Raw genomic sequence first — 57127 nt, 5'->3', positions numbered from 1 at the left:
TTCGAAATGCTTTTCGGGGGTGGCATCAAGCACGCTCCGCAAGGCGAATTTCCGCCTCCGCCTCCAAAGTATAAGCCCAAGGCACCAGGCGGCGGTGGCGGTGTGAAAATCAGCGGCCCGTCCTATTACACCTACAAGGCCGATCGGCTGGTTCGCATCGACTTTTCAGCGCTGGCGACGGCACCGCAGCCGGCGACGCCGCAGGACGCCGCTTTCGTGCCTTCAGCTACGGGTGCGGCTTTCCGTGATGCGGTTGCCGGCTTGAGCGACTACGAACTCTATGCCGAGCCGGACATCGCCAAGGCGCTGATCGCCTATTACTCGGCCAATCCGGATTTCATCTGGGTGACCGGAACCAGCCTCAACAGCCGCGCGCAAGATGCGGTGCGGGTGCTCGGCGAGGCTTCAAGCTACGGCCTCACGCCCGCCGACTATACGGTCGAAGTGCCCGCTGCCAGCGCGTCGCCGGCTGACGCCAATGCGCAACTGAAAGAACTCGTCCGCTTCGAGATGGCGCTGTCGGCCCGCGTGCTGCGCTATGCCCATGACGCCCAGAACGGCCGCGTCGAGCCCAACCGCATGACCGGCTACTATGATTTTCCGGCCAAGCCGATCGACCTGGCGGGCGTTCTGAAAACGCTGGCGCACACCCAGGAAGTGCGCACCTACCTTGAATCGCGGCATCCGCAGAATCCGGAATACCAGGCGCTGCGTGTCGAACTGGAGTCGCTGCAGGCCAGCGCCGAGAACGAAATCGTCGTCGACCCCAAGCTGTTGCTGAAGCCGGGCGAAACCAGCCCGGAATTGCCGAAGCTGCTGACCTTGATCGCGCGCAATCTCGACGACGAGATGGGCGGCGCCTATGGCGAGGTCCTGTCCAGGCTGGCCACCAGCCAAGTCTATGACCCGGAACTGGTTCCAATCATCAAGGCGTTGCAGCAGAAGGCAGGCATGAAGGGTGACGGCGTCATCGGCCCGCGCACCGTCGCGACGCTGGCCGGGACCTCCAAGGCCGACAAGCTGCTGAAGGTGGAAGTGGCGCTGGAAGAACTGCGCTGGCTGCCCTCCGACCTCGGCAGCCCGCGTGTCTTCATCAACCAGCCGGCCTTCACCGCGAGCTATATCGACAATGGCGAGGAAAAGCTGAAGACGCGCGTTGTCGTCGGCCGGACCACCAACCAGACCGCCTTCTTCTACGACCAGATCAAGCAGGTCGATTTCCATCCCTATTGGGGCGTGCCGCAGTCGATCATCGTCAACGAGATGCTGCCCAGATTGCGCAACGATCCCGGCTATCTCGACCGGGCCGGTTACGAGGTGACCGACTCGCGCGGCAAGCGCATCCCGTCGTCGGCGGTCAACTGGGGTGCTTATGGCGCCAACATTCCCTACAGCGTGCGCCAGCAGCCGAGCGAGGCCAATGCGCTGGGCGAGCTGAAGATCCTGTTCCCCAACAAGCATGCGATCTACATGCACGACACGCCACAGAAGTCGTTCTTCAAGCAGGACATGCGCGCGCTCAGCCATGGCTGCGTGCGGCTGCAGGATCCGCGCGGCATGGCGGCGGCGGTGCTAGGCACCTCGGTCGACTATATCGCCGAGAAGCTGAAGCACGGGCATTCGACCGAGGATGTGACACGCAAGATCCCGGTCTACGTCGCCTATTTCACCGCGTGGCCTGACATGTCCGGCAAGGTCGAATATTTCGGCGACGTCTACGATCGCGATTCGCGACTGAAGCAGGCCCTGGACGCCACCGAAGCGGTTCGCTCACCGTCGAGTTGAGCTAACGCTCCAACAGCGGCCGCCGGAAGCCGGCGTCCCGCCCGGCGATCAGCCAATAGACCAATCCGGCGACAAGGCCGGCAGCGGCGATGATGCCGATGTCGGCCCAGCGCTCGGGGTCCATATCCTCCGCTGAACTTGGCCAGATCAGGAAGAAACCGGCGGCGGCGGCCGCGGCACCGAAGACCATGTGCAACACGACGTTGCGCAACGAAAAGAGCTCGGCAATCAGCGCGAAGATGAGCGTCTGCAGTGCGGTCACGACTATGGTCAGGAAATAGACGAACAGGCCGAGCGGCGGCACCACCAGGACCGCTATCGGCGAGACGCCCATGACGTCGAAATAGCTGGGCGCGTTGGGCAGGGAACTGAGTGCGGCATAGATCGCCGCGACCGCGATCAAGCCGACCAGTACCGCCACCAGGTAGCCGGCCAACATCATCAATATGCGCTTTAGAACGTGCTTCGCCGTCGCCATGCCCCATCCCCCATGCGGCGCCCAAGCGTCCAGTCAGCCATCAAAGCGGGACTGACGCAAGGGGAGGCGCCCTTGGCAAGTCGTCGCGAAACGCGAAGGCCTGCTCAGGCGCCGCCACACAGATGCTCTGAGTCCGGCAGCGCCCATGACCCTTTGAGGGCGAGATCGATGCCGTAGTAGACACGGCCACGCTCATCGTTCTTGGGGCAAACCCTGGGAATGGAGATCAGACACATCTCGACCGGTTCGCCGACCTTCGAGGCGGCCAGGCCAGGGTCGCGATCATAGGAGACGGCAGTGCCGTCATTGGTGAATGTCGCGGCACTGCCACCATCCGGGCTGGCCGTTTCCAGCGGATCGTCGCCAAGCCGCGTGGTCAGCGTCTTGATATGGGTGGACGCGCATTGGCCGATTGCCGCGGGCAGGGGCTGGTCGGTCCCGTTCGGGTTTCGCGCGGCTGCTTCCAGCGCCTTCTTGCCGATCAGCGCGATGTTGTAGTCCTGCACCCACGGTGGCGCAGCGCCATAGGTTTGCAGCGCGTTGCTCAGCGCGCTGACAATGCAGGCGGTATCGGCCTTACAGGCATTGCGGTCGGCAATCAGCCCGCGGGCGATCTTGCGCTTGTCGCCGCCGAACGCCGGCTCGAAATCCTTGAACGCCCTGGAGACCAGCAGATCGATGGCCGACAGCTGCGGATCGGCACAGATCGCCTTTTCCGCCGGCAGGCTTGCCTTGCGGCAGTCGAAGGACGGTCCATCGGCCCGCGCCGAAGCAGTCCCGAGGATGCCGCAGGCCAGGATGGTCGCGAGCACAGCCAGAAAACAGGGTCGAACGGAAGATCGCATGTGTGCCCCCAAGCCAACACCCCAAGATGCGGTCAGCGCCCTGCTTCCACATCATACGCCAAGAGTGGACAATTTTAGGCAAGGACCCGTTGGCCGTTGAAAATGCGCGGAGAGCGGGCCGGCGCATCCGCATCGGGACAAGAATGTCTGCCGACGGACCTTTATTTTGGCTCGGCGGTCACAGGGTCGTAGGTGATTTCGACCTTCGCTTTGTCCGACGTGTAGTAGGTGACGACGTAAGCGCCGCTGTCCCAGTCGACCTCTTTCACATAGCGAAAGCCGTCGCGCTGCTCGACCTTGGCGAGGATCTCCGACAGCTTCTTGGCATTGGGTGGTGGCAACGGGCTCTCGTCCGCGGCAAGGGCCGGCCCGCCGGCGAGAAGAACGGCGACGCTTGTCGCCAGCAGAAATCTGGACATGGCTTTCCCTCAAAGTTTCGTCGGACAGAAACTCGCTGCCATGCCGGTTTGTTCCGCAACTGGAATGCGTGACCATTCAAGGTCTGTTGAGATTCAGGTCAGGCCGCGACGAAAGCGCGGGCACCAAAAAACCGCGATGGGTCGCATCACTATGCGTGGCTGGGCTCCGCTCGACGCCGAGCAATTCGAGGTCGCTTACGGTATAGCTTTGCGTCTCCAGCCATGCCGTCGTGTTGCCGCTGCGACATTTGCTGCCAAGGCGCTTCGACACTATGCCCTCAAGCCCCGCCTGGTCGACCAGATAGAAGACCGCATTGGCCTCGCCGCCCGGCATCGTCTCACTGAACTGGATGCGGCTGTTGGGCTGGATCAGACCGAGCAGGGTCTCCGCCGCACCTCGACGCCGAGGTCGTCCAGATCGTGGCCGTCGCCGCGCCGCGCCGATTTTCTGGAGTGATAGACCGCGCCCGACGCGGCGAATTCGTAACCTACTCGGCGGCCGTCTCCGATGGCGCCTCTACCGGCCCCGAAGGCTCGGCCTCGGCACGGGGCTTGCGCCGAGAAAACAGCGACCTGAGCGTGACGTAGAACACCGGCGTCAGGAACAGTCCGACGAAGGTGACGCCGAGCATGCCGGAGAACACCGCGGTGCCAAGCGACTGGCGCATTTCCGCGCCTGGGCCCGTTGCGATCATCAGCGGCACGACGCCGAGGATGAACGAGAAGGCGGTCATCAGGATCGGCCGCAGCCTGAGCCGGCAGGCTTCGACGGCAGCCTCGGCGGCCGTCAGGCCGCGTTCCTCCGCCTGCCGCGCGAATTCGACGATCAGGATCGCGTTCTTGGCGGCAAGCCCGATCAGCACGATGAGGCCGATCTGCACGAGGATGTTGTTGTCCAGCCCTCGGAAAGACACGCCGAGCAACGCCGCGAGCACGCCGAGCGGCACCACCAGCACAATGGCGAACGGCAGCACCCAGCTTTCATATTGCGCCGCCAGCGCCAGGAACACGAACAGCACCGACAGTCCGAAGATATAGACAGCGGCATTGCCGGTGTTGCGCTCCTGATAGGCGAGTTCGGTCCATTCATAGGAGGTACCGGCCGGCAGCGTCTTTGCCGTGATCCCCTCCATCATTGCCAGCGCCTCGCCCGTGGAAACGCCGGGGGCGGCGTTGCCCTGCAGCGGCACCGAGACGTACATGTTGTAGCGCTGGACCAGCGCCGGGCCCGTGACGTCGCGGATCTCGATCAACGTGCCGAGCGGAACCAGCGCGCCGGTCGCCGAGCGCACCTTCAGTTTCAAGATGTCGGCGCGATCGAGGCGGAACGCCTGGTCGGCCTGCGCACGCACCTGGTAGACGCGCCCGAACGCGTTGAAGTCGTTGACGTAGGCGGTCCCCAAATTGATCGACAGCGTCTCGAAGATGTTGGGGATCGGCACGTTCAGGATGCGCGCCTTGTCGCGATCGATCGCCAGGAAGAATTGCGGGCTCGACGCGGAGAACGTGGTGAACACGCCCGTCAGCCCCGGCGTCTTGTTGGCCTTGCCGGCGATTTCGTTGGCAAGTGCCAGGATCTGCCGCATGTCGGCGCTGTTGCGCTCCTGGATCTGCAGCTTGAAGCCGCCGGCATTGCCGATGCCGCGGATCGGCGGCGGCGGCAGTGCGATAATGAAGGCTTCCTTGATGCTTTGCAGGCTGCCGAACAGATTGCCGATGACCTGGGTCGCCGACAGGCCGGCTTTCAGTCGCTCGTCAAACGGCTTGAACCTGGCGAAGATCACCCCCGCGTTGCTGGCGTTGGTGAAGGTCGCGCCGGAGAAGCCGGCGAAGGCGACTGCGTAGTCGACGCCTGGCGTTTTCTGGATGATCTGCGACGCCTGTTGGATGACCGCATCGGTCCTCGACAGCGAGGCGCCGTCCGGCAACTGGACGACGACGATCGCATAGCCCTGGTCGAGCGACGGAATGAAACCGCGCGGCACCGCCTGCACCATGTAGACCGTGGCGCAGATGAGCGCCGCGAAAACGGCCAGCATGGCGGCGATCGTTATCCACGAACCGACCAGCACGCGGATGATGCTCGAATACCAATGGGCGACCCTGTCGAAGCCGCGATTGAAGCCGTCGGCGAGCGCCAGTCCGAACCGCGCCAGGAAAAAGCGCGGCGGTGCCGCCGCGGCGTGGTGCGGCTTGAACAGCAGTGCGGCCAGCGCCGGCGAAAGCGTCAACGAATTGAATGCCGAGATCGCCGTCGACACCGCGATGGTGATCGCAAACTGCAGGTAGAACTGCCCAGAAATGCCGGGGATGAAGGCTGTCGGCACGAACACGGCTATCAGCACCAGCGAGATCGCGATGATCGCCGTTCCGACTTCGTCCATGGTCAGGTGCGACGCCGGATTGGGCGCCAGCCCTCTGGCGATATTGCGCTCGACGTTTTCGACCACGACAATCGCATCGTCGACGACGATGCCGATCGCCAGAACGAGGCCGAACAGCGTCAGCATGTTGAGCGAGAAGCCGGCGGCGTAAAGCACCGCCAGCGTGCCGATCAGCGACACGGGGATCGCCACGATCGGTACGATCGCCATGCGCCACGATTGCAGGAAGACGATGATGACGATGATGACCAGCAGCATCGCCTCGAGGATCGTCTTGTAGACCTCCTGGATCGACTCGGCGACGAACTCGGTCGGATTGTAGACGATGTCGTAGCTCAACCCCTTCGGGAAGTCGCGGGAAAGCTCCTTCATCTTGTCCTGGATCTCCGCGGCTGCGGCGAGCGCATTGGTGCCCGGCCGCTGGAAGATGGCGAGCGCCACCGCCGGTTTGCCGTTGAGATAGGAGTTGGTGACGTAATCCTTGGCGCCGAGCTCGATGCGCGCCACGTCCTGCAGCGAGATCAGGCGGCCGTCGTCGGTCGATTTGACGATCACGTATCGGAAGTCGCGTGCGTCGTTGAAGCGGCCTTGCGTGGTGACCGTGTACTGGAACGCCGTGCCGGTGCTGGTCGGCGGCGCGCCGATCGAGCCGCCCGACACCTGGACGTTCTGGTCGCGCAGCGCCTGCACCACATCGCCCGAGGTCATCCCCAGGGCGGACAGTTTTTCCGGATCGAGCCAGATGCGCAGCGAATATTCGCGTTCGCCGAAGATGGTGAGGTCGCCGACGCCGTCGAGTCTGAGCAGTATGTCGCGCACCTGCGAGCGGGCGTAGTTCGAGACGTATAGCTGATCGTAGGTATCGTCGGGCGACAGCATGTGCACGACCATCATCAGGTCGGGCGAGCTCTTGGTGGTGGTGATGCCGAGGCGGCGGACTTCTTCGGGCAGGCGCGGCTCGGCGACCGACACGCGGTTCTGCACCAGCACCTGCGCCTGGTCGAGATCGGTGCCCAGCTTGAATGTGATGGTCAGCCCCATCGCCCCGTCGCCCGACGAATAGGACGACATGTAGAGCATGCCCTCGACGCCGTTGATCTCCTGCTCGATCGGCGTTGCCACCGTCGCTGCGACCGTCTCGGCGTCGGCGCCCGGATACTGCGCGCGAACGACGATGGTCGGCGGCGCGATCTCGGGATATTGCGCGACCGGCAGCTGGGTATAAGCGATCCCGCCGAGGATCAGCAGGACGATCGAAACGACCGATGCGAAGATCGGACGGTCGACGAAGAAATGTGCGAACCTCATTGCTGCAACTCGGCGGTCTCGGACTTGGGCGGCAACGTCACCATCTCGACCTTCACCTTGGTGCCGGGCCTGGCGTGCATCAGCCCGTTGACGATGATCGTCTCGTCGCCGGTCAGGCCCCCGCGGATCACCCGGTAGCCGTCGAGAAGCGGGCCGGTGCGCACGGGCTTCGCCGACACCATCCCGGCCTCATCCACCAGGAACACGATGCGGCGATCCTGATCGGCGCCGATCGCCTCGTCGGGCACCAGCACACCGCTATGCGGCAGCGACCCCGGCACGTTGATGCGCCCGAACATGCCTGGCTGGAGAATGCCGTCGGCGTTGGGAAAGCTTGCACGCACCCGCATGGTGCCGGTCGCGTTGTCGATCCGGTTCTCGGCAAAATCGAGCTTGCCTTTGAATACCGCCTCCGCGCGGTCGGCGACGCGAACCACCACATCGAGCCCGCCGGCGCCTTCCTGCATGCTGCCGCCACGCTGCTTCGCGTCGCGGGCGTAGCTGAAATACAGGCGCTCATCGACGTCGAAATAGAAGTCGATCGGATCGCGCGTAACGATGGTCGTCAGCAAGGTGGAATCCGGCTGCACGAGGTTGCCGACCGACACCAGCCGGCGGTCGATGCGGCCGGACAAGGGCGCCTTGATCTCGGTGAATTCCATGTTCAGGCTGGCCGTCGTCAGCGCAGCCGTCGCGCCCTGCATCTGCGCCTGCGCCGAAAGGTATTCCCGCCGGCGGTCGTCGACCGTCGCGGTTGAGATATTGCCGGTCTTGGCGAGTTCGTCGGCGCGATCCAGCTGCATCTTGGAGAATTCGAGCAGACTCTTGGCGACGTCCACTTGCGATTTGGCGGCATCATAAGCCGCCTGGTACGGACGCTGGTCGATGGTGAAGAGCAGGTCACCCTTGTTGACCAGTGCGCCGTCCTGGAAGCTGACCTTGTCCAGATAGCCGCTGACCCGCGAACGGATGGCGACCTGGTCAACGGCTTCGAAGCGCCCGACGAACTCGTCGTCTTCGACGATTTCACGGACGACCGGCTTGGCCGCCGTCACCACGGGTAGCTGCTGGTCCTGCGCAAACGCGGTGCTGCTGAAAGCCATGCCGAGCAGGAATGCCGCCGACACGGCGGCGCGGGCAAGCCAGCCGGCCGATCGACAGGGTCGCCCGCCCGCGTCGCGATGCAATCGCCCATTCTCTGGGGTGTCCATTTGCGTCCTCGCTCACTGGACCCGGAGGTCGGTTGATCCGCTTCTACGCTCAGGCTTTTCGTCGAGATCAGAGCACTGCAGTGTTGTGCATGGCAACAGGATCATTTTCCATGTGGGCTGAAATGTCCACCCTGTGGCTGCCCGCCATCGGGCTAAAGCCAGTCGCCGGGCGATGTCGTCATCCTCGACAACGTCGCCTTCCACAAGAGCCCGCGAGCCGAATACCTCCGCGGGCGATGCGGCGCCTGGCTCCTCTTTCTGCTGCCATACTCGCCCGATCTCAACCCGATCGAAATTGGCGTACTCAAAGCTGAAAGCGCTGCTCAGCAAACGTGCAACGCGATCCTTGGACGCCATCTGCAACGCACTCAGCGAAATCTGCGACCTGTTTAGGCCCCAGCAGTACAGAAACTTCTTCAAGGCTGCCGGATATGAGGCTGATCAAAACGCTACTCGCTTTGGCGTCAAAACCCAATCAGCAGGCGGTCGCCGCATACGGGTCGGCCGTCACTCCGGCAACCCCGCGAACCGCATGTGTCCGATCCAGCGGTCGAGGGCTCCGGGGACGAGGTAGGTCTTCTCCCACTGCCTGCGTTGCTTGCTGATGGAGTCGCCGGGCGAGTCTTTGAGGAAAACTGCAAGCGCTTCCTTTGCCTCCCGCTGGTTTCCCAGACAAGCGTAGATACCCGCAAGCATTCGGTGTGCGCCGATCGGGATTGGGGACATTTTCCGCATCGCCGTCAGCGCAGCCCCGCAATCATTCTTTTCGTAGAGCGCCCAGCCCATCTGCCAGTTGAACCAGTCAGGATAGAAAGGATCGATGCCCTTGGCCTGCTCGATCCGATCGATCGCTTCGTCGATGCGCCCAACGTTCAGTAGCACGCCTGCACTGTGGACGAGGATATTCGGGTCGCTGGGGTTCAGGGCAATGGCCCGGTCGTACCGCGCAATGGCCTGCTCGAACTCTCCAGCTTCGTTCTGGATCTGGGCGCGGGCAAAGTGCGCTCCGGCGTCATCAGGAGCGAGCAGGAGAGCCTTGTCGGCGTATTCGGCGGCGCGCTTCAACGCCTCGTCGGGGTCATTTTCCTGCTTGTGCCAGAATACCGAGTCATTGCGATAGTACCAGGCCATCCCGATATAGCCGAACTGGGAGTTCGGATCCGCTTCGATCGCCTTGAGGCTGAACTCCCGCAGCAGCTCGTTCCGCGCGGCTGAGAAATCCTCGGTGATCCTGTCCCTCCCCATCAGGTAATAGCTGAGCGCGCTGACCTGCGCGGCGTCGCTCTTTGGCAGGGGGCGCTCGACGCTCTGGCCGACCCGATCCGCAAGCGTGCGGATGATCTCCTCCTGGACGACAAAAAGATCGCCAATCTCCCGGTTGTAGGTGTTGGCCCACACATGTGATCCGTCATGCGCATTCAGCAACTGGGCGGACACTTTCAGCCGGTCTCCGATCTTCTGCTGGCTGCCCTCGAGCAGGTAGTCGACGCCGAGTTCGTCTGCGATCTGCCTGATGTCGACCGGCTGGTCGCGATACCTGAAGCTCGAGTTCCGGGCGATGACGGCATAAGTCTTGCTCCGCGCAAGCTCGGTGATGATCCCCTCGGCGACGGCATCGCTGAGATATCCCTTGTCCGCGCCAGCACTCATGTCGTCGAAGGGAAGGATCGCAATCCTCGGCATGTCGCTCGAAGGAACTGGAGCGGCTTGCCATGCTTCGGTGCCGTAGTATGCGCCGATCGCGACAGCGAAGAGAACGATTGCAGCAAGAATGAAGCCGCGCTGCGATCGGGTCTTGGCACGTTCCGTGCCGGCTGCGGCGTTTGGGTTCGCCGCTTCCGACGGATCGGCATTCAGCCGGTAGCCTCTCCGTGGGACGGTTTCCACGATCGCGTGCGCGTCGTCCGCCAATGCGCGGCGAATATCGGCAATGCATTGAGTGAGGCTGTCTTCGGTCACGAAGGTATCGGGCCAAACCGCCTGCATCATCGCATCCTTGGACACGATCGCGCCTGGTCGCGCCGCGAGCACGGAGAGCACCTCGACGGACTGGCTGCGAAGATTGACCGCTTTGCCTTCGACGGTTCGGAGTTCGTTGCTGCTCGCAAGAAAAACAAAACCGCGGAACGTGACCGTTTCAGCAGATTTCAGGTCAATTTCAGGGGCCGTTCGGGACATTTCACCCTCTTGGCGCGCTTCCTAGCATAGCCCATTCGGCCGTCGCCTCCAAGCGATCCTGGCGGCACTGGATTGGACAGGAGGCTGACATGAAACGGACCAGGTTCGTCATCGCTCTCGCTTGTCTTTTGGCAGGGCAAACGGCTGCAAAAGCGGATTCCCGCATTGCGAGACTCTGTGGCCCTGACCATGTCAACCAGGTTGCCTCAGACGACGTCCGTCCCAACCCCGGCGGTTATTGCGTCGCCAGCCTCAAGTCGATGGATGACCCGGCCATGTCCGCTGCCATCGCTGTCACAATCCATCTGACCAACCAGGGGGAGTTGGTCAGGCTCCCCCTGGTGAAACCCATGACCTCGATGGCCGAGTGCAGAGCCTGGACCCATCAACAGGAGTTCATGCGCGCAGTCCCCGGCTATCTCGCAACCTTCCATTACTGCGACTACGCATCAGTGGCCAACGTGGGAAGCGGTCAGCGACCTGTCGGGCAAATGGCAGGTGAGACGAGTGCTCGATGAAGCCTCGTGCAGCGCCGCCTCATCATCCTTGCTGAGCGAAGTATGGAGGAGCAAGGGTCCGGAAATCTCTAATGGCGCCACAAGGGTCACGTTTGGCAGGGCACGTCTGAAGCCGCAGATCTCACAGGCCCGACCGCTCCGTCCGCTGGAAGCAACGAGGCAAACATGTGCGCGTAGTTCTCCGCCTGCACGCCCCAATCCCACTCTCGGATCGTCTCGATCATGCGGACGGCCATCCGCGACCGGAGTGATGGCGTATCCCGCAACAGGGCGAGCTTGTTCGCAAGCCCCTCCGCAGTTCCATCGAAGAACAGCCCGTTGTCGCCATCCCGAATAAGCTCAGGCATGTTTCCCACCCGGGTCGTCACCACGGGGACACCGCACGCCGCCGCCTCCAGGCAAGGATTGGGAGTGCCTTCGCTGCGACTGGCGCAGACATAAACGTCGAGATCTCGATAGAAGTCGAGCATCTCGTCATGGCTACGCCAGTGTTGCTCCCGAATGGCAGTCAATAGTCGCGCGCCCCGCACGGCAGCGACCGCGGGCTCGATGACATCGTGGAAGCCGCGATGTGCCGGACCATGGTTGCCGAGACTTCCCGCCCATCCGACGCGGAGCTCGCCGGAACGGGGTTGTGGTACTTGTGGCGGACAAAAGAATGTCGTGTCGACTCCATTGGGCGTGTAGTGGACCGGAACACGCAATAGGGGAGCGTATTCGTGCTCTAGCCGCCGATTGTTGACAAAGACAGCGCGCGCCAGCCGGTTCAGGGTGGCGAGCCCGCGCTCGCGGAATTCGCCCTCCAGCTCTGGGTGGCTGCAGATCCCGATGACCAGGCTGTCAGACCGGCGGGCGAGGGCCGATTCCGGCAGGGGCAGCTTCGCGATTTGGAGCCAGTAGAAGATGAGCACGATGTCCGCCGCATCCACGTCGGACTCAGTCACATCATGCTGAAATCGTTCTACGATCTCGAACCTTTTTGCCAGCACGCGGCGGAGATTTTGGGTCTTGCGATCGATCGCCCAGCCGGGTCGGTCGGCGATCGCCAGGATGCGGGGGAGGCGTACATCGCTCACGAGGCGTACCGCTCAAGCCAGTGCGCCGACCATGGATTGGCCTCGTCCAGATCGTCGTCCGTCACAATGGCGCGCACCTGGGTAGCGTCAGGCAGCCGGATATCCTCTGATCGCAAGCGGGGTCGCCATCCGTGCCAACCAAGATCAATGACCTCCTCGCTCAGGTACCGGCGGCCAGCATACTTGCGCGCGGCGTGCTCTGCGCTCAGGAACAGATAATGCTTCATGCGAAACCGCTCGGGGTAGAGCCTCACCGGACCGGCGAAGCGCACGCGATGGCCGCCTGACCACGCAATCTCCATGGGGCCGTCCTGTTTCTTGTACGCACGGACGCAGTGTGGGGAGGACGGCCGGAACGGGTAGTAGGTGCGCAGCGTGTCTTGATAATTGGGATTGTCGTGATTGGGGGCTTCCCGGGTTGGAATGAACGTGAACTCGGAAAACTCGATCGCGTTGCAGCCGAGTGCGTCGGCCGCCGCAATGGCGGAGACCAACGATGGGTGCGAAGTCGGCGGAAGGTGGATCTCGTCAGCGTCAAGATGCATGAACCAGTCTGCTTCGAGCGACTGAAAGAGTTCCTCTTTGCGACGAAGAAGGTGCTCCCAGCAATACCAGCCATTATGCGGGATGCTTTCGACCCCTATCAATCCGGCCCCGCTGTAGCGCTGGACAATCTCAAGCGTTCGGTCCGTCGACTGATTGTCGCAGACGTAGACCTGCACGCCTTGACGAAAGAGGTTCTCGAGACATCCGGCGACGAACCGCTCTTCGTTGCGTGTTGTAAGAACCGCGACGACTCGCGGGGAACTACGATCAAGCGCAGCATTCGCAATGTGGCTGTCGAGATCCACCAAGTCCCTCAATCCTTCGTCGTGTGATTCCAGATTCAGCCTAAAGATTCAGAGCGGCCATGCCAAGGCGACATCACTTTCCCACCTGAAGTGCAACACGCGCTCTTGGCGGTTCCCCGTCGCGATCGCAAGTCATTCCGGACGCCCACCACCGATAGCCAAATCAGCATCGACGAGTGGGGCGAAACGCTTCGCGCACAAGCGCGTCGACCCCGGCTCGAGCTAACGGGTTGCATAACACCTGCTATCCCTGCACCCGATCAGCGCACTGCGCCGCTACTGATCAATATGCGACGCGACCGACATCATCGCCTCAGCGTTCGGGTGGGCGCCCAAGCCGCCATCGAAAACCTCGGAGAACGTCCAGCGAACGACGCCGTTGCGGTCGAGCAGGAACTGGCCCATGAGCTGGCCCACACCGGTCGCCATCATTTGCTGGTCCGCTTCAGTGATATCGTAATTGTCTTTTTTGTTCAGATATTCGAGCGTGGCAAACGGATCCATCGGCTCAGGCATTTCGCCTGGCACGTTGAGCCGCATCGCCTTCACATCGCTCATTGAGACCTTGTGCGGCAATGCGGTCTCGCCCTCAGTTATTTGCATATTGGGCAATCCAAAGGCGCGGTGTGAAACGCGCTCCGGATCGGATGCGGCAAGCAAGCCAACCATCGGATGGTAGCGGAGATAAAGGCGCGCCCGCTCGATGGGCGTGTTCACCACCGTGAGGCTTTCGATGCCCTTTGCGTTAAGGGCTGGTGTGAGCATCGAAACGATCGCGATATGACGCCTGCAAAACGGACAATGCAGACCTCGATACAGCCCAACCAGCACTGGCTTCTCGCCGCGGAAGTCGTCGATGGCTATCTTGCCCTCGCGAGTAATCGCGTCGAGTACGAAATTGGGCGCTCGTTCGCCCAGTTGCAGAGGGCCTACGTCGGCGCGGTCAGACATGCTTGATCCTCCTCGCGGTCAATCCAGTAACGAAAGCGCGGCGGTACTTCCGGCTCCAGCCCGTGTTCGGCACACACTTCCTGTGCGTGTTGAAATTGCAATATAGCACAGAGATGGGCGGACGTTGGGGCGCTACCTTGGTGTCGGCACTTTCCGAGCTTGATTTCCGTCCATTTTCGCGTCTTCCAGGCATTCCGGGGTCAACCGCGCCGGCCGCTGGAGAGGTCGGTCGTTTCATTTCAATGTGACCAGGTCTATACTCCACGGGGGACAGGCCAGATCGATGGACCGCAAGCTTTCCGCCATTCTCGCTGCCGATGTTGTGGGCTATTCCGCCCAGATGGAACGCGACGAGGCCGGCACGTTCGAGCGCCTTCGTGCTCAACGCAAGGAACTGTTCGAGCCTGAGATTGCCCGCCACCACGGCCATATCTTCAAGCTGATGGGCGATGGACTGCTGGCCGAATTCGGTAGCGTCGTGGACGCGGTCGAATGTGCCGTGTCTTTGCAGAATGCCCTGGCGGAACGCAACGCCGCCGTTTCCGAGGATCAGCGGATTCGCGTCAGGATCGGGATCAATCTCGGCGAGGTGATTGTCGAGGGCGAGGACCGATATGGCGAGGGCGTCAACGTCGCTGCCAGGCTCCAACAACTAGCGGAACCTGGCGGCATCTGTGTCTCGGCAAAGGTCGCAAAGGAGGTTGAGAAGAAGTTGGCTTTCGGCTTTGAGCCGATGGGCCAACAGAGGCTGAAAAACATCGCCGAACCGGTGCAGGCGTACCGGGTGCTGCTCGATCCCGCAGTGGCGGGAAGGCCCATGGCTGTCAATCGACACCCACGCTTCAGGCGCAATCTGGCCGTCGCTGTTGGGGTCCTTGTTGTCGCGGTCGGCCTTGCAGCAGCGTGGTGGCGACCGTGGGAGCCACAGCTTCGGGCCACCTCTCTGACGGCCAATGCGAAAGCCGACACCCGGCCATCCCTCGTCGTGCTTCCATTTGACAATCTCAGCGACGACAAGGCGCAAGGTTATCTGGCTGACGGTTTCACCGAGGACCTGACCACAGAACTGGCACGTGTGCCCGGCCTGTTCGTCGTCTCGCGAAACGCGGCTTCCACCTACAAGGGCAAGGAAACTAAAGCCGCTGAGGTCGCCGCAGCGCTTGGTGTCCGGTACATACTGGAGGGCTCGATACGTCGGGTCGGCGACGACATGCGTATCAACGCGCAATTGATCGACGGCTCGACCACCGGTCATCTCTGGGCAGAACGTTTCGACGGCCAGTGGACGGATGTGTTTGCGCTGCAGGACAAGGTCGTCGTCAGCATCGCAGGCGCGCTCAAGCTCCGTCTCGTCAGCACCCAAGGCAAGGCAGACGTCGCGGGCGGCACGCGCAATCCCGCAGCCTACGAAGCTTACCTCCAGGGCATGGAAATCTACAATCGTCGCAACACTCCAGACGAGTTTGCGCAGGCGGTGAGGTTTTTCCAGCAGGCGCTGGAACTCGATCCGAATTTCGGCGTGGCGGCAGCCGCGCTCGCATGGGCCTATTGGGACATGGACGGGCCGCGGGTCAAAGCTCTGGCCTCTTCGGAAACGGTGGCGCTTTACAACGTCTACAAGCACCTGGAGGAGGCGGCCAAGCATCCTTCGCCCTCCTACTATCAACTCGTCGCCAGTTTGCTAATTCGCGAGCACCGGTCCGACGAGGCAGTCGCGCTTATGTTCAAGGCAGTGGCGCTCGACCCGAGCGATCCCCTGAACTATGTCGGGCTGGCAGAAGCCCTGAATTTCAATGGCAGGCCGGACGAGGCGCGCGACTATCTCGTCGCGGCCAACCGTGTCGACCCAGGCGGCAATGACCATCGGCACTACCAGGCTGGGCTGGCTGAATTTGGCCAGGGTCGTTTCGAGGAAGCTGTCGACTACCTTGAAAGGATCGATCTCCAATCGCCCGATCCATGGCCGAAATTCTACGGCCTGCAGGTGTTGGTTTCGGCCTACGCACATCTCGGGCGCAGTGACCAGGTCGCGGCCTATAGTGACAGGCTAAGGAACGTCATGTTGGAACGAAAGGATGGAGGGGCAAATCAGCTGGTCACGCAGAGGTATTTTGTGTTCAAGAACCCGGCTGACATCGGGCGTCTGCTGGATGGCCTGGACAAGGCCGGTTTGCCGGAGCTGCCGGAAGAGGTCGATCTGGATGCGAAGGACCGGCTTACCGGTTCGGAGATCAGGTCGCTCATCCTCGGTCGTGAGCTGAGCGGGGGAGGCGCATGGTTGGATAAAGGAACCAGCTGGGTGCAGCAGAACTTCCTGTGCGACGCCATTCCGAAAATTCAGACAACCTGCGGCGCGATCTTCCGCAATCCTGCCGGGACGCCGGAGCGACGCAACGAGTATACGGCAGTCTTCCGTTTCGATCGTTTTGCGTTTTCGACCGCCAAATAAGACCACCCGAGACCTGCCGGAGAATATTATCTGCGGCTAATGCGCTCGCGCCTGCCCACTCGAGCGCAGCTGCGGGTTGCAACGGGCCCGCTGGCTTGTGGGCTCCAGCGAATTCAATGGAAGCGGATGGTTCTGCGCCTCGTGCAATTGCCCCCGACGATGTCCCCAACTGATGTGGAGCGCATCACGCCGAGCCCTTGCTCCCTGTCCGAGGGGCCGCCGCCCGCTTAAACTTACGCGGCCCGTCGCTGAGCGAGGTGGAGACCTGAACGGGTTCTACGAGGGTCGACGGCAGTCACGATGCTGTGGTGGTGATCGCAATAGACGCGATCCGGCGAAGTTGGCCCAGCACAAAAACGGTAACCGCCGGGTACTGACGGGTCTTCGCTCACCGGGAAGCGGCACTGATAGACGCCCAGCTGAATGAGGGGGACGTCTCTCGAAGTTGGTCTGATATTGTCAGGCATTGTTTTCAGGTTCCTGGTTCATGGCCATTGCCGGCTGACGGCCGCAGTGCGGCAGCGTCAGGGCAAGCTTCTCTCGTTTTGGAGGGCTATGCATCATCATATGGTGTTGGTCGCAGCCTCAATGAAGGCCGGGGCCCTGCTTTCGGAAGCCAGTTGTTGCGACTTAAGGCCACACTTGCCGCTGGGGTGCGGTTGACAGCGCGAGGGCACGCGGCGGGCGATGTTGTCATCCCACTGATCGCACCGCCCCCGGGTTGATCGGCAGGCGGGTGAAGGGTGGCTTGTGGGCCCCAACGCTCTGCGCTTTCGGTTTTCAAGGCCTCGACCGGCCAGCACCAGGAGGGCGGGCCGCGGGCGAATACATTTTGTCAGCAGACAGTTTTGTCAGCAGACAGTGTGGTCGCGTCCCAGCGCATCTCTTCGAACCGTTGCGCCGGTGCTATGGTGTGCCGTCATGATCAGACAGCAGGGATATGAGGCATGCCCGAAGTCACCCGCCGTACACTTCTTGCGTTCACCGCCGTGGCCTCGGTCGTTGGACCGACGTTTGCTGAAGGGGAAGGTGCCTCACCCGAATTGCGGGCGCTGATCGGAGCCCATCACGCCAGCTATGTCGGGCTTCACAGGGTTGTTCATCAAGCCGGCAGCAGCAGCCACGAACGCAAGAGGGCAGACCGGATTGAACAGGAAGCATTGCTGGCCATCTGCTCCTATCCGGCGATCAGCCGAGGCGATCGCCGGGCCAAGGCCGAGTACCTGCTGACCGTTGAGGCTCGGGGGGAACTCGACCTGGAAGAGCACATGCAGGCCATCCTGCACTCGATGAAGCGCTGATCGCGGCTCGACCGGCGCATCTCCACAGCCAGACATCGCCGACTTCACCACCATGGCGACAAGCGAGGTCGGGCACGCCATGTTATCGACACCCTGACGGGAGGCCGGGCCAAACTGATAAACGACGCTTTCAAGGAAGTTGCCGCGTGAGGCAGCGCTGGCTGCAGCCGCAAATCGACTACCGTACGGATTTTGGTGGGCGATGCAGGGATTGAACCTGCGACCCCACCCGTGTGAAGGGTGTGCTCTCCCGCTGAGCTAATCGCCCGCTCGTTGCCCGAAGGCCAAGCGAGCCGCGATATAAGGGAGGCAGGTGCGGGAAGTCAAGGCGGTGTAAGGTGTTCCGGCAAGGATCGGATTTGTCACCCTTTCAGGGCTATCTCCGACGTGATGCCGGCCGCTTTCCGCTCACTGTCCGGCAGCGGCGATCAGCCTTTGAGCCAGATCGAGCGTCAGCGCGTCGAAATGCGAGATCACCGCCGAGGGCTCGAACTCGCGCACATGGCGGTCGGTGTAGCCGAAATCGACGGCCACCACCGGAATGCCGGCGGCCTTGGCGGTGTCGATGTCGGTCTGCGAATCGCCGACCATCAGGGCGCGGTGCGGATCGCCGCCGGCGAGCTTGATGGTCTCGATGAGATGGCGCGGGTCAGGCTTGCGGAACGCGAACGTGTCCTGTCCGGCGATAGCCGCGAAATGCTTCGTCAGGCCGAGCGCCTCGATCAGCGCCAGCGAGTTGGCTTCGTATTTGTTGGTGCAGATGGCCAGGAGATAGCCGTCATTCTCGAAACGCGCGATCGCCTCGATGACACCGGGGTAGGGGCGCGATTTGCCGGGAATGTTGTCGGTGTAGTGATCAAGAAAAAGTTTTAGCAGCCGGTCGTGCTCCTCGACGTCGAGCGATCGCTGCTGGGCGGCGTGCGCCCGCTCGATCATCACGCGGCCGCCGTGACCGACATAGCGCTTGAAGCCGGCCTCGTCGACCGCCGTGATCTGGCTGGCGGCAAGGCTGTGGTTCAGGCTGTCGAGCAGGTCCGGCGCTGTATCGATCAGCGTACCGTCGAGGTCGAACACGATGATCGGGCGAGTCATGGTCTGTCCTGCGGGGGTTTGTGCATGGGGCAGGCGATAAAGGCTGCGGGGCGTCAAGGCAAGCTTGCTGGGCGAGCTCGCGAGAGCAAGCAGGCCCACCGGACATTTCGCGGCGGCCGCCAGAAAAGAAAAACCCGCCTCGGCGGCGGGTCGTTGGCGCAAATCAGCACCATGGGCAAATATGTAACATAGCTGCCCTCACCAAGTCAAGAAAAAATTCCTATCGGAGCTGACCGCGCATTGCGCTTGACCGCGCGCGTTGCACAGTATCCAGCTCGCCAACAGCAGTAGGCTGCTGCCAAAGGCTTTGACCCGACCGGCAAAAATGGTAGGAGCCCCACAGCAAGTTCCGGGGCAGCAAACGGCATGGATGCAAGACAGTTGAAGGTCGAAGCCGCACGCGCGGCGCTGGCCCATGTGAGCGACGGCATGCGGCTCGGCATCGGCACCGGCACCACCGCCGAAGAGTTCGTGCGGCTGCTTGCCGAGAAGGTCGCCACCGGCATGACCATCATCGGCGTGCCGACTTCGGAGCGCACCGCGTCGCTCTGCCGCGAGCTTGGCGTGCCGCTGTCGACGCTGGAGGAAACGCCGCAGCTCGACCTCACCGTCGATGGCGCCGACGAAGTCGACCCGGAACTGACCTTGATCAAGGGCGGCGGCGGTGCGCTGCTGCGCGAGAAGATCGTCGCAGCGGCGTCCCAGCGCATGATCGTCATTGCCGACCGGTCGAAGATGGTCGAGACGCTCGGCCGTTTTCCACTGCCGATCGAAGTCAATCAATTCGGCCTGCGCGCCACCGAAATCGCGATTGGCGCGGCGGCTGAAATGCTTGGCCTGTCCGGTCCGGTCATATTGAGGATGACGGGGGACCAGGCTTTTGTTACAGACGGCGGCCATTTTATCCTCGATGCATCTTTTGGCCGCATTCCGGATACAAGAGCGCTTTCGAATGCTCTCCACGCCATTCCGGGCGTGGTCGAGCATGGTCTTTTCATCGGGCTGGCTTCAGCGGCCATCATCGCCGGCGGCGACGGTATCCAAACTGTCCATGCCGCCCGAAAACCAGGGAGTTCTACCGATCATGATGTTGCATAACCGGGTTCGCAGCCTTTGCGCCGTTCTGGCGGCTTCGGCTGTTTTGGCCTTCTCTTCGCCGGCGTTTTCGCAGGATGTCACGGATGCGCACCTGAAGGCCGCCCGCGCGGCGGTCGCGGCGATCCATGCGACCGACCCGTTCGACAACATCCTGCCGCAGGCCGCGGCCGCGCTCGAATCGCAGCTGATCCAGAAGAACCCGGACATGCAGGAGCTGATCGGCAAGACCATCAACGAGAAGGCGCTGACGCTGGCCTCGCGCCGCGCCGACCTCGAGAAGGAAGCCGCACTCGCCTACGCAAAAGTGTTCTCCGAAAAGGAACTGAACGACATCGCCACCTTCTACAGTTCCGATTCGGGCAAGAAGCTGCTGGACAGCGGTCCGATCGTGACACGCGAACTGGTGAAGGCAGCCGACATCTGGCAGAACGGCCTCGCCCGCGATCTCGCGCAGCAGGTCGGCGAAACGCTGGCCGCGGCGGCCAAGGCAAAGGCGCCGGCGCCGGCAGCACCTGCCGATGCCGCAGCGCCGGCAGACGGAGCAGCACCTGCGGATGGCGCCGCACCCGCCGATGGTTCGGCCCCGGCAGACGACACGCAGAACTGATCCTGCGTTTCCAAACGGCCTAGAGCCTATTCCATCCCGATGGAATCGGGCTGGGGCTCTGGCTCTTTGTTTGGGCATGATCTCTGGACAAACGGTTTCCGTTTGTCCGAGAAAACCGGGTTCCACTTTTCGGGATCATGCTCTAGCGGCCATCGATGAAGCCCGGCTTGTCCGGGCTTTTCTTTTGCTGCCTGGCGGCCTACCTGTCTCTGGATTTCTGAAGCTTGAGGAGCCGCTGCATGGCCGGTTACGACTACGATCTTTTCGTCATCGGCGGCGGCTCGGGCGGGGTGAGGGCGGCGCGTGTGGCGGCGGCACTCGGCAAGCGCGTCGGCATCGCCGAGGAGTACCGCTATGGCGGCACCTGCGTCATCAGGGGATGCGTGCCGAAAAAGCTCTATGTCTATGCCTCGCAATTTCCCGAGCATTTCGCCGATGCCGCCGGCTACGGCTGGACGGTGCCGGAGGCCAGTTTCGACTGGCAGACGCTGGTCGCCAACAAGGATCGCGAGATCAGCAGGCTGGAGGCGATCTACAAGAGGAACGTCGAGGGCGCCGGCGGCGAGGCCTTTCACTCGCGCGCCATGATCGTCGATCCGCATGTCGTGCATCTCCTCGGCGAGGATCGCACCGTCACCGCCGACCAGATCCTGATCGCCACCGGGGGCCGCCCGGCGGCGCATCCGGCGCTGCCCGGCCACGAACATTGCATCTTTTCCAACGAGGCTTTCGATCTCAAGAAGCTGCCCAAGGCAATCATGATCGAAGGCGGCGGCTACATCGCCGTCGAATTCGCCAACATTTTCCACGGCCTCGGCGTCGACACCACGCTTGTCTATCGCGGCAAGGAGATCCTCAGCCGGTTCGACATGGACCTGCGGCGCATGCTGCACGAGACAATGGAAAAGAAGGGGATCAACATCCTCTGCCATTCCGTGTCCGAATGGATCCGCAAGCGGCCGGACGGCCGGCTCGACGCGCTCGTCACCGGCGGCAAGGTGCTGACGGTCGACCAGGTGATGCTGGCCATCGGCCGCATCCCCAACACCGAGAATATGGGCCTGGAAGGTATCGGCCTGGAGATGACGAAAACCGGTGCGATCGCGGTCGACGAATACTCGCGCACCAACATCGACAACATCTGGGCGATCGGCGACGTCACCAACCGCGTGCAGCTGACGCCGGTGGCGATCCACGAGGCGATGTGTTTCATCGAAACCGCCTTCAAGGACAATCCGACGGCGCCCGACCACGAGACGATCGCGACCGCGGTCTTTTCACAGCCCGAAATCGGCACGGTCGGCCTGTCGGAAGATGATGCCGTCAAACGCTTCCCCGACATCGAGATCTACCGCGCGACGTTCCGGCCGATGCGGCATACGCTGTCGGGCCGCGACGAGAAGATGCTGATGAAGCTGGTGGTCGACGGCGCGTCGAAGCGGGTGCTCGGCGCGCACATACTGGGGCCGGATGCCGGCGAGATGGCGCAGCTTCTCGGCATTCCGCTGAAAGCCGGGCTGACCAAGGATGATTTCGACCGCACGATGGCGGTGCATCCGACAGCGGCGGAAGAGCTGGTCACCATGTACAAGCCGACCTATCGCGTGAAGGACGGCGTGCGGGTGGATTGACCGCCATGCCGGGACGTAACGTTCCACCGTGGCAAGGGTCTTGCCACGGTGGAGATTAGGAACTGCTACAGCAGCGTGCCGCGCAGGATCACCAGCGCCACCGAGAAATAGATCACCAGCCCGGTGACATCGACCAGCGTGGCGACGAACGGAGCCGATGCGCTGGCCGGATCGAAGCCGATGCGTTTCAAGGCAAACGGCAGCATCGACCCCGACAGCGAGCCGAAGGTAACGATGCCGACCAATGCCGCGCCGACCGTGGTGGCGATCAGCGGCCAATGCGGGCCGTAGTCGTAGAAGCCCATATATTGCCAGAGCGCGATGCGGCAGATGCCGACCACGCCGAGCATGGCGCCGAGAACGAGGCCGGTGGGCAGTTCGCGCAGCGCCACCCGCCACCAGTCGCCAAGCCCGATCTCGCGCAACGCCAGCGCGCGGATGACCAACGAGGTCGCCTGCGAGCCGGAATTGCCGCCCGAGCTCATGATCAGCGGGATGAACAGCGTCAGCACGATCGCCTTTTCCAGCTCGCCCTCGTAGCTCTGCATGGCGTTGGCCGTCAGCATCTCTGAGATGAACAGCGCGCACAGCCAGCCGCCGCGCTTCTTGATCATGGCGAGGAAGCTCATCTTCATGTACGGCTCGTCGAGCGCCTCCATGCCGCCGAAACGATGCACGTCCTCGGTCGTCTCCTGAACCATCGTATCGATGATGTCGTCGATGGTGACGATGCCGAGGATCTTGCCGTGGTCGACGACCGGGACGGCAAGCAGATCGTATTTCGAGATCGTCTGCGCCAGGGTTTCGCGATCGGTCAGCGGGGAGACCGTCACCGGCGCACGATCCGGCGCCACCGTCATGATCGAATCCTCCGGCTCACCGGTGATCAGCCGGCGCAGGCCGGTCGAGCGCACCAGGAGGTGGGTTTCCGGATCGACGATGTAGATCGCGTAGACGGTTTCGCGCGTCCGCTCGACCTTGCGGATATAGTCGAGCGTGCGGCCCACGGTCCAGTCCGAGGGCACGCTGACGAACTCCGTCGTCATGATCGATGCGGCACTGCCTTCGGGATAGCCGAGAATGGCAAGCAGCGTGGCGCGCAGCGGTGGGGCAAGCCCGCCGAGCAACTCGGACCGGGCCGGTTCCTCCAGTTCGCGCAGGATGTCGGCGGCGCGGTCGACCGACATGGCGGTGAGCAGCTTGCCCGCCTTGGCGCGCGGCAGCGCCTCCATGAGTTCGGGCGCGCGGTCGAGCTCAGGCTGATCGAAGATGTCGACCAGCCGCTCGAACGTCACTTCACACAGCAGTTCCGTCGCGGTTTCTCGGGGCTCCCTGTTCAGGGCCTCGACAATGTCGGCGACGTGATCGTTGGCTAGGATACGGGCGATTGCAACGGCTTCGTCGCTCGCCACCGGGGCAAATTCGTTCATGGCTCACTCCTTGCCGTCCGGCAGGACGTGAACCATTAGAGGTCACGTCTAGGCGGACGGCGGTTGCGTTCGACTGTGACTGTCGCCAGGCATGGCGCGGTGACCTTTCCGCTTGCGGGTTCGCGTTTGACTATCTGCAAGCGGGCGCAACATAGGAGCGCGCCTTGCCGAGTCAATCGCAGTGAGGACGGAAAACGGTGCCGAACGGCTTCGATCGCGAGACTGTGATCACAGGCCGGCGCATGAACCTGGCCGACCGAGGTTGAAGCGTCGTTATTTCTGCTTCAGCCGGCGCGAGAAGCGCAGCCACTTGTCCTCGACCGGCCTTGGCTGGGCAAGAATGGTGGTGAGTTCGACGGGCAGGGTCGGAACCAGGGGCTTCTTGGTGGCGACGCCGTCGGCGATCGCGACGATGCTGTGATAGAATTCGCTGCCGGTCTGCGATCTCGGTGCCACCGCCTCGTGCATGACACTGATTACCGTGACATCGGGACAGTTGTCCTTGATGGCTTGGTGGAAGGCAATCTTGCCCTCCGGATCGAGCGCGCCGGTCGCCTCGTCGAGGAACAGCAGCCCTGGCTGCTGCAGCACGATGCGAGCCACCACCAGCTTCTGTTTCTGGCCGCCCGACAGAACCTGATCCCAGCTTTTGCCTTCACGGCTTCCTTCGGCCAAATGCGAGATGAAGTCGCCAAGGCCGGCCTTGTACAGCGCCGCCGCGACCTGGGCGTCGCTATGACCGTGCTCGGAGCCCGGCAGGCAGACCAGCTGTTTCAGCGACACCGGCTGCAGCTTGACCTCCTGGGCGGCATAGAAACTCTTCACCCCCTCGGGGAAGACGATGGTGCCGTGGCCATAGGGCCACAGGCCGTTGATCGCCTTGATCAGCGAGGTCTTGCCGCAACCCGATTCGCCCTTCAGGAAGGTCCACTCGCCACGCCGGAAGCGCAGATTGGCGGCGCTGAGGAAAGGCGTCGCGTCCTCGCCCTGATGCGCCAGCTCGAGCTTCTGGATGGTCAGGCCGAAAACCGGGTTCTGGCTGGCATAGTGGAAGTCGGAGCGACCGGTCTGGCTGTAGAACTCCTGCGGGTGCTGGACGTTCTCGATCGCCTCCGCGAGTTCGGTCACGCGCTGGCTGTTGGCACGCAGCGTGGCGATGGCCGGCATGACGTGGATGAACCACGAACATTGGCCGATCAGCGAATTGACCAGCTCTGAACCGGTTATGTAGCCCTTGAGATCGAGACCGTTGTGGATGAATGGCACCAGGCCGGGTCCGTAGGCGACAATGCGGGCGCCGATGAAATTGTAGATCAGCTCGAACGACATGTAGATGGTGTTGACGATGTTCAGCCGCGTCCATGTGCCGTCGATATCGACATAGAGCCGGCCATGCATGGTCCTCTGCACGCCTTCGCCCTGAGACGCCGCAACATGGAAGCTACGGCGCAGGAACGTCGTCAGCTCGCCGCGATAGCTGCCTTCGGCCTGCTGCATCCTGACGTTGAGGCGTTCGAGCAGGCCGCCGAGCTTGACCGCAATCCATGTGTTGAAGGGGACGTAAATGGCGACCGCCAGGAGAGCAAGGGCGGCGCTGCCATAGCTTCCCAAGAACTCAAGTCCCTTCACCTCAACCGAGTTTTTCAGCAATGCGCCGCCAACAAAGTAGAACGAGGTGAAGACACTGAATACGCCCATGGCAAGCCCGATGGCGCCGCCGGTCATGTCCTTGATGGATTCCTGGACGCGCTGGTCGATGTTGTCGGGAGCGGGCGTGCCGCTGCCGGTCGACGCATGCTGGGCATGAAAATGCGTATGGTTGGTGTCCAGCAATGCCTCATTGAAGCGGCTGTCCAGCCAGCCGCGCCATTTGCGGTGCAATGTCGCCGACACAAGATTGCGGATGCCGGTAAAGCCAGCGTCCTTGAGCACGACCAGCATTACGAGGATGCCGGCATTGACCAGCAGCGTGCGAAGCGGGGTGGTGTTGGCGGCGTCGTGGAAGAAGGCGATCGAATTGACCAGCTCGCCGGAGGTTTCTGCGAACCAGACACCGGCCTTGCTGGACAGCGCCGTGAGCAGCGCGATCACCAGCGTCAGCGTCCAGGCTTCCTTCCACCGGTCCGAGACCCAGTAGGCCCGCATCAGGCCCCAGAAGCTGCGCATCGACGATACCGGCGTCAGAAGCGATGGCCTTGCGGCATCGCGAGGTGTTTTTTCCGGTACTGACTCTTGCGATGGTCTAACGACCCGAATCACGATCCCGCCCAAACCTTTTTTCTTTTGTTACGGATGGTAACACCAATTGATCATTTTCTATTAATTTTTAAAGCTGGCCAAAGGGATTACCCCGGCGGCCGTTGCGCTGAGGCAACAGATTGCAGGGTTGCAAGGCTCTCAAACCGATCGGAAGAATCGGAATATCGCCATTGATTTCAAAACGTTGTTGGCTCGAACGGGCTGTCGGAGAAGCTTCCCTAAGGGAAGCTTTCCACACAGTTTTGTGAACTTGAAAATCGCGTGGAGTGGTAAATTTTCTCGTTGGGGACTGACCGGAATCACCGAAAATGTGCCGTTCGCGCTCTCGCCACGCTTGCCGTCTCTCCTTGTCGGAGGCTGAAAAGTGACTGGAAATGGTCGTTGCAGCAGCGTCTGTCGATCACCGCTTCGCCGATCTCGAAACGAACATGATTCATCAGGTCGTCACCCGCGCGGGGCGGCATTCCACCCTGGTCAGATCCGGAAACGCGTTTGACAATTCCTTCGTTCGGGATTGAACCTTGCCGGGTCCTGTCGGCACCCATGCATGTCCGGTTCTCCAAACAAGGAAGCTTCCCAATGCTCGTACGCGCGGCCGCAATCCTGTCCCTCTTCGCCTGGCTGCCCTTGGCGCATGCTGCCGAACAGAGCATTCCGGCGGGCGACGAGGGCCAGATCGAGTTCAACACGCCGTCCGACAACATCGGCTGCATCTACACCGCGAAGGGCGGCACCAGCACCTATCAGCCACAGGACGGCGGACCGGAACTCAGTTGCTCACGCGTCGAGCCGAGCTATGTCACCATCATCCTGGGCCCCAAGGGGCCGGCGACACTGATCAAGAACCCCGGCGAGCAACCTTGCTGCAGCGATGTCACCAGGCTCGCCTATGGCAACAGCTGGCGCGCCGGGCCGTTCTCGTGCCAGTCGTCGACCAAGGGGCTGACCTGCACGGCCACAAACGGCCACGGATTTTTTATCAGCAAGGCCAAGGTGACGGTGAAGTGACGTCTGCTCTTGACGGATGCGGAGGAGGGGTGGCTCAGCCGACCTTTTCCAATTCGCCGCGCGCCTTGGCAGCCGCCACCTGACGGATGGCATCGGTCAGGGTGTCGACGTCCTGCGCGCCCATGACTGCGTATTTGCCCTCGAGCAGGAAGCACGGCACGCCTGAAATGCCCATGCGCGACGCGGTGGCGATCTCGGTGCGAACCGCCTCGACATCGGCCTCGGTCGGCAAGAGCGTGGCAACCACGGATGCATCCATGCCGGCCTCGCGCGCGGCTTCGACCAGCACGGTGTGGTCGCCGATGTCAGCACCTTCCTCGAAATTGAGCTGGAACAGGCGGCGCACCAACCTGTTCTGCACGGCGTCGCCGGCGACACCCGCCCAGCGGATCAGGCGGTGCGCATCGAGCGTGTTCGGCGCCACCTTGATGGCGTCGAAGGCGAAGGAAATACCCTCGGCTTCACCCAGCGGTTCGATGCGGGCATGAATTTCGCGGATGCGTTCGTCGCTGCCGAACTTGGCCAGCATGTACTCGTGCCGATCCTTGCCTTGCGGCGGAATGGTCGGATCAAGCTGGAACGGCCGCCAGCGGACATGCACCTCGGTATCGCCAACAGCTGATATCGCCTTGTCGAGCCGCTTCTGACCGATGAAGCACCATGGGCACACGACGTCGGACACCACGTCGACGGTGATGGCGTTCAGCTCGCCCATCTCGATCTCCTGAATCTTCAGTTCGGCTTGCGCCACCAGCTTGGCAGTTGATACCCAAATATGGGCGTCTTTTGCGGATGTTCCAGATAGTTCCAGTAGGCAATCCATTGCTGCGTGTTGTACTGCGTCGGCACCATGTAATTGCCGGAGATCAGCAACCGGTCGAGAACGCGGACTGCGGCGACGTAATCTTCTTTCGACCGGGCTCGCAGCATCGCGTCGATCGCCGCGTCCACCGCCGGATCGGCGACCCCGGCGAGGTTGAACGAGCCTTCGGCCTTGGCCGCTTCGGATCCCCAGCGTCCAAGCTGCTCGATACCGGGCGACAACGAGTTGTTGAAGCCGCTTGATCCAATCAGAGCCTCGAAGTCGAAGCGCTGCTTGCGCGATTGGATCTGGTCGCCGTCGAGACTGCGAATTGTCACATCGATGCCGATCTTCTCCAGCGTGCGCTGGTAGATGCCGGCAAGACGCTCCTCGTCCTGCGAAGCGACCAGAATCTCAAAGCCGAAGGGTTTGCCGTCGGCATCGAGCATTGTCCCGTCCTGCACGTGATAACCGATGCTTTTCAAGAGATCGAAGGCCGCTTTCAGCACTTTGCGATCCTGCCCTGAACCATCGGTGACCGGTGGCCGGTACGTACCGTCCATGACATCGGCCGGCACGCGGCCGGGGTAGGGCGCCAAAAGTGCTTTTTCCCTGCCGTCGGCCGGATGGCCGAGCGCGGAAAGCTCGGAATTCTGCCAGTAACTCATCGCGCGCGCATATTTGCCGCCGAACAGGTTCTTGTTGGCCCATTCGAAGTCGTAGAGCATGCCGAGTGCACGCCGCACCACCGGGTTGGCGAATTTCTGCAGCCGCATGTTGAACAGGAAACCGGTCACCACGGGCGGAATGCCGGTGTCGAAGGTTTCGGCGACCACGTCACCCTTGTGGAAGGCCGGAAAATCGAGATCGCGCTCTCGCTTGACCGGATCGCTGTCGTCGTCGATGGCGCAAAGGCCTTTCTTGAACGCTTCGAGCTTGGCGTTGGCGTTGAGGAAGTACTCGATCGTGATCTGGTCGTAATTGTCGAAACCGCGCTTGGCGGGGACGTCCTTGCCCCAATAGTCCGGGTTGCGCTTGAAGACGATGCGTTGTCCAGGCTGTACCTGCGCAACGGTGTAAGGCCCGCTGCCGATCAGCGGCTTCAGCGTCGTCTTGTCGAAGGTCTCCTTGTTGAAGGCATGTTTCGGCAGGATCGGCGTCAGCGCAATGATCAAGGGCGTCTCACGATTGGCCTTGTCGTTGAAGGTGAAACGGACACTGTGGTCGCCGGTCTTTTCCAGCTTGGCGATCAGGCTCATCCGCGCGCTGTAGGGCGGGCGACCCTTGTCGGTGTAGACATCATAGGTGAACAGCACATCCTCCGGCGTCACCGGCTCACCGTCCGACCATCTGGCTTTCGGGTTGAGATGGAATTCGATGCTCTTGCGCTCGGGATCCATGTCTGCGGTGTCGGCAAGCAAGCCGTACAGGCTGAAAGGCTCATCGTAGTTGCGCTGCATCAGCGGCTCGAAGACGAGATTGCCGTAGTTTTGGTCCATCATGCCGCGCGCCGTCGTGCGCAGGCTCTTGAGGATGAAGGGATTGAGGTTGTCGAAACTGCCGACGACGCAATAGGTGATCGTGCCACCCTTCGGCGCATCCGGATTGACATAGTCGAAATGCGTGTAGTCGGGCGGCAGCGCCGGTTCGCCCTGCATGGCGATGGCGTGCTTCGGCTCCGAGGCGGCCGGCTGATGCGAAAGGGCGAGAAATGATATCGCGGTGATCAGCCAAACAAGAACGCGGCCCATGACCGTCTCCTTACTGGGTCGGCTTGATGATTCGGTGCGCACCCTAGCATGAGGCAGCTGTGCGCCGGCCAACGGCGTCATCAAGAATTACAAGTGGCGGGCTGGATTCGACATCGCTTGCAGTGTAACACGCCGTCCGAAGTCATCCTGTTGCCTCATTTCGGCAACAGGTAGCTGGACCGCACGGCACGAAGAAGCCGGTCCTGGGATCATTTGAGAGGAAATGCACGACATGACGAGCCTGAACAGCAACGCGTACCGCCTGTCGGTCATGGCCGCTGGCGTGGTCGGCTTTCTGGGCGCAGGACTTCCCGCTGCTTCCGCACAGCAGCAACAGCAGATTCCGCAAGGCTGGTTCAAGGCCTGCACCAAGCAGGAAGACGTCGACATCTGCAACGTCCAGAACATCACCACGGCCGGCAACGGCCAGCTGATCACCGGCGTCAGCCTGATCGAGCTGAAGGGCAAGGTGAACCGCAAGGTGTTCCAGGTAACGGTCCCGACCGGTCGTCTGGTGCCTCCCGGCATTGGCCTGCAGATCGATACCGGCAAGGCCGTGAAGCTTGATTACGTCATCTGCTTCCCGGATCGTTGCGTGGCCGAAGTGCCGCTGACCGACCAGCTCGTCGCCTCGTTCAAGAAAGGCCAGGCGATCACGCTGACCTCGGTCAATTTCCAGAACCAGCCCAATCCGATCAAGGTTGCCCTGCAGGGCTTCAGCGGCGCCTATGACGGCCCGCCGCTGCAGCAGTCCGACATCGAAGACCGGCAGAAGAAGCTTCAGGATTTTGTCGCCAAGAACAACCAGGATTTCGCCAAGAAGCTCAAGGAAGAGCAGGACAAGGCGAAGACAGCCAACTGATCGGCCGATATTTGTCGGGTCATAAAAAAGCGGGGTCATGCCCCGCTTTTTTTGCGCCGGTCGCTTGGTCGGTTAGTGCCTGGACTGCCGTTTCGGCTCGTAGCGCCCGTCCGGCCTCTTGTCGAACATCTCTTTGATCTGCGGATGCCGGACCGGTTCACCCGACTGATCCTCGAGCAAATTCTGCTCGGAGACATAGGCGATGTACTCGGTTTCCGAATTCTCGGCGAGCAGATGATAGAAAGGCTGGTCCTTGCGCGGCCGCACGTCGGCGGGGATGGCTTCGTACCATTCGTCGGTGTTGGCGAATTGCGGATCGACGTCGAAAATGATGCCCCTGAAGGGAAACAGCCGGTGTCGAACCACCTGTCCGATTGCGAATTTGGCTGTTTTCATCGTACTCACCACTGAATTCCTTAGCTTTATCTGGCGCAGACTGCGCGTCAATTCAATCCCGAAGCGCCTGAACGCCCTGAAGCTACGCGGGATGTGGCGCAAAGGTTTTGCCGCATGCGGCTGATGTCGACGATCGTCGATGACGCAGACTGTCGGAATGTCCGGAAGATCGCTGTCAGCGCGCTGGCCTTCGCAGGCCGCCGGCCAGCGCCGCGAAGCCGCTGCCGGGACGAAGCCCCTCGCGCATGAAAAAGGCGCGAAGCGGCGCGAAGCCGCCGAGCACGCCGAGCCCGGCAACACGGGCCATCTGGGCCGGCAGCATGTCGGAAAGCAGCGACATGTTGAGCAGATTGACCGCGCTGCTGCGCGCCAGAATATCGGGGCGGCGCTTGAAATCGTAGGCTGCAAGGGCCTTGGCAGCGCCGGGATCTGTACGGTTTTCACCAGCAATACCAACGAGATCGTCGATATCCCTGATACCGAGATTGAGGCCTTGCGCGCCGATCGGCGGAAACACGTGGGCGGCTTCGCCGACGAGCGCCACACGCTCGCGCGCGAAACGCAGCGGCGTCACCGCCGACAGCGGGTAGATCTGCCGGCCCGGCTCGACCGTCACCCGGCCCAGCATCGACTGCATCTGCCGTTCGACCCGCAGCGAAAGCGTTGCATCGTCCAATGCGGCGAGTTCCGTTGCGGTCTCGGGCTTCACCACCCAGACAAGGCTTGAGCGATTGCCGGGCAGCGGGACCTGCGTGAACGGACCGGTCTCGGTGTGGAATTCGGTCGAGGTGAAGGCGTGGTCGCCACTGTGACGGAAATTGACGACAAAAGCCGCCTGCGGGTAGGAGCGGGCGGAGGTCGAGATGCCTGCCGCCTGGCGCGCCGGCGACAGCCGGCCGTCGGCGGCGACCGCCAGGGAAGCATCCACTTTGCTGCCGTCGGTCAGGACGGCGCGGACATACCCGGCATCGAGATGCCAACTCGCCACCATCGCCCGTCGCCATTCGATGCCGGCATGGGCGGCCACAGTGCCGGCAAGCGCCGGATTGAGGACGCTGTTGGGCAGGTTCAGCCCGAACTGGTCCTCGTCGATCTCGCTGGCGCGAAAGGTGACGACGGGGCTGCGGATCAGCCGGCTGGTCGCGTCGACGATGCGCATCACCTTTAACGGCGCTGCCTTGGGCCTGATGGCTTCGAGCACGCCCAGCCGCGCAAGCACCTGCAAGGCAGGGTTCATCAAGGCCGTCGTGCGGCCGTCGGGGGCAGAAGCTTCGGGCCCGACGAGCGTCACCGGGAAACCGGCATCGGCGAAAGCGAGCGCCGCGATCAACCCTGCCGGCCCCGTGCCAGCAACCAGTATCCGCGCAGTTTTCTGATGCTCCAAGATCGGCTTCCGGCTTGCTATGCGAGGCAGCCCACCCGACCTGCCAGTCGATCAGCATATAGGTCAATTCATGCCGCTTGATCAACGCGGCGATTCGGCCCATTCGAATGTCATGACCGGCCAGCACGACGACTTCAGCCATCTCGACCGCGCCGGCCGCGCCATGGCGAACATCGCGCGTAATCCTCGCGTCACGGTAAATGTCGTTGTCGGCGCTTGTATCCTGCTTGCCTGGCTGTTCCTCGCCGCGATGGCGGTCCGCAGCGCCGAAGGGCGGATTGCCGGCGCCAGCGCCCCCGGCGACGCTCTCCTGCGCGACCTGCCGCGACTGCCGTTGCCGGACTTCCTGGAGCGGTTCTTCGCGCTCTGCCTTTCGCCGGCGCCGCTGGACGGAAGTCTCGGTCAACAAACCGGCGCGCTGGTTTTGATGTGGTTCCTGATGGCGATCGCGACCATGCTGCCCTCGGCCGCGCCGATGATCCGCACCTATTGCGAGATCGCCGACACAGCTCGAATCAAGGGCGAGCCGGTCGTCCATCCGCTGGTGCTGGTTGCCGGCTACCTCAGCGTCTGGCTCGCCGCCTCGGCGATGTTCGCGGCGCTGACCCTGGGCGCCCATGCATCCACCTCGTCCGGTGCTTTGCTCGACCCGGTCATCGGCATTGCCGGCGCGCTCGCCCTGCTGATTGCGGGCCTGTACCAGTTCAGCGGCATGAAGGAAGCCTGTCTGAAGAAATGCAGGAACCCGTTCTCCATCCTGTTCGCGAACTGGAGCACGAGGCCTGTCCGCGTCTTCCGGCTCGGCATCGTGCAAGGGGTGTGGTGCCTCGGCTGCTGCTGGGCGTTGATGCTGGTGATGTTCGCCATCGGGGTGATGAACGTCTTCTGGATGGCGTTGATCGGGCTGTTCACCCTGATAGAAAAACAAACGGCAAGCAGGGTTCCAACCCGACTGGCCGGTGCGATACTGCTTGTCTGGGCAGCGGCGCTGCTAGTAGTCTCGCTATGAGTGGGGGAAAATCGATGGCAGATCCGAGCTGGGCGATGAAGGGAGAGCTCGTACTCTCCTGCAATTGCACGGTTTTTTGCCCTTGCGTGCTCTCCCTCGGCAATCATCCGCCGACCGAAGGCTATTGCCAGACCTGGGCGGGGTTTCGCATCGATGCCGGCCATTTCAGCGACGTCGACCTGTCGGGTCTCAATCTCGGGTTGATCATGGAAATCCCCGGTTACATGAGCCGCGGCAACTGGACCGCGGGCCTGTTCATCGACAAGCGCGCCTCGGTCTACGCGGTCAAGGCGCTGACGAAGATTTTCACCGGCAAGGCGGGCGGAACCACATCGTTGCTCTCCATCCTTGTCGGCAAGTTCCTCGGCGTCGAACAAGTGCCGATCACCTATGAGACGCGTGACAAGACACGCATTTTCCAGATACCGAAGATCATCGACGGTGCGGTGACACCGATCCCCGGCAAGGATCGCGACAAGGATACGGTGATCAGCAATTCGGAGTACTGGATCGCGCCCGAGATCATCGTCGCGCGGTCCGACAAGAGCAAGATGCGGGCTTTCGGTCGCAATTGGAATTTTGCCGGCCGTTCGGCCGAAATCTGCAAGCTGGATTGGCGGGGCCCGTGAGCAAGAACACATCGGCCAGGAAGATTACCGCCAAGAAGTTGACTGATCGCATTCCGCGACCGAAGAAGAAAGTCACCTGGCCGCAGGCGAGGGCGTTCTCCGTCCATCTGCTGACGGCCTCGGGCTCGTTCCTGGCCTTCCTGTCGCTGGTGGCGGCGAGCGAACAGCGCTGGACCGCGATGTTCTGGTGGCTCGGCCTGGCACTGTTCGTCGACGGCATCGATGGGCCGATCGCCAGAAAGCTGGAGGTGAAGGAGATCCTGCCGACCTGGTCGGGCGAACTGCTCGACAACATCATCGACTACGTGACCTACGTGTTGATCCCGGCCTTCGCGCTTTACCAGCGCGGCTTCATGGGCGAGGGACTGTCATTCCTGTCGGCGGCGATCATCGTCGTCTCCAGCGCCATCTATTATGCCGACACCGGCATGAAGACGAAGGAGAATTTCTTCAAGGGATTCCCCGTGGTCTGGAACATGGTGGTGTTCACGCTGTTCGTCATCGAACCGGGACAGTGGGTTTCGTTCGCGGTGGTGGTGGTGGCCGGTATTCTGACTTTCGTGCCGATCAATTTCATCCATCCGGTGCGGGTGGTGCGGCTGCGGCGCATCAATCTGGCGATGACCCTTTTGTGGTGCGCTTTCGGCGCGCTTGCCCTGGCGCAGGCGGCACTCGCTGCCTTCTACGACCAGATCGGCGTGCTGGGCGAGCAGGTCAGCACTTTCACCAAGATCGGCATCACCATCACCGGGCTCTATCTTGCCTGTATCGGTGGCATCATGCAGTTCTTTCCAAATCTCGGTGCCAAAAAGGCCTGATCAGCCACTCCTTGAGGAAGCCCAATCATGTCCAAAGCGATCCGCATCCACGCCCATGGCGGCCCGGAAGTTCTGACCTATGAGGATACCGATCCCGGTCAGCCGGGATCAGGGCAGATCCTGATCCGGCATACGGCGATCGGCCTCAATTTCATCGACGTCTATCACCGCACGGGCCTTTATCCGCCGCCTGGCGGATTTCCGCTGATCCCCGGCAGCGAGGCTGCCGGCGTCGTGCTGGAGGTCGGCCAGGGCGTCGACTGGCTGAAGCCGGGCGACCGGGTCGCCTATTCGACGAATGTCGGCGCCTATGCCGAACAGCGCGTCATTGCCGCCGACAGGGTGGTGAAGATTCCGGACGGCATAACCGACGAACAGGCGGCCGCGATGATGCTGAAAGGCATGACCGCCGAATACCTGCTGCGCCGGACTTTCAAAGTGAAAGCAGGCGACACGATCCTGTTTCATGCTGCCGCCGGCGGCGTCGGGCTTATCCTCGGGCAATGGGCTAAACATCTCGGCGCGACCGTCATCGGCACCGCCAGCTCGACCGACAAGATCGAACTCGCCAAGGAGCATGGCTTCGATCATGTCATCAACTACAAGGAACAGGATTTCGTCGCCGGCGTCGCCGTGATCACCGGCGGCCGCAAATGCGACGTCGTCTACGATTCGGTCGGCAACGACACGTTTCCGGCTTCGCTCGACTGCCTGAGGCCGCTCGGCATGTTCGTCAGCTTCGGCCAGTCCTCGGGACCTATCCCGCCGTTCAGCATGTCGTTGCTGGCCCAGAAGGGCTCCCTGTTCGCCACAAGGCCGACCTTGTTCGTCTACAATGCAAAACGCGAGGACCTCGATGCCTCAGCAGCCGCCTTGTTCGAGGTCGTGCTCAGTGGCGCCGTCAAGGTCAAGATCAATCAGCGCTATGCGCTCAAGGACGTCGGCAAGGCGCATTCCGACCTTGAAGGCCGCAGGACAACAGGGACGACCATTCTCATCCCTTAGACTATGTTGAGATTCAGGTGGACTATGTTGAGATTCAGGTGACGCCGGCCTGCAAATGGCGGCTTCCTGCGCTTCCGGTGCTCACGTACTTCAAATGCGCTCCGCTCCGGTGCTCGGAAACCAGCATTTTCGGCTCGGCCTGACCTGCATCTCAACACAGCTTCGTCCCTTCTGCCTTGCTATCCCTTGAATTTCCGCTGAAATTCTTGAAGCTCTTTCAAGACGCGTGCCGCTTTCCGATGGGAGCAGGCCGCGCCTACCATGCTTGCGGGAACACAGAACATATCTGGCTAACCAGATGGGAGGCACTGTGAGTGCAAATCAGGACGGTACGAACCTGCTCGAGGTCCGTGGCCTCACCAAGATATTCGGTACGCTGACCGCGTGCGATCATATCGATCTCGACATCGCCAGGGGTGAAATCCACGCTCTGCTTGGCGAAAACGGCGCCGGCAAGTCGACGCTGGTCAAGATGCTGTTCGGCTCTCTGGAGCCCAATTCCGGCGAGATCTTCTGGAACGGCCAGGCGGTCAGGATTTCCAGCCCGGGCTTCGCCAAAAAGCTCGGCATCGGCATGGTGTTCCAGCACTTCTCGCTGTTCGAGGCGCTGACCGCGGCCGAGAACATCGCGCTGTCGCTGGATGACGGTTCGCCGATCAGCAGCATCGCGGCGAAGGCGAGAGCGCTTTCCTACAGCTACGGCCTGCCCCTCGATCCTGAATCGATGGTCGGCGACCTGTCGGTCGGCGAGCGCCAGCGCATCGAGATCATCCGCTGCCTGCTGCAGACACCGCAGCTCATCATTTTGGACGAGCCGACCTCGGTGCTGACGCCCCAGGAGGCCGACAAGCTGTTCGAGACGCTGGAGCGTCTGCGCTCGGAAGGCAAATCCATCCTCTACATTTCGCACCGGCTTGAAGAGGTCAAACGCATCTGCGACCGCGCCACCGTGTTGCGACATGGCAAGGTGGTCGGCCACTGCAATCCGCGCGAGGAAACAGCCTCTTCGCTGGCCCGCATGATGGTCGGCAACGAGGTCCAGGCCGTGGTACGTGCGCCGGTCGAGGGGATCGACAAGGCGCAGCCGCTTCTCGAAATCCGCAACCTCAGCCGCAAACCGGCAACGCCGTTCTCTATACCGCTCAAGAACATCAGCCTGAACGTCCGCGCCGGCGAGGTGATTGGCATCGCGGGTGTCGCCGGCAACGGCCAGGGAGAGTTCTTCGAATCCGTCTCCGGCGAGGTGTTGCAGCAGGATGCCGCTTCCGTGCGCATTCGCGGCAAGGATGCGGGCGGCCTCACCATCACCGGACGCCGCTTGCTGGGCGCCGCCTTCGTGCCGGAAGAACGCCTTGGCCACGGTGCCGCGCCGCGCATGAAGCTTTCCGAAAACCTGCTGCTGTCGCGCCATGCCACTGACGGCAAGGCGTTTGTCGGCTCCGGCGGAATGGTCAAGAGCGGCGCCATCTACGCCGCCGCCCAACGCATCATTGAGGCGATGGACGTGCGCAAGAGCGCGCCCGATCCGGAGGCCGCGGCACTTTCCGGCGGCAATCTGCAGAAATTCATCGTCGGCCGTGAACTCGACCGCCGGCCAAGCGTCATGGTGGTCAACCAGCCGACCTGGGGCGTCGACGCGGGCGCTGCCGCCCACATCCGGCAGGCCCTGATCGAATTGTCGCGCAGCGGATCGGCGGTGCTGGTGATCAGCCAGGATCTCGACGAGCTGTTCGAGATATCGGATGCGATCGCGGTCATGCACAATGGCGAGCTGTCCAGGCCGCTGCCGATCGCCGAGGCGACCTTCGAGAAGGTCGGCTTGCTGATGGGCGGCGCTGAACCCGGCCACGCCGAACACACGCTGGAGACGGCATGATGCGCCTCGAACTCGTCAAACGCCCGCAGCGCTCCGCGCTGTTCTCGGCCCTGTCGCCATTCATCGCCTTCGCGCTGACGATCATCGCGGGCGCCATCATGTTCGCGCTGCTCGGCGTCAATCCGTTGACCGCGTTCCGGATCTACTTCATCGAGCCGGTGAGCCAGGTCTGGCAGCTGCATGAATTGGCGATCAAGGCGGCGCCGCTCATCCTGATCGCTGTCGGCCTGTCGGTCTGCTACAAGGCCAACATCTGGAACATTGGCGCCGAAGGCCAGTTCATCCTGGGCGGCATCGCCGGTTCGATCATTCCGGTGCTGTTTCCGCAGTTCGAAGGTCCGCTTGTGTTGCCGCTGATGCTGTTGCTCGGCATGGTTGGCGGTGCCGCCTATGCGGCGATCCCGGCTCTGCTCAAGACGCGCTTCGGCACCAACGAGATCCTGACCAGCCTGATGCTGGTCTATGTCGCCCAGCTTTTCCTCGACTGGCTGGTGCGCGGACCGTGGCGCGATCCGCAGGGTCATGGTTTCCCGCAAACGATTCAGTTCAACGACTCGGCCGTGCTGCCGGAGCTGCTGCCGGATGCCGGGCGGGCAAACTGGGGTTTTGTGTTCGCGCTGGTCGCCGCCGTGCTGGTCTGGATCCTGATGAGCCGGATGCTGAAGGGTTTTGAAGTTCGCGTGCTGGGCTCAAGCCCGCGGGCAGGGCGTTTCGCCGGCTTCGGCCTCAACCGCATGGTGTTCTTCGCCTTCCTGCTGTCGGGTGCCTTGGCAGGCCTTGCCGGCATCTCGGAAGTCTCCGGCGCCATCGGCCAGCTGCAGCCCGTCATTTCGCCCGGCTACGGCTTCACCGCCATCATCGTGGCGTTCCTTGGCCGCCTCAACCCGCTCGGCATCGTTGCCGCCGGCCTGGTGCTGGCGCTGACCTATCTCGGCGGTGAGGCGGTGCAAAGCGCGCTCGGCATCTCCGACAAGGTGGCGCGGGTGTTCCAGGGCATGCTGCTGTTCTTCGTGCTCGGCTGCGACACGCTCATTCACTACCGCATCCGCCTGATTGGCCTGGCACTGACCAAACCGGAAGGTGCCGCGAAACTCGAAGCCGCGCCAAAGTTGAAGGAAGCCCGTTGATGGACATCACCATAAACATCCTTCTGACCATAGCCACCGCGGCAACGCCGCTGTTGATCGCGGCGATCGGCGAACTGGTGGTCGAGCGCTCCGGCGTGCTCAATCTCGGCGTCGAGGGCATGATGATCATGGGCGCCGTCGGAGGCTTCGGCGCCAGCTATCTCACAGGATCACCCTGGATCGGGTTGTTGGCGGCAATCGCCATGGGCGCGGTGTTCTCGCTGCTGTTTGCCGTGATGACGCTGTCGCTGGCCACCAACCAGGTGGCGACCGGCCTGTCGCTGACCCTGCTCGGCCTCGGCCTCTCCGGCATGATGGGGACGAGCTTTGTCGGCCAGCCCGGCGAAAGGCTGCCCAACCTCGACATCCCCGGCCTGACTTCGATCCCTGTCATTGGCAGATTGCTGTTCGGGCAGGACCCTATCTTCTACATCTCGATCGCCCTGACCGCCGCCGTGATGTGGTTCCTGTTCAAGACCCGGACCGGACTGACGCTGCGCTCGATCGGCGACAGCCATTCGTCAGCCCATGCACTGGGCATCCAGGTGATCCGCTACCGCTATCTCGCGGTGATCTTCGGCGGCGCCTGTGCCGGTCTCGCCGGCGGCCATCTGTCGCTGGTCTACACGCCGCAATGGGTCGAGAACATGAGCGCTGGCCGCGGCTGGATCGCGCTGGCGCTGGTGGTGTTCGCGTCGTGGCGGCCATGGCGGGTGCTGGCCGGCGCCTACATCTTCGGCGCGGTGTGGATCGGCCAGCTTCATGCACAGGCTTTTGGCATTCCGGTGCCTTCACAGTTTCTTTCTTCGCTACCCTATCTGGCAACCGTCGTGGTTCTCGTTCTAATCTCGCGCAACAAGCGTCTGACGATGATGAACACGCCGGCTTCCTTGGGGCAGCCATTCGTTCCGGATCGTTGACAATAAAAACAAACGGGAAGCTCCAAGGCTTAACACAGAGAGGTAACACAATGAAAAAACTGCTTATTGCCCTGATGACCACGACAGCGGCCTTGTCGCTGGCGGCGTCCGCAGAGGCAGCCGACAAATTGAAAGCCTGTTGGGTCTACACCGGCCCGATCGGCGATTTCGGCTATTCCTACCAACACGACCAGGGCCGTCTCGAGGTGGAGAAGGCGCTCGGCGATAAGGTCGAAACCGCCTATCTCGAAAACGTCTCCGAGGGCCCCGATGCCGACCGCGCTTTCGAGCGCCTGGCGCGCGAAGGCTGCAAGATCATCTTCGGCACCTCCTTCGGCTTCATGGACCCGGAAGTGAAGGTGGCCAAGAAATTCCCCAAGGTGATGTTCGAGCACGCAACCGGCTACAAGACCGGTGACAATCTCGGCATCTACAATGCGCGTTTCTATGAAGGCCGCTATGTGCTCGGCCAGATCGCCGCCAAGGAATCGAAGGCCGGCGTCGCCGGCTACATCGTTTCCTTCCCGATCCCCGAAGTGGTGATGGGCATCAATTCCTTCATGCTCGGCGCGCAGTCGATCAACCCGAACTTCAAGGCCAAGATCGTCTGGGTGAACTCGTGGTTCGATCCGGGCAAGGAAGCCGACGCCGCCAAGGCGTTGTTCGACCAGGGCGCCGACATCATCGTCCAGCACACCGATTCGACCGCCGCCCTGCAGGTGGCGGAAGAGCGCAAGCTGCACGGCTTCGGCCAGTCCTCCGACATGATCAAGTTCGCGCCGAACGCGCAGCTGACCTCGCTTACCGACGAATGGGGGCCGTACTACATCAGCCGGGTCCAGGCTGCCCTCGACGGCACCTGGAAGCCGGACAATGTCTGGCTTGGCATCAAGGACGGCGCGGTCAAGCTCGCGCCCTACACCAACATGCCCGACGACGTAAAGGCGATGGCCGAAGCCACCGCAAAGAAGATCGCCGGCGGCTGGAATCCCTTCACCGGACCGATCGCCAAGCAGGACGGTACGCCGTGGCTGAAGGATGGCGAGGTCGCCGATGACGGCACGCTGCTCGGCATGAATTTCTATGTGAAGGGTGTCGACGACAAGCTGCCGCAGTAAACGGCACAGGATACCAAAAAGGAAAGGGCGCCGTGTGGCGCCCTTTTTCATTCGGCGGCTTGCGTCCCGGCTTGGGTGCGGCGAAATCTCGCCGAGCTGCCGACATCGACCGCGCGGCCGAGCCAAATCCTCAGCAGCCGCTGCGCCGGTTGTTCGCAGCAGCGCCAGATCGCCCACGAAACAATGAGCATGAGTGCGATGCAGCCAAAGGCAGCAAGCCATTTGCCGACCAGAGGAGCTGCGGCATTGATGGCGAGATAGCCGATGTTCTGGTGCAGCAGATAGAGCGGATAGGTCAGCCCGCCGAGAGCCAGGGTGAGGGCCGATGACCGGACACGATGGCGCAACAGCACCGCGCCGATGAGCGCGCCATGCATGACGACATTGGCGACGACGAGATTGGCCGACGAAACAGCAAGGCCGTAGTGGTCCAGCATCCAGTGCTGCGTCACGGATAGCGTGCCACATGAGATCAGAAACGCGGCTGCAAGCAGCAGCAAGGCGGGCAGGGAACGGCCATGCGCATGGAGGTGGTGGACCAGCACGCCGGCGGCGAAGTACGGCCCGAACTCGGTGATGAACAGCAACCTTGCCGCGCCGCTGCCGAGGAAGAATTCGTTGAAAGCCGAGATCGCCAGCCAGATGAAGATCAGCTCCAGCTTGCGTCTCTGGAAGAGCCCGGTGAACAGGGCCAGCGTCACCCAACCGTAGAAAACCAGTTCAAGAACGATCGACCAGTAGACGCCATCCATGAAAGGCTGGCCGAAGGCCGGCGCGAACATCGACAGATTGGCGGCATATTGGACAAAAGAGGCCGGAAGCAGCGGTGTGCCGGAAAGGATGACGATCGCGAAAGTGATCGTCATGCAGAACAGGAAGCCCGGATAGAGGCGAACGAAACGCGCCATCGCGAACTGGTCCCAGCTCCGGTTTTCCGCAGACCAGGCAATCACGAAGCCGCTGATCAGAAAGAACAGATTGACGCCGAGATAGCCATGGATGGCGATCGGTGCGGCAAGCGGATATCCCTCCGAGAGAAAGCCTTCGGCGGCCGCACCACGAAAGAAATAGTGAAAGAGCACGACAGCCAGCGCCGCAGCCAGCCTGAGCAGGTCCAGCGTGGCGATGTAGTCCTGCCTGGCGGGGCTGACGTCCATCCGAATTTTCCGCATTCCCGGTCGGGAAGCCATACTGCGGATCGTGGCGGAGTGGGTTAAAACACCGAACTATTGCTGAATGTAGTAAATGCGCGGAGCGTCAGACCGCCGAGCCGTAGAGGTCATAGGCATCGGCGCGGTCGATCTTGACGGTGACGATGTCGCCGGCACGCAGCGGACGGCGCGACTGGATGTGCACCGAGCCGTCGATTTCGGGCGCATCGTATTTGGTGCGGCCTTTTGCCGATATGCCATGCGCTTCATCGATCAGCACCGGCAGGCGCTTGCCGACCTTCTTGGCCAGTTGCGTCGCCGAGATCTTCTGCTGGCGCTGCATGAAGCGATGCCAGCGCGCTTCCTTGATCTCCTGCGGAACCTGTTCGAGACCGAGGTCGTTGGAGCGGGCGCCACGCACCGGCTCGTATTTGAAGCAGCCCGCGCGATCGATCCTGGCCTCGTCCAGCCAGTCGAGCAGCATTTCGAAATCCTCGTCCGTCTCGCCGGGGAAGCCGACGATGAACGTCGAGCGAATGGCCAGATCCGGGCAGACCTCGCGCCAGCCGCGAATGCGTTCGAGCGTCTTTTCGCCATGGGCGGGCCGGCGCATGTTCTTCAGCACCTGTGGCGAGGCGTGCTGGAACGGAATGTCGAGATAGGGAAGGATCTTGCCCTCGGCCATCAGCGGGATCACGTCCGCGACATGCGGGTAGGGGTAGACATAGTGCATGCGCACCCAGATGCCGAGCTTGCCCAGTTCCTCGGAAAGATCGAGGAATTTCGCCCGCACTTCGCGATCGCCGAACATGCTGGTCTGGTACTTGATGTCGATGCCGTAGGCGCTGGTGTCCTGCGAGATGACGAGGATCTCCTTGACGCCGGCCTTGGCCAGTTTCTCGGCCTCGCGCAGCACATCGGCCGCGGGGCGCGAGACGAGGTCGCCACGAAGTGCTGGAATGATGCAGAAGGTGCACCGGTTGTTGCAGCCTTCGGAAATCTTGAGATAGGCGTAGTGGCGCGGGGTCAGCTTGACGCCTTGTGGCGGCAGCAGGTCGATATAGGGATCGTGCGACGGTGGCGCCGCTTCGTGAACGGCAGCCATCACGCTCTCATAGGCCTGCGGCCCGGTGATCGCCAGCACATTGGGGTGCCTCTCGCGAATGACGTCCGGCTCGGCACCAAGGCAGCCGGTGACGATGACCCTGCCGTTTTCCGAAAGCGCGGAACCGATGGCGTTGAGCGACTCGTCACGGGCGGAATCGAGAAAGCCGCAGGTGTTGACCACGACCAGGTCGGCGCCGTCATGCTTGCGTGCGATCTCGTAGCCCTCGGCGCGCAGGCGCGTGATGATGCGTTCCGAATCCACAAGGGCCTTCGGGCATCCAAGACTGACAAAACTCACGCGAGGAGCGGACATATAGCGTTTCCGGGCTTTTCAGGATTGCCGGCGCAGTACCACACTTATTGCGGCATTGGTATGGGCACGCCTTCGATGCGGCAAAACGCACGGCGATTGCGCTGCGGAACATACTTTTCCGGATCGAGGAAGCGGCAGGAGGGGGGCCTCAGCCGACCGCGCCGTTTACATGCGGCCAGACTTCCACTGCGCCACGATAGACCATGTCCACCGCCACATAGAGGATGATCAGCAGACCGATATAGGCGATCCAGCGGTGGCGATGCAGCAGCTTGGCAATGAAAGTCGCCGCGAGCCCCATCAGTGCGATCGACAACACCAGGCCGATGACCAGCACCGGGAAATGATCGCGCGCAGCACCCGCGACGGCCAGCACGTTGTCGAGCGACATCGACACGTCAGCGACGACGATCTGCAACGCTGCCTGGCCGAGCGTCTTACGCTTCGTCTTGCCGGCCACCATCTTGTCGCTGTCGAGATCGGAGTTCGACAGCGCTTCGGTCGCTTCCAGCTCGTCGGCATGGGACGTGCGCAGCTCGCGGTACATCTTCCAGCAGACCCACAGCAGCAAGATACCGCCGGCCAGCAGCAGGCCGACGATCGCCAGGAGCTTGACGGTAACCGCGGCAAAGCCGATGCGTAGCACAGTTGCCGCCAGCACACCGATGAGGATCGCCTTCTTGCGCTGTTCGGTCGGCAGGCCGGCGGCAGCCAGCCCGATGACGATCGCATTGTCTCCCGCGAGCACGAGGTCGATGGCGATGACCTGGAGCAGGGCGGTCAGGCTGGCAGCGCTGAAAATGTCCATCGACCGGAAGCCCTTGCTGATTTGCCGAGTGTTCGTCGATTATCCAGACGGCCCTAACTTGGTGGTCCCTTGGCGTCAAGGGATCACTCGTTACGACGTGACCAAACCATCTTTGCGCCGAAGCCGGATTGAGGATCGGCGGCGCTCGCCTGCAGCCGGGCAAAACCACCACTGCCGATCAAAAATCAGTCGTAGAGATTGTACTTTGCCCAATCGGCTTCCGGAATCTCGTCGCCGATCCGATAGCGGAGCTGCAAGACTTCCATATGATCCGGCGCCGTCTGGCACTTGAATTTCAGCCGGTACCATTGCCCCTTGCTGCGAAATGCGGCACCCGGGCTCCTGATTGCATCAGCGCCCATTTCAGGCGTTGCGAAGGCGTAGGCGACGACGCGATCCGCCTTGAACTTGCGATCGTCGTGGGTGATCCGGTCGAGCACTTCGGCGTCGCAACGCTGTTCGAGCCGGGTTTGGGGATCGAGTTTCAACAACCCGGCACGCAATGCACTGTCCATTGCGTTGGCTGGAAAACTCAGTGTCACGGACGCCAGGGCGGTCATGCAGAGCTTCTTCATGGGCGGGAGAAGCAGCATATTTTGTCGGAGAAATCAACCAAGGGGATCACCTCGGACCCGGCATGCATCCTCAATTAGATGGCCGGAGCGTTCAACATTACGTGTCGAGATTCATCGTGCGATGCCTGCGGCCAACGGACCAGCGAGGCGCGGCCGGCATCCGTGAGATCATAGAGGCCGCGGTCGACGCGCGCGAACCAGCCATAGACATTGTGCCGCAGAATTTTCGGCGCGATCGGCGTCAGCGCCTTCAGATCGCGCGAGCGCTTGGGTCCATCCACCATGGCGGCGGCGCAGGCGAGGGCGCTCTGGCGATAGGCGGTCATGATCGGATTGCGCGATCCTCCTCCCGCGACAGGATCGCCGCGACGGCGCTGGTGCTCGTCGACCAGGCGAGAGCGACGGCGGGTATTCTTGCGCGGCGCCACGGCGATCGGGCTGAGAAGCACCTCGACCCGGTCATTAGCGGTAACGCCAAGCAGGCCGAAGCCAAGCCGGCGGCAGAGATTGCGAAACCGCGCATCGCCTTCGCGTCCCTTGCCCCGGGCCGACAGGCGCGCGGCCAGCCACACCTCGTCGCAGACCGTGGCGCGATCGACACCTTGCAGCACCAGCTCAAGATTGAACTGCAGCTTCAACTCGCAGATGACGACAATGGGCGGCTCTCCGTCGCGCAGCGCGACGATGTCGCAGCCGCCGATCTCGCCCTTGACGACAAAGTCGAGGGTTTCGAGGAACCGCTTCACCGGCGCATAGAGTGAGGTCTCGTTCATGCCTCAAGGCTTAGCCGATTCGGCGCAAAAAGCCTTCCAGCTGTCAGGCTTCCGTGCTCGGCGCTGTTCGGTTCGACAGCTTCCTGCGGCGCAGCAGCGGATAGCCGGTCTGACCAAAGTAGGTCGAGGGGATCGGATCATCGACGCCGTACTTCTCCGGCACCTTGTTGCCGGTGGCATTGTAGGTGCCGAACACCACGTCCAGCAGAGGCAACTGACCGGCGAAGTTCTTGTCATAGGCTTCGCGCTGGTTGGCATGGTGCCAGCGATGGAATTGCGGGCTGGCGACCAGCCATTTCAAGGGTCCAAACGAAATCCGCACATTCGAATGAACAAGCAGCGTGTGCCAGAAGTAGATGCCCGAAAAGACGGCGATCGAGGCTTCGGAGAAGCCAAGGAAAAAGATCGGTGTCAGCGATATTGCCTTCGTGAGGATGGCGTCGATCGGGTGGGAATGGAAAGCCCCGAGCCAGTCCAGTTCGTCAATGCCGTGATGAACTGCATGGAACTTCCAGAGCGCAGGGATTTCGTGGAAGGCCCTGTGCGTCCAATAGACGCCGATGTCTGTGATCAGGATGATTTCGGCAACCTGCAGCCATATGGGCTGACCACTGACGGCCTGGGTTATCGATTGCGGGACAAGGATTGCAGCGGCGCCGAGGGCACTGGCCGCCATCATGATGATGGCTGCCTTTATGATGAAGCCGTTGAACAGCACATAAATCAGATCGACAGCCAAGCCCTTGCGGAAGATCTTCTGCGGCCGCTCGGCAAACAGATGTTCGAACGGAATGAAGATCAGCGCGCAGATCAACAGCGACTTGATGCCAAAGATATCCATTCGCCCGCCTGTATCGCCTTGTCTTCGCAGTGCGCCACTTGCGCTTCCAGCTCATGAGAAGAACCACATCTCCCTTTCAAAAGGCTGAAGCGGTCTCCCGCCAATCAGCGTGCAAAGCCACGTTTGATACGATCGACCACCGCCCTGAACGGGGTAGATGCACGCCACGTCGTGCTCGACAACATGGCGTCCAGGCGAGCCTGCGCGTCCCGGCACGCCTCTCGCGTACGTTCAATCTCCTCGACCAAGCGCGAATTGTCCGAGCGCAGATGCTCCAGCTCGGCATCATTTTGGCGCGAGTGCACGCTGGCTATGTGAGACCATAGCTGCCGTTGCCATCGGTCCAGGGAAGTCTCCCGGTCCAACGCGTGAGGCTGGAGCTGATCCCGGACCGCGGATGCCAGCCTGCCGAGGCCTATCACGGCCACGGTGTCTGGAAGGAACACCGTCTCGTGCGTGATGCCGAGACGATCGAGAAAGCGCTCCGCATTGACAATCGCGTCCGCGATCAGGTTGGCGTCGTGGAAGGAAACGATGCAGTCCGGTTTCATAAGCGACAGGACGCCGACAAAGTCCGAAAAACAGGCCGTGTTCGTGTGCTCTGCGTCGATAAGCGCGAGCGTTGCCTTGGGCCCGATCGACTCCGGAGGTACAGCGGAGACGTCGCTATCAATGGTGGTCAGTTTGGCCAATGCGGCGGGCGGAAGCCTGTCCGACAGCAGGGCGATCATCCGGGCCGCGGTGTTGTCGGGGTAGTGAAAAACCTCGGCACGTTCGTCGGGCTGGGTCGCTGGACGCAGATCGACCGATATCGCCGCCTCACAGGTCGGATCGATCAGGTGCGGTAACAGGCTGCCGCCGATATCCGAGCCAACCTCGAGGTAGACGTAGCGGCCGAGCATCGATCGGGCGAAGTTCTGCACGCGCAGGAAACTTGTTTGGTCACTGAGCGTGCTTCCGCTATTGACTTGGAAAACAGCAGTGTCGAGCGTCTCGATCATGCCCATCGCTTGATTGGCGGTTAGCATTCAGGGGACTCCGTTGGACAATTAGTTGCAGCTCGCCTGCATCGCGCGGCTGGGCTGGATCGTGCAAATCCTGTTGCACTTCGGCTGGATATCCGCAACAGCGTATTTCGATACGGAACCGGTGATGCCTTGAAAGGTCGACGATGAACCGCCTCTATACAGATCTTCTGATCAAGATCATCGCCAATACAATCTACGGCTCTGGTTCGCAGGTGATGGATCCCTCGAAAATGGGAAAGTCGACCCCTTTCAAGCGCGAGGATCGCCTCGTGGGTCGCGATTGGCCGACGGTTGCTCATTCGATGGCGGGCATCAGGCGTCTGACGAATGTGCGCGATCTCGTCCAGCGCGCCATCGATGAGAACGTGCCCGGGGATTTCATTGAAACCGGCGTCTGGCGCGGCGGCTGCTGTATTCTCATGAGAGGTGTGCTTGCCGCCAACGGGATCAAGGACAGGAAGGTCTACGTTGCGGACTCATTCGACGGTTTGCCACCGCCGGACCCCGAGAATTTTCCGGCTGATCGGGGTGACACGCTGCACGAGTTCCGGCAGTTGGCGATCGATCAGGCACAGGTCGAATCCAACTTTGCCGCCTATGACCTCTTGGACGACCAGGTGGTCTTCGTCAAAGGCCTGTTTGGAGACACCTTGCCTGGCCTGAAAGCCGGTCCATTCGCCCTGATTCGACTGGACGGCGACATGTATGAGTCGACGACGGACAGCCTCGATGCGCTCTATCCTCGGCTGTCGCCCGGCGGATTCGCGATCATCGACGACCTTGCGCTTCCTCCATGCCGGCAAGCGGTCGAGGACTACCGCGCGCGCAACGGCATCAAAGCCGAGCTCCACGAGATAGACTGGACAGGCGGTTGGTGGCAGAAGCCAATGGCTGACAACTGAGCCACGGAAGCGCGATGAAAACGAACTACCTGTCCGTCGTCGTTGTCGCCTACAACATTCCCCGAGAACTGCCGCGAACCTTGCTTTCGCTCGCATCGCCTTATCAGCAAGGCGTGACGGCGGACGATTACGAGGTCATCGTCATCGACAACGGATCATCACCGGCCGTTGGCGAGGGCTTGGTTGCGGACTATGGGCCGAACTTTCGCCTGTTGCGCATCGACGACGCGTCACCCTCGCCCGCTGCTGCCGTCAACCGCGGGATCAAGGAGGCGAGGGGGGACAACATCGGCGTGATGATCGACGGCGCAAGGATCGTGACGCCCGGGTTGGTGCATTTCGCTCGCATCGGCCTGGGCATGGCTCCGACGGCAGTCGTGGCCGCGCCTGGCTGGTATCTTGGCAGCGACACCCAGGTGAATGCCCGTAGCAATGGCTATACGAAGGCCATCGAGGATTCGCTTTTGCAATCGATCCGATGGCCGGAAGATGGGTATCGGCTGTTCGAGATCGGGACGACGGACGAGTCGTCGGTCGATCCGTGGTTCACCCCGATATCCGAAGCCAATGCCCTGTTCATGAGCCGGGAGAGCTGGCAGGCGATCGGCGGCATGGATGAGCGCTTCACCTATCCGGGAGGCGGCTTCGTCAACATCGACACGCTCGAACGTGCGATGGAGATGCCGCGGGCAAAGCTCATCCTCACGCTTGGCGAGGCTACATTTCACCAGTTGCATGGAGGTGTCGCCACCAACGCAACCGTCGAGCAGCCCAAACACTGGCTCCTCTGGAAGGCCGAAAGGGACGCGTTGAGGGGTCGCGAGGACTTTAGCTTTCACGCCCCCTCGGCTTTCGTGGGATCGCTGCCTCCAGCGCTTGCGCCGCACCTTGCCCGCGCCCTGATTGTGTCTCCACACGGCGCCGGGCCAGCCACGGCCGCGGGCTTCAGGGCGCAATTGAAGCCGTCGGAAGAACCCGCGCCGACCAACCAGGCAGCCGCGGCGCTTGTCGAGTTGGCCAAGGTCGAGTTGGAGCGCGGGAATTACAAGGCGGCGGCAGACGTCGCCCGCATGGCAAGCAGCCATGCACCCGCCGAGCTGGCAACGTCGCGCGTGCTTTTGGCCGCCGGCGTTCTTTCGCGGTACAATCAGCATCGGGATGCCGCCTATTTCACGGCCATGGGTGATGCGCACCGTGCCATCGGCGAGAACGAAGCGGCTGATAGTCAATACCGCAACGCACTGGCGCTTGCCGCCGATAGCGTGGGTGCCCATACCGGCTTGGCCAGCATGCGGATGTCGGGGCCCTTCTACTACGACTGGCTGGAGCGCCTTTATGCAGAGCTGAAGCCCGCCGTGGTGGTGGAGATAGGCGTCTTTGACGGCGTATCGCTTTCCAAGATCAAGGCTCCAACCCTTGCAATAGGCATCGATCCCAATCCACGCGCGACGGTGGCGCTCGGCGCGGAGACGCACATTTTTCCGGAGACGAGTGACGCCTTCTTTGATCGCGGTGGAGCGGACGCCTTGCTTGCCGGCCGCCCGGTCGGCGTCGGATTCATCGACGGTTTGCACACCTTCGACCAGGTGCTGCGCGATTTCGCGAACCTTGAACGCTATTGCGACGCCGGCTCGGTTCTGCTCGTGCACGACACCGCCGCCCTGGACGATGCGACGCAAAAGGTTCCGCCGACAACGCAATTCCACACCGGTGATGTCTGGAAATTGGTTCCGGCACTCAAGACGCTGCGGCCGGACCTCGACGTGTTCACCATTGCCACGCCCTGGACCGGGCTCACCGTCATATCCGGCTTCGGCAAGGGCAGATACGATCGTTCATGGATTGTCGACGCGAGCCAACGCTTTGCCAACATGAAGTTTGCCGAGATCGAGGCAAATCTTGGCGAAGCGCTTTGCCTGGTTGCAAACGAATGGGAGCCCGTGTTTGCGCGGCTCAGAGCCAACCTCGCCGGCAAAGGCGGTGGCAGTCACAATAAGGGCAACTGGCGGCGGCAAATTGCGAAGCTGATGAAGAGGCTATGATGGGCGGGTTCCTGCATCAGTACTTTTTGAACAACAGCGGCAAGGAGATGTACAAGTGGCTGCACTATTTCGACGTCTACGAACGCCACTTCGAACGGTTCCGAAACCGAAGGCCGGTCGTCGTTGAAATCGGCGTCTACAAGGGAGGATCGCTCGAGATGTGGCGTGCCTATTTTGGTGAGGGCGCGCGAATCGTCGGAATAGACATCGATCCTGCATGCAAGGCGCACGAGTCCGAAGGGGTTGAGGTCTTCATCGGGAGTCAGGACGACCCTCAACTTCTCGATCGGATCGTCGGGAAATATGGCCCCATCGACATCGTCATCGATGATGGCAGCCACATGATGGATCACGTCATCGCGACATTCGAGCATCTCTATCATCACGTGCAGCCGAACGGGGTCTACTTCGTCGAGGACACGCATACGAGCTATTGGGATGACTATGGCGGCGGGCTGCGCAAGCCGGGATCGTTCATGGAATTCGCCAAGGGAAAGCTCGACGAGATCAACGCGCATCACACGCGCGGCGCCTTGCCGCCGAACGCCTTCACCAACGCAACAGACTCGATCTGTGTCTATGACAGCATTGTCGTCTTTGAAAAACGGCCGCAGGGCAAACGTCAGTCCCTCTTCACAGGACAGGGATAGAATCCGCTCACGGGCACACGCCTGCGGGTCGGTCCGAACTGGAGGTAATCTGCGCCTAACGATCTTGGGGCAATTATTCCCTGAAGGCCCGGGAGAGCTGATCGGTGATGGGTTTCATCAGATAAGACCAGACAGTGCGGTCACCGGTCTGGATATGCAATTCGGCAGGCATGCCCGGAATGAGCCGGGTTGCCGTTTTCAGGCAGGTCGCCTCGTCTGTAATGTTGATGCGGGCCTCGTAATAGGCAGTCTTGTTGGCTGCGTCCTTGACCAGATCGGGGGAGATCCGATCCACCGTTCCATGACACTCCGGCGTGGTGTTGCGGTCGAAGGCCGAGAAGCGGATGACGACCGCCTGGCCAAGGCTGACATCGTCGATGCGCAAGGGCGGAACCTGGGCATCGATCACCAGATCGTCCGTCTGCGGCACGATCAGCATCATGGTCTCGCCAGATGCGACAACGCCGCCAACCGTGTGGATCGCAAGTTCCTGCACCACGCCTGATTGCGGGGCCTTTATCGTCATATGGCCCAGCTGGTCTATGGCCACCTGCTTGCGCTCCACCAGTTCGGCCTCCTTGCCTTCGGCCTCGCGCAGGTCGGCATTGGCGCTTTTGCGAAAGTCGTTGTCGAGCTGGATCCTGGCCAGCGCGTTCTCGCTGATGCGCCCTTCTACTTCGGCGATCGCAGCCAGGAGCCTTCCAGCCTCGCCCTTTTGCTGGATCGTCTGCGTCTTCAAAGCGGTCAGGCGGTCCAACGATGCGAACCTCTTGGCGTAGAGATCCTGGATAATGGTGAGATCGTTGGTCGCTAGGTCAAGAGCTTCCAGGGCTGCGGCGCGCTGGGCTTTGAGGCCTTCGATCTGTTCGCGATATTGATCGTTGCGGGTTCCAAGCTGCGCCTTCTGGCTTTCCAGAAGCGTCATGTTGCTTTGATGCAGCGCGTTTTCACCCGCGATGAGGATCGCCATTGCGGGATCGCTGGCCCGGGCGGATAGATCGTCCGGGATGATCATCTCGTCGCGGCCAATGGTCTCTGCCTCCAGGCGGGTCATTTGCAGCCGCGCGCGGTCCAGCTGTTGGCCGACGATGCCGAGATTTGCGCGCGCCACCGTATCGTCGAAGCGAACCAGGATCTGGCCGGCCGTAACCTTGTCGCCATTTCGCACAAGGATTTCGCTGACGGTTCCGCCAGTCTGCTCCTGCACCTTCTTCACATTCGATTCCACCACCACCGTTCCGTTGGCGATGACCGCACCGGCAAGGGATGTGGTCCCGGCCCAGATGCCGATGCCGCCAACAAGTGCCGCGACAACGACAAGGCCGGTTCCAATGGTCGATCGAACTCCGTCATCGCGCATCGACGGGCGTTGCAATGCGGGCAGGGTTGCTGCGTGCGTTGCCGCCTGGGTCATCAGGGCCGCCTGTCATGCAAGGTCACGACCGTTGGTACACGCTCGCCGCCCGGGTTCTGTTCAGGCCGCACATTGGCCGGGCGCGTCATCTTCGCCAGCACTTCGTCCCGTGGTCCCATCGCCTGTACCGTTCCGCCGGCCATGACCAGCACGTTATCGATATTCGCCAAAGCTGCGGGCCGATGCGCGATGACGACGATGATGCCACCTCGATCGCGCACGCCCCTTATGGCGGTGCCCAAGGCGATGTCGCCTTCGCCGTCCAGATTGGAATTCGGTTCGTCCAGTACGACGAGGAACGGATCGCCATACAATGCCCTCGCCAGACCGACCATCTGACGCTGGCCTCCGGATAGCGCGGAGCCGCCTTCGCCGATACGCGTCTGGAAACCGTCGCTCAGCCGCAGGATCATCTGTTTGACCCCGGCAGCTTCTGCCGCCGCAACGACGGCATCCGCGCTCGCATTGGCGTTGAAACGGTTGATGTTCTCGGCAACTGTACCCTCGAACAACTCGATGTCCTGCGGCAGGTATCCGATGTCGCGTCCAAGTGCTTCTTCATCAAATTGATCAAGTGCGGCCGCATCGAGACGCACAGTGCCGCGAAGCGGGGTCCATGCGCCGACGAGCGCGCGCGCCAGCGTGGACTTGCCTGACGCGCTTGCTCCGATGACGCCCAGCCCGGCTCCCGCCTGCAAGGAGAACGCCACATTCTGGATGATCGGTTTTTGCTGGCCGGGAGCACCGACCGAAATGGCCTCGACCGACAGCGTCTCCCGCGGTCGCGGAAGCGTCAGAGGCGCTTCTTGTGCATCGGCATTGCGCAGCATCTGCGTGAGCCGGCCATAGCTCTGTCTGGCAGAAACCCATGGCCGCCAATTGGCAATGACGAGATCGACGGGCGACAGTGCCCTGGCAAGCATGATCGACGTCGCAATCATGACGCCAGGCGACGCCTCGCCTTCGATCACCAGGTAAGCGCCAAGTCCGAGCATCAGCGATTGCAGAATCATCCGCCACGTACGGGACACGGTCCCGGTGGCGCCGACGACGTCGGTAATGCGCAACTGATTGGCAAGATACGCTTCGCTCCGGTCTTGCCAGAGACGGCTGATACGAGGTCCCATGCCAAGCGCGCGGACCACCTCCGCATTCCGGCGCCCGGCGTCGGAAAGCTGCCTGCGGGAAATGGACGATTCCATCGCTCGTTTGGCGGGTCCCCGGCTTAGCCCTTCGGCAACCAGCGTCAGCAGCACGCTCACGATCGCGCCGCCTGTCGCAAGCGCTCCAAGCAGCGGGTGGAGGAAGAAGATGCCGACCAGATAGAAGGGCAGCCAGGGTAAATCGAAGAATGCTGTCGGCCCCGATCCCGAGATGAAGCTGCGTATCTGGTCGAGATCGCCGATCGGCTGAAGCCGTGTGCCTTCCTGGCCGGACCTGAGAGGGAGCGAGACAGAGAGAGCAAAGACAGCGGGTTGCAGGCTTGTATCGAAACGCCTGCCGATCCGTGCAAGGAGCCTGAGCCGCAGGAGATCAAGCAAACCATAGGCGATATAAAGACCCGCCATGGCGATCGAGAGCACTGTCAGGGTTGGAATGCTATGCGAAGGCAGGACGCGGTCATAGACCTGAAGCATGTAGAGCGAGCCGGTCAGGCCAAGCAGATTGATCATTCCTGAGAACAGGGCAACGCAAACCAGCGCCGCGGCGCACGACCTCAGCGCCCGGCTGGGCGCGGACAGGCCCGTTGGGGCGGCACGGGAGCCGCCACGGTTCTGTATCTGAATTGCCACGTGCCCCCGCTTAAAGTTCAGACTACGACGAAATCGGCATTCGTCAGCGCCAGGTTTGCGGCGAGAGTGGCGAAATGGGTCGAGCCGCCCGCCGCATTGCCGTTGCTGTCATAATAGAGCCAGCCGGTGTCGGTCTCGTAAATGATGTGATCGTTGCCGTCGCCGGCAAGACCCGTGGTGTTCTTGATGAACTGGTCGGCCGTCAGCGTGCCGTTGCCGCCAAGCGCTGCAAAGATCAAATTGTCGACCTGGATGGTGTCGTCGACCACCGAGAAGTCGGTGATGTGGTCGACATTGGTCGATGCATTGAGCGCTGAGGTGAAGACGAAGCTGTCCTGACCCTGAGCGCCGGACAGCGTGTCGTTGCCGCCGAGCCCATTGATGATGTTGTTGCCGGAATTGCCGCCGATGACGTTGGCGATGGAATTGCCGGTGCCGTTGATGTTTCCTGCGCTGCGCAGCTGCAGGTTTTCCAGCTCCTGGCCGGAGAGATTGAAGCTGACATAGGCCTGCACATTGTCGGTGCCTTGACCAATCACATCGACCACGTGATCGCCCGCATTGTCGACATAATAGGTGTCGTTGCCCTGAGCGCCGCTCATCGTGTCGGCGCCGCCAAGGCCGTTGATGATGTTGTTGCCACTGTTGCCGTTGATAATGTTGGCAATCGAATTGCCGGTGCCGTTGATGGATGCGGCGCCGCGCAATTGCAGGTTCTCCAGCTCCTGGCCGGAGAGGTTGAAGCTGACATAGGCCTGCACATTGTCGGTGCCCTGGCCGATGGTCTCAATGACATGGTCGCCGGCATTGTCGACATAGTAGGTGTCATTGCCTTGAGCGCCGCTCATCGTGTCGGCGCCGCCCATTCCGTCGATGATGTTGTTGCCACTGTTGCCGTTGATGACATTGGCAATGGAATTGCCGGTGCCGTTGATCGAGACCGCGCCGCGCAGCGCCAGATTTTCGATCTCCTGGCCGCTCATGTTGAAGCTGACATAGCTCTGCACATTATCCGTGCCCTGGCCATTCACCTCAATGACGTGGTCGCCGACATTGTCGACCCAGTAGGTGTCATTGCCGATGCCACCCTGCATGGTGTCGGCGCCTGCGCCGCCATTCAAGGTGTCGGCGCCGCCGAATCCATAGAGCACGTCGTGCAGAGGCGTTCCGTTCAGCGTGTCATTGCCACTCAGCGCAAGATTGAGCAGGCCCATCGTGTCATTGGTCAGGACGAAGCTCACAACGTCGGTGGCTGCTACGTTCAGGCCCGTGATCTGCAACACCGTGCCGCCAGCCACGACATACAGGACGGATGTGATCGTTCCACCGGTAGGGACGCCGGCGCTATAAGTGAATCCAGAGCCCTGAAAGAGTGTGTAATTCGACGCGTCGTCAAAAAACCTTGCATATTGAGGCTGCGGGTCCTCGAAGTCGTAGTCGAGCAGTGCTCCCACCTGCAGCGTATCGAAATTCAGCCCAAAAACCGTACCACCGCTGACCACAGCCATGACGTTCTCCCAGCCAAGATTAATACCCCACCGTATAACTTACGAGGTTTCCTGAACCAGTACAACTGACCGTTTTTACTTGCAGTTGGCCGGCGAGGGTAGGGACGGATTCGTTGCGATGGACTTTGGCGGCGGTGGCCACCTCCGCTTCGGACGAACCGGCAGACCTCTTTACACCACGACGAAATCGGCGCTGGTCACCGCCAGGTTGGCGGCCAGCGTGGCAAAAACGGTCGAGCCGCCTGCTGAACTACCGTTGCTGTCATAATAGAGCCAGCCGGTGTCGGTCTCATAGATGATGTGCTGGCTGATATTGGCAGCGGTGCCCGACGCGTTGGCGACAAACTGATCGGCCGTCAGCGTGCCGTTGCCGCCAAGCGCTGCAAAGATCAAATTGTCGACGCATATGGTGTCGTCGGCCACCGAGAAGTCGGTGATGTGGTCGACATTGGTCGAGGCATTGAGCGCCGTTGTGAAGACGAAGCTGTCCTGACCCTGCGCGCCGGACAGCGTGTCGTTGCCGCCGAGCCCATTGATGATGTTGTTGCCGGAATTGCCGCCGATGACGTTGGCGATGGAATTGCCGGTGCCGTTGATCGAAGCTGCGCTGCGCAGCTGCAGGTTCTCCAGCTCCTGGCTGGAGAGATTGAAGCTGACATAGGCCTGCACATTGTCGGTGCCCTGGCCGATGGTCTCAACGACATGGTCGCCGGCATTGTCGACATAATAGGTGTCGTTGCCCTGTGCGCCGCTCATCGTATCGGCGCCGCCCATTCCGTCGATGATGTTGTTGCCGGAATTGCCGTTGATGATGTTGGCGATGGAGTTGCCGGTGCCGTTGATGGAGGCCGAGGTGCGCAGCTGCAGGTTCTCCAGCTCCTGGCCGGAAAGATTGAAGCTGACATAGGCCTGCACATTGTCGGTGCCCTGGCCGATGGCCTCGACGACATGGTCGCCGGCATTGTCGACATAGTAGGTGTCGTTGCCTTGAGCGCCGCTCATGGTGTCGGCGCCGCCAAGGCCGTCGATGATGTTGTTGCCACTGTTGCCGTTGATGATGTTGGCAAGAGCATTGCCGGTGCCATTGATGGATGCGGCGCTGCGCAGTTGCAGGTTCTCCAGATCCTGACCGGAAAGGTTGAAGCTGACATAGGCCTGCACATTGTCGGTACCCTGGCCGCTGGTCTCAACCGCGTGATCGCCAGCATTGTCGACATAGTAGGTGTCGTTGCCCTGAGCACCGCTCATGGTGTCGGCGCCGCCGAGGCCGTCGATGATGTTGTTGCCGGAATTGCCATTGATGATGTTGGCGATGGAGTTGCCGGTGCCGTTGATGTTCGTTGCACCGCGCAGCTGCAGCTTCTCCAGCTCCTGGCCGGAAAGGTTGAAGCTGACATAGGCCTGCACGTTGTCGATGCCCTGGCCGATGATCTCAACGATATGGTCGCCGGCATGGTCGACATAATAGGTGTCGTTGCCCAGGCCGCCCCGCATCGTGTCGGCGCTGGCACGGCCATCCAGGACGTTGTTGCCGGAATTGCCTATCAGCGTGTCGGTGCCGAAACCGCCGTTGGCATTCTCGATTGTCGCCCCAAAGGCAATTGAAACATTGCCGCGGAGGCCGCCGATATTGGAGAAACTGCCTG

Annotated in this window: 50 protein-coding genes and 1 tRNA gene (2 of these 51 running past the window's edge); 21 read left to right on the top strand and 30 right to left on the bottom strand. The window is 61.8% G+C overall.

The annotated features are described in order from the left end of the window. Positions 1-1785: the 3' portion of a L,D-transpeptidase family protein gene (locus AC1RZR_RS23335; RefSeq protein ID WP_481826116.1), read on the top strand. Its footprint begins 96 nt before the window's first position; only the last 1785 of its 1881 coding nucleotides appear in the window; the start codon falls outside the window, past its left edge; its stop codon occupies positions 1783-1785. Between the two features lies 1 nt (position 1786). Here the strand turns inward: AC1RZR_RS23335 and AC1RZR_RS23330 are convergent, their stop codons facing one another. The 6 genes from AC1RZR_RS23330 to AC1RZR_RS23305 all read right to left on the bottom strand — a co-directional run bounded on the left by AC1RZR_RS23330 (position 1787) and on the right by AC1RZR_RS23305 (position 8322). After that, positions 1787-2263 (bottom strand): hypothetical protein, encoded by a 477-nt coding sequence (locus tag AC1RZR_RS23330; protein WP_481826115.1) that lies wholly within the window; start codon positions 2261-2263, stop codon positions 1787-1789. A gap of 104 nt (positions 2264-2367) precedes the next feature. Then, the gene (locus AC1RZR_RS23325; RefSeq protein WP_481826114.1) at positions 2368-3108 is read right to left on the bottom strand and encodes a lysozyme inhibitor LprI family protein; all 741 of its coding nucleotides are present in this window, start codon (positions 3106-3108) and stop codon (positions 2368-2370) included. A gap of 161 nt (positions 3109-3269) precedes the next feature. Then, positions 3270-3527 (bottom strand): PepSY domain-containing protein, encoded by a 258-nt coding sequence (locus AC1RZR_RS23320; RefSeq protein WP_477276798.1) that lies wholly within the window; start codon positions 3525-3527, stop codon positions 3270-3272. A gap of 76 nt (positions 3528-3603) precedes the next feature. Next, on the bottom strand, positions 3604-3861 hold the full coding sequence (locus AC1RZR_RS23315) for a hypothetical protein (RefSeq protein ID WP_481826113.1): 258 nt from the start codon (positions 3859-3861) through the stop codon (positions 3604-3606). A gap of 154 nt (positions 3862-4015) precedes the next feature. Further along, complete coding sequence (locus AC1RZR_RS23310) at positions 4016-7219, bottom strand: efflux RND transporter permease subunit (RefSeq protein ID WP_481826112.1); 3204 nt, start codon at positions 7217-7219, stop codon at positions 4016-4018. Further along, complete coding sequence (locus tag AC1RZR_RS23305) at positions 7216-8322, bottom strand: efflux RND transporter periplasmic adaptor subunit (RefSeq protein ID WP_481829105.1); 1107 nt, start codon at positions 8320-8322, stop codon at positions 7216-7218. The genes AC1RZR_RS23310 and AC1RZR_RS23305 overlap by 4 nt, the downstream gene beginning before the upstream one ends. Positions 8323-8610: 288 nt before the next feature. On the opposite strand from AC1RZR_RS23305, the gene AC1RZR_RS23300 reads away from it, so the two are divergent. Continuing rightward, positions 8611-8823 carry a transposase gene (locus AC1RZR_RS23300; RefSeq protein WP_481829104.1) on the top strand — a complete coding sequence of 71 codons (213 nt, stop codon included), beginning with the start codon at positions 8611-8613 and terminating at the stop codon, positions 8821-8823. A 114-nt stretch (positions 8824-8937) separates the two neighbouring features. Here AC1RZR_RS23300 and AC1RZR_RS23295 read toward each other — a convergent pair whose 3' ends face one another. Then, on the bottom strand, positions 8938-10608 hold the full coding sequence (locus AC1RZR_RS23295; RefSeq protein ID WP_481826111.1) for a winged helix-turn-helix domain-containing tetratricopeptide repeat protein: 1671 nt from the start codon (positions 10606-10608) through the stop codon (positions 8938-8940). Between the two features lie 89 nt (positions 10609-10697). Between AC1RZR_RS23295 and AC1RZR_RS23290 the strand changes: the two genes are divergently transcribed. After that, a complete protein-coding gene (locus AC1RZR_RS23290) occupies positions 10698-11126 on the top strand; it encodes a hypothetical protein (protein WP_481826110.1) in 429 nt (142 codons plus the stop codon). A gap of 86 nt (positions 11127-11212) precedes the next feature. Here the strand turns inward: AC1RZR_RS23290 and AC1RZR_RS23285 are convergent, their stop codons facing one another. From AC1RZR_RS23285 to AC1RZR_RS23275, 3 genes are all read right to left on the bottom strand, one after another. Then, entirely contained in the window at positions 11213-12202 is a 990-nt protein-coding gene (locus AC1RZR_RS23285) for a glycosyltransferase family 4 protein (RefSeq protein ID WP_481826109.1), read from the bottom strand. Further along, positions 12199-13053 carry a glycosyltransferase family 2 protein gene (locus AC1RZR_RS23280; protein WP_481829103.1) on the bottom strand — a complete coding sequence of 285 codons (855 nt, stop codon included), beginning with the start codon at positions 13051-13053 and terminating at the stop codon, positions 12199-12201. Before AC1RZR_RS23280 ends, AC1RZR_RS23285 begins: the two co-directional genes overlap by 4 nt. A gap of 276 nt (positions 13054-13329) precedes the next feature. Beyond that, positions 13330-14004: a peroxiredoxin-like family protein gene (locus AC1RZR_RS23275; protein ID WP_481826108.1), complete on the bottom strand. Its 675-nt coding sequence runs from the start codon at positions 14002-14004 to the stop codon at positions 13330-13332. A gap of 283 nt (positions 14005-14287) precedes the next feature. Between AC1RZR_RS23275 and AC1RZR_RS23270 the strand changes: the two genes are divergently transcribed. After that, positions 14288-16453: a tetratricopeptide repeat protein gene (locus AC1RZR_RS23270; RefSeq protein WP_481826107.1), complete on the top strand. Its 2166-nt coding sequence runs from the start codon at positions 14288-14290 to the stop codon at positions 16451-16453. Positions 16454-16686: 233 nt separating this feature from the next. Here the strand turns inward: AC1RZR_RS23270 and AC1RZR_RS23265 are convergent, their stop codons facing one another. Next, positions 16687-16920, bottom strand: a complete 234-nt coding sequence (locus tag AC1RZR_RS23265; protein ID WP_481826106.1) for a GcrA family cell cycle regulator — start codon at positions 16918-16920, stop codon at positions 16687-16689. Between the two features lie 480 nt (positions 16921-17400). Here AC1RZR_RS23265 and AC1RZR_RS23260 point away from each other — a divergent pair, with 480 nt between their 5' ends. Beyond that, positions 17401-17754 (top strand): hypothetical protein, encoded by a 354-nt coding sequence (locus AC1RZR_RS23260; RefSeq protein WP_481826105.1) that lies wholly within the window; start codon positions 17401-17403, stop codon positions 17752-17754. A 193-nt stretch (positions 17755-17947) separates the two neighbouring features. On the opposite strand, the gene AC1RZR_RS23255 is transcribed toward AC1RZR_RS23260, so the two are convergent. Both AC1RZR_RS23255 and AC1RZR_RS23250 read right to left on the bottom strand, forming a co-directional pair. Continuing rightward, positions 17948-18022 (bottom strand) — tRNA-Val (locus AC1RZR_RS23255). A gap of 140 nt (positions 18023-18162) precedes the next feature. Further along, the gene (locus tag AC1RZR_RS23250; protein WP_477276776.1) at positions 18163-18846 is read right to left on the bottom strand and encodes a phosphoglycolate phosphatase; all 684 of its coding nucleotides are present in this window, start codon (positions 18844-18846) and stop codon (positions 18163-18165) included. A 366-nt stretch (positions 18847-19212) separates the two neighbouring features. On the opposite strand from AC1RZR_RS23250, the gene rpiA reads away from it, so the two are divergent. From rpiA to gor, 3 genes are all read left to right on the top strand, one after another. Beyond that, positions 19213-19944, top strand: a complete 732-nt coding sequence (gene rpiA, locus AC1RZR_RS23245; protein ID WP_481826104.1) for a ribose-5-phosphate isomerase RpiA — start codon at positions 19213-19215, stop codon at positions 19942-19944. After that, positions 19931-20551, top strand: coding sequence for a DUF2059 domain-containing protein (locus AC1RZR_RS23240; RefSeq protein ID WP_477276772.1), 621 nt, complete (start codon positions 19931-19933; stop codon positions 20549-20551). The genes rpiA and AC1RZR_RS23240 overlap by 14 nt, the downstream gene beginning before the upstream one ends. Positions 20552-20790: 239 nt before the next feature. Further along, positions 20791-22182 (top strand): glutathione-disulfide reductase, encoded by a 1392-nt coding sequence (gor, locus tag AC1RZR_RS23235; RefSeq protein ID WP_477276770.1) that lies wholly within the window; start codon positions 20791-20793, stop codon positions 22180-22182. Positions 22183-22247: 65 nt separating this feature from the next. On the opposite strand, the gene mgtE is transcribed toward gor, so the two are convergent. Beyond that, positions 22248-23612, bottom strand: a complete 1365-nt coding sequence (gene mgtE, locus AC1RZR_RS23230) for a magnesium transporter (RefSeq protein WP_477276768.1) — start codon at positions 23610-23612, stop codon at positions 22248-22250. A 273-nt stretch (positions 23613-23885) separates the two neighbouring features. Continuing rightward, positions 23886-25778 carry an ABC transporter ATP-binding protein/permease gene (locus AC1RZR_RS23225; protein WP_477276766.1) on the bottom strand — a complete coding sequence of 631 codons (1893 nt, stop codon included), beginning with the start codon at positions 25776-25778 and terminating at the stop codon, positions 23886-23888. Between the two features lie 672 nt (positions 25779-26450). Here AC1RZR_RS23225 and AC1RZR_RS23220 point away from each other — a divergent pair. After that, on the top strand, positions 26451-26879 hold the full coding sequence (locus AC1RZR_RS23220; RefSeq protein WP_481826103.1) for a hypothetical protein: 429 nt from the start codon (positions 26451-26453) through the stop codon (positions 26877-26879). A 34-nt stretch (positions 26880-26913) separates the two neighbouring features. On the opposite strand, the gene AC1RZR_RS23215 is transcribed toward AC1RZR_RS23220, so the two are convergent. Continuing rightward, complete coding sequence (locus AC1RZR_RS23215) at positions 26914-27594, bottom strand: DsbA family oxidoreductase (RefSeq protein WP_477276762.1); 681 nt, start codon at positions 27592-27594, stop codon at positions 26914-26916. Positions 27595-27611: 17 nt separating this feature from the next. Next, complete coding sequence (locus AC1RZR_RS23210; RefSeq protein ID WP_481826102.1) at positions 27612-29432, bottom strand: extracellular solute-binding protein; 1821 nt, start codon at positions 29430-29432, stop codon at positions 27612-27614. A 232-nt stretch (positions 29433-29664) separates the two neighbouring features. On the opposite strand from AC1RZR_RS23210, the gene AC1RZR_RS23205 reads away from it, so the two are divergent. After that, the gene (locus AC1RZR_RS23205) at positions 29665-30294 is read left to right on the top strand and encodes an invasion associated locus B family protein (protein ID WP_477276758.1); all 630 of its coding nucleotides are present in this window, start codon (positions 29665-29667) and stop codon (positions 30292-30294) included. Between the two features lie 72 nt (positions 30295-30366). Here the strand turns inward: AC1RZR_RS23205 and hspQ are convergent, their stop codons facing one another. Together hspQ and AC1RZR_RS23195 are read right to left on the bottom strand one after the other, a co-directional pair. Then, positions 30367-30690, bottom strand: coding sequence for a heat shock protein HspQ (gene hspQ / locus AC1RZR_RS23200; RefSeq protein WP_167392389.1), 324 nt, complete (start codon positions 30688-30690; stop codon positions 30367-30369). 175 nt (positions 30691-30865) lie between these two features. Next, complete coding sequence (locus AC1RZR_RS23195; protein WP_481826101.1) at positions 30866-32074, bottom strand: UbiH/UbiF family hydroxylase; 1209 nt, start codon at positions 32072-32074, stop codon at positions 30866-30868. Between the two features lie 70 nt (positions 32075-32144). Here AC1RZR_RS23195 and AC1RZR_RS23190 point away from each other — a divergent pair, with 70 nt between their 5' ends. From AC1RZR_RS23190 to AC1RZR_RS23155, 8 genes are all read left to right on the top strand, one after another. Further along, positions 32145-33083, top strand: coding sequence for a DUF2182 domain-containing protein (locus AC1RZR_RS23190; RefSeq protein ID WP_477276753.1), 939 nt, complete (start codon positions 32145-32147; stop codon positions 33081-33083). A 14-nt stretch (positions 33084-33097) separates the two neighbouring features. After that, positions 33098-33712, top strand: coding sequence for a DUF1326 domain-containing protein (locus AC1RZR_RS23185; protein ID WP_481826100.1), 615 nt, complete (start codon positions 33098-33100; stop codon positions 33710-33712). Next, entirely contained in the window at positions 33709-34530 is an 822-nt protein-coding gene (pcsA, locus tag AC1RZR_RS23180) for a phosphatidylcholine synthase (RefSeq protein ID WP_477276749.1), read from the top strand. The genes AC1RZR_RS23185 and pcsA overlap by 4 nt, the downstream gene beginning before the upstream one ends. Before the next feature lie 27 nt (positions 34531-34557). Continuing rightward, a complete protein-coding gene (locus AC1RZR_RS23175) occupies positions 34558-35535 on the top strand; it encodes a quinone oxidoreductase family protein (RefSeq protein ID WP_481826099.1) in 978 nt (325 codons plus the stop codon). A 298-nt stretch (positions 35536-35833) separates the two neighbouring features. Then, positions 35834-37411: an ABC transporter ATP-binding protein gene (locus AC1RZR_RS23170; RefSeq protein ID WP_477276745.1), complete on the top strand. Its 1578-nt coding sequence runs from the start codon at positions 35834-35836 to the stop codon at positions 37409-37411. Next, positions 37408-38538, top strand: a complete 1131-nt coding sequence (locus AC1RZR_RS23165; protein WP_477276743.1) for an ABC transporter permease — start codon at positions 37408-37410, stop codon at positions 38536-38538. Before AC1RZR_RS23170 ends, AC1RZR_RS23165 begins: the two co-directional genes overlap by 4 nt. Then, positions 38538-39458 (top strand): ABC transporter permease, encoded by a 921-nt coding sequence (locus tag AC1RZR_RS23160; RefSeq protein WP_477276741.1) that lies wholly within the window; start codon positions 38538-38540, stop codon positions 39456-39458. Before AC1RZR_RS23165 ends, AC1RZR_RS23160 begins: the two co-directional genes overlap by 1 nt. A 50-nt stretch (positions 39459-39508) precedes the next feature. Further along, complete coding sequence (locus AC1RZR_RS23155; RefSeq protein WP_477276739.1) at positions 39509-40576, top strand: BMP family ABC transporter substrate-binding protein; 1068 nt, start codon at positions 39509-39511, stop codon at positions 40574-40576. Between the two features lie 47 nt (positions 40577-40623). On the opposite strand, the gene AC1RZR_RS23150 is transcribed toward AC1RZR_RS23155, so the two are convergent. From AC1RZR_RS23150 to AC1RZR_RS23120, 7 genes are all read right to left on the bottom strand, one after another. Continuing rightward, positions 40624-41733 (bottom strand): acyltransferase family protein, encoded by a 1110-nt coding sequence (locus AC1RZR_RS23150; RefSeq protein WP_481826098.1) that lies wholly within the window; start codon positions 41731-41733, stop codon positions 40624-40626. 100 nt (positions 41734-41833) lie between these two features. Beyond that, a complete protein-coding gene (rimO, locus tag AC1RZR_RS23145; protein ID WP_481826097.1) occupies positions 41834-43147 on the bottom strand; it encodes a 30S ribosomal protein S12 methylthiotransferase RimO in 1314 nt (437 codons plus the stop codon). 148 nt (positions 43148-43295) lie between these two features. Next, positions 43296-43955 (bottom strand): TerC family protein, encoded by a 660-nt coding sequence (locus tag AC1RZR_RS23140; RefSeq protein ID WP_379098011.1) that lies wholly within the window; start codon positions 43953-43955, stop codon positions 43296-43298. Between the two features lie 185 nt (positions 43956-44140). Beyond that, positions 44141-44548: a DUF930 domain-containing protein gene (locus tag AC1RZR_RS23135; RefSeq protein WP_379098008.1), complete on the bottom strand. Its 408-nt coding sequence runs from the start codon at positions 44546-44548 to the stop codon at positions 44141-44143. A 56-nt stretch (positions 44549-44604) separates the two neighbouring features. After that, entirely contained in the window at positions 44605-45303 is a 699-nt protein-coding gene (locus tag AC1RZR_RS23130; protein WP_481826096.1) for a DUF2161 domain-containing phosphodiesterase, read from the bottom strand. Positions 45304-45346: 43 nt separating this feature from the next. After that, complete coding sequence (locus AC1RZR_RS23125; protein WP_481826095.1) at positions 45347-46144, bottom strand: sterol desaturase family protein; 798 nt, start codon at positions 46142-46144, stop codon at positions 45347-45349. A 104-nt stretch (positions 46145-46248) separates the two neighbouring features. Next, positions 46249-47172: a class I SAM-dependent methyltransferase gene (locus tag AC1RZR_RS23120; protein ID WP_481826094.1), complete on the bottom strand. Its 924-nt coding sequence runs from the start codon at positions 47170-47172 to the stop codon at positions 46249-46251. 143 nt (positions 47173-47315) lie between these two features. Between AC1RZR_RS23120 and AC1RZR_RS23115 the strand changes: the two genes are divergently transcribed. From AC1RZR_RS23115 to AC1RZR_RS23105, 3 genes are read left to right on the top strand one after another with little or no spacing between them, the layout of a single operon-like run. Continuing rightward, positions 47316-48074 carry a TylF/MycF/NovP-related O-methyltransferase gene (locus tag AC1RZR_RS23115; RefSeq protein WP_481826093.1) on the top strand — a complete coding sequence of 253 codons (759 nt, stop codon included), beginning with the start codon at positions 47316-47318 and terminating at the stop codon, positions 48072-48074. A gap of 14 nt (positions 48075-48088) precedes the next feature. Further along, positions 48089-50116, top strand: coding sequence for a glycosyltransferase (locus tag AC1RZR_RS23110; RefSeq protein ID WP_481826092.1), 2028 nt, complete (start codon positions 48089-48091; stop codon positions 50114-50116). Beyond that, positions 50116-50766, top strand: a complete 651-nt coding sequence (locus tag AC1RZR_RS23105; protein ID WP_477276724.1) for a class I SAM-dependent methyltransferase — start codon at positions 50116-50118, stop codon at positions 50764-50766. Before AC1RZR_RS23110 ends, AC1RZR_RS23105 begins: the two co-directional genes overlap by 1 nt. 73 nt (positions 50767-50839) lie before the next feature. Here the strand turns inward: AC1RZR_RS23105 and AC1RZR_RS23100 are convergent, their stop codons facing one another. The 4 genes from AC1RZR_RS23100 to AC1RZR_RS23085 all read right to left on the bottom strand — a co-directional run. Beyond that, positions 50840-52180 carry an HlyD family type I secretion periplasmic adaptor subunit gene (locus tag AC1RZR_RS23100; protein WP_477276722.1) on the bottom strand — a complete coding sequence of 447 codons (1341 nt, stop codon included), beginning with the start codon at positions 52178-52180 and terminating at the stop codon, positions 50840-50842. After that, the gene (locus tag AC1RZR_RS23095) at positions 52180-53973 is read right to left on the bottom strand and encodes a type I secretion system permease/ATPase (RefSeq protein ID WP_481826091.1); all 1794 of its coding nucleotides are present in this window, start codon (positions 53971-53973) and stop codon (positions 52180-52182) included. The genes AC1RZR_RS23100 and AC1RZR_RS23095 overlap by 1 nt, the downstream gene beginning before the upstream one ends. 17 nt (positions 53974-53990) lie before the next feature. Continuing rightward, positions 53991-55481 (bottom strand): calcium-binding protein, encoded by a 1491-nt coding sequence (locus AC1RZR_RS23090; protein ID WP_481826090.1) that lies wholly within the window; start codon positions 55479-55481, stop codon positions 53991-53993. A 171-nt stretch (positions 55482-55652) separates the two neighbouring features. Then, a protein-coding gene (locus AC1RZR_RS23085; RefSeq protein WP_481826089.1) for a M10 family metallopeptidase C-terminal domain-containing protein crosses the window boundary here: on the bottom strand, positions 55653-57127 show its 3' portion. 1219 nt of this gene lie beyond the right edge of the window; the window shows 1475 of its 2694 coding nt (coding positions 1220-2694); the start codon falls outside the window, past its right edge — the gene reads right to left on this strand; it ends in the stop codon at positions 55653-55655.

Source organism: Mesorhizobium bavaricum, from assembly GCF_056781655.1.
This window is presented reverse-complemented; position numbering and strand designations above follow the sequence as displayed.

Excerpts from the sequence above, each read along its gene's own strand:
- AC1RZR_RS23185 (WP_481826100.1), top strand. The coding sequence starts at position 33,098 with ATGGCAGATCCGAGCTGGGCGATGAAGGGAGAGCTCGTACTCTCCTGC.
- AC1RZR_RS23175 (WP_481826099.1), top strand. The coding sequence starts at position 34,558 with ATGTCCAAAGCGATCCGCATCCACGCCCATGGCGGCCCGGAAGTTCTG.
- AC1RZR_RS23215 (WP_477276762.1), bottom strand. The coding sequence starts at position 27,594 with ATGGGCGAGCTGAACGCCATCACCGTCGACGTGGTGTCCGACGTCGTG.
- AC1RZR_RS23270 (WP_481826107.1), top strand. The coding sequence starts at position 14,288 with ATGGACCGCAAGCTTTCCGCCATTCTCGCTGCCGATGTTGTGGGCTAT.
- AC1RZR_RS23320 (WP_477276798.1), bottom strand. The coding sequence starts at position 3,527 with ATGTCCAGATTTCTGCTGGCGACAAGCGTCGCCGTTCTTCTCGCCGGC.
- AC1RZR_RS23160 (WP_477276741.1), top strand. The coding sequence starts at position 38,538 with ATGGACATCACCATAAACATCCTTCTGACCATAGCCACCGCGGCAACG.
- AC1RZR_RS23110 (WP_481826092.1), top strand. The coding sequence starts at position 48,089 with ATGAAAACGAACTACCTGTCCGTCGTCGTTGTCGCCTACAACATTCCC.
- rpiA (WP_481826104.1), top strand. The coding sequence starts at position 19,213 with ATGGATGCAAGACAGTTGAAGGTCGAAGCCGCACGCGCGGCGCTGGCC.
- AC1RZR_RS23135 (WP_379098008.1), bottom strand. The coding sequence starts at position 44,548 with ATGCTGCTTCTCCCGCCCATGAAGAAGCTCTGCATGACCGCCCTGGCG.
- rimO (WP_481826097.1), bottom strand. The coding sequence starts at position 43,147 with ATGTCCGCTCCTCGCGTGAGTTTTGTCAGTCTTGGATGCCCGAAGGCC.
- AC1RZR_RS23295 (WP_481826111.1), bottom strand. The coding sequence starts at position 10,608 with ATGTCCCGAACGGCCCCTGAAATTGACCTGAAATCTGCTGAAACGGTC.
- AC1RZR_RS23165 (WP_477276743.1), top strand. The coding sequence starts at position 37,408 with ATGATGCGCCTCGAACTCGTCAAACGCCCGCAGCGCTCCGCGCTGTTC.
- AC1RZR_RS23105 (WP_477276724.1), top strand. The coding sequence starts at position 50,116 with ATGGGCGGGTTCCTGCATCAGTACTTTTTGAACAACAGCGGCAAGGAG.
- AC1RZR_RS23130 (WP_481826096.1), bottom strand. The coding sequence starts at position 45,303 with ATGAACGAGACCTCACTCTATGCGCCGGTGAAGCGGTTCCTCGAAACC.
- AC1RZR_RS23275 (WP_481826108.1), bottom strand. The coding sequence starts at position 14,004 with ATGTCTGACCGCGCCGACGTAGGCCCTCTGCAACTGGGCGAACGAGCG.
- AC1RZR_RS23325 (WP_481826114.1), bottom strand. The coding sequence starts at position 3,108 with ATGCGATCTTCCGTTCGACCCTGTTTTCTGGCTGTGCTCGCGACCATC.
- AC1RZR_RS23150 (WP_481826098.1), bottom strand. The coding sequence starts at position 41,733 with ATGGACGTCAGCCCCGCCAGGCAGGACTACATCGCCACGCTGGACCTG.
- AC1RZR_RS23290 (WP_481826110.1), top strand. The coding sequence starts at position 10,698 with ATGAAACGGACCAGGTTCGTCATCGCTCTCGCTTGTCTTTTGGCAGGG.
- hspQ (WP_167392389.1), bottom strand. The coding sequence starts at position 30,690 with ATGAAAACAGCCAAATTCGCAATCGGACAGGTGGTTCGACACCGGCTG.
- AC1RZR_RS23220 (WP_481826103.1), top strand. The coding sequence starts at position 26,451 with ATGCTCGTACGCGCGGCCGCAATCCTGTCCCTCTTCGCCTGGCTGCCC.
- AC1RZR_RS23330 (WP_481826115.1), bottom strand. The coding sequence starts at position 2,263 with ATGGCGACGGCGAAGCACGTTCTAAAGCGCATATTGATGATGTTGGCC.
- AC1RZR_RS23115 (WP_481826093.1), top strand. The coding sequence starts at position 47,316 with ATGAACCGCCTCTATACAGATCTTCTGATCAAGATCATCGCCAATACA.
- AC1RZR_RS23205 (WP_477276758.1), top strand. The coding sequence starts at position 29,665 with ATGACGAGCCTGAACAGCAACGCGTACCGCCTGTCGGTCATGGCCGCT.
- AC1RZR_RS23315 (WP_481826113.1), bottom strand. The coding sequence starts at position 3,861 with ATGCCGGGCGGCGAGGCCAATGCGGTCTTCTATCTGGTCGACCAGGCG.
- AC1RZR_RS23170 (WP_477276745.1), top strand. The coding sequence starts at position 35,834 with ATGGGAGGCACTGTGAGTGCAAATCAGGACGGTACGAACCTGCTCGAG.
- AC1RZR_RS23140 (WP_379098011.1), bottom strand. The coding sequence starts at position 43,955 with ATGGACATTTTCAGCGCTGCCAGCCTGACCGCCCTGCTCCAGGTCATC.
- AC1RZR_RS23310 (WP_481826112.1), bottom strand. The coding sequence starts at position 7,219 with ATGAGGTTCGCACATTTCTTCGTCGACCGTCCGATCTTCGCATCGGTC.
- mgtE (WP_477276768.1), bottom strand. The coding sequence starts at position 23,612 with ATGAACGAATTTGCCCCGGTGGCGAGCGACGAAGCCGTTGCAATCGCC.
- AC1RZR_RS23260 (WP_481826105.1), top strand. The coding sequence starts at position 17,401 with ATGCCCGAAGTCACCCGCCGTACACTTCTTGCGTTCACCGCCGTGGCC.
- AC1RZR_RS23125 (WP_481826095.1), bottom strand. The coding sequence starts at position 46,144 with ATGGATATCTTTGGCATCAAGTCGCTGTTGATCTGCGCGCTGATCTTC.
- AC1RZR_RS23225 (WP_477276766.1), bottom strand. The coding sequence starts at position 25,778 with ATGCGCAGCTTCTGGGGCCTGATGCGGGCCTACTGGGTCTCGGACCGG.
- AC1RZR_RS23100 (WP_477276722.1), bottom strand. The coding sequence starts at position 52,180 with ATGACCCAGGCGGCAACGCACGCAGCAACCCTGCCCGCATTGCAACGC.
- AC1RZR_RS23240 (WP_477276772.1), top strand. The coding sequence starts at position 19,931 with ATGATGTTGCATAACCGGGTTCGCAGCCTTTGCGCCGTTCTGGCGGCT.
- AC1RZR_RS23090 (WP_481826090.1), bottom strand. The coding sequence starts at position 55,481 with ATGGCTGTGGTCAGCGGTGGTACGGTTTTTGGGCTGAATTTCGATACG.
- AC1RZR_RS23265 (WP_481826106.1), bottom strand. The coding sequence starts at position 16,920 with ATGCCTGACAATATCAGACCAACTTCGAGAGACGTCCCCCTCATTCAG.
- gor (WP_477276770.1), top strand. The coding sequence starts at position 20,791 with ATGGCCGGTTACGACTACGATCTTTTCGTCATCGGCGGCGGCTCGGGC.
- AC1RZR_RS23120 (WP_481826094.1), bottom strand. The coding sequence starts at position 47,172 with ATGCTAACCGCCAATCAAGCGATGGGCATGATCGAGACGCTCGACACT.
- AC1RZR_RS23155 (WP_477276739.1), top strand. The coding sequence starts at position 39,509 with ATGAAAAAACTGCTTATTGCCCTGATGACCACGACAGCGGCCTTGTCG.
- AC1RZR_RS23210 (WP_481826102.1), bottom strand. The coding sequence starts at position 29,432 with ATGGGCCGCGTTCTTGTTTGGCTGATCACCGCGATATCATTTCTCGCC.
- AC1RZR_RS23190 (WP_477276753.1), top strand. The coding sequence starts at position 32,145 with ATGCCGCTTGATCAACGCGGCGATTCGGCCCATTCGAATGTCATGACC.
- AC1RZR_RS23305 (WP_481829105.1), bottom strand. The coding sequence starts at position 8,322 with ATGGCTTTCAGCAGCACCGCGTTTGCGCAGGACCAGCAGCTACCCGTG.
- AC1RZR_RS23250 (WP_477276776.1), bottom strand. The coding sequence starts at position 18,846 with ATGACTCGCCCGATCATCGTGTTCGACCTCGACGGTACGCTGATCGAT.